This is a genomic window from Pseudomonadota bacterium, assembly GCA_037200975.1.
Classification (GTDB): domain Bacteria; phylum Pseudomonadota; class Gammaproteobacteria; order Steroidobacterales; family Steroidobacteraceae; genus CADEED01.
This window is the reverse complement of record JBBCGI010000001.1, coordinates 399,364-457,034: the sequence shown is the minus strand read 5'-3', so window position 1 is coordinate 457,034 and position 57,671 is coordinate 399,364. Positions and strand designations below refer to the sequence as shown.

The following is a 57,671-nucleotide window of genomic DNA, read 5'->3' as shown; positions in this document are numbered from 1 at the left end:
TCGGGCTGGTGAAAGTGCGGCATTTCTCGCAGCCGAATCTGCTGGCGGGCGCGGCGCTCGTCCCCGAGTTCTTCCAGCAGGATGCGAATGCGGCGAACCTGGCCGCGGCGCTGGCACGCTGGCTCACGCACCCGGAAGAAGTGGCGCGCGTGCAGAAGGAATTCGCGGCGATCCACGCCCGCCTGCGTTGCGACGGCGCGCGGCGCGCCGCCAACGAGATTGCCGAGCTGCTCGCGGCCTGGACGGCCCAAGCGTGAGACAAGGCATGCAACCCGATACGGGCACGAAGATCCGCGTGCGATTACGCGTCGCGGGTGTCGACGAAGCCGGGCGGGGGCCGCTTGCGGGGCCCGTGGTCGCCGCGGCGGTCATCCTCAATCATGCCCGGCCGATCCGCGGCCTTGCCGATTCGAAGGTGCTCGAGCCGGAAGAACGCGAGCGGCTGGCGCTGCTGATCCGCGAACGGGCGTTGTGTTACTCGGTGGCCTGGGCGGACGCCGAGGAGATCGACAGCATCAATATCCTGCAGGCGACCATGCTGGCCATGCGCCGCGCCTTGTTAGGACTGCGCGTGCCGCCGCAGCAGGTGTTCGTCGACGGCAACCGTTGTCCGTGCGCGGAGGGGCTGGGGTTCGACTGCCTGTTCGAGGCGATCATCAAGGGAGACGCCAGCGTCCCGTCGATCAGCGCCGCGTCCATCCTGGCCAAGACCACGCGCGACGCGTTGATGCGCGAGCTCGACGGCCGTTACCCGGGCTTCTCGCTGTCGGGGCACAAGGGTTACCCGACGCGTTCACACGTGGCGGCGCTGAATTCGCTGGGCCCGAGCCCGCTGCACCGGCGCAGCTTCGCGCCGGTGCGCTCGAGCGACGCGGCCGTCCTCGACGACTGACTAGCGCGCCTGCGCGCCCACGCTCCGGGCGGTATCAGTCGCGGGCTGCGGCGCTTCAAAGGTGCCGTGATTCGCGCGAATCCAGCGGGCGAGCGCCGCGGGTTCGAGTGGTTTGCTCATGTAGTAGCCCTGCGCCTCGTCGCAGCCCAGCGAACGCAGCATGTTCCACACCGCGCTGTCCTCGACGCCTTCGGCCACGACCTGCAGCCCGAGGTTGTGGCCGAGATCGATGGTCGAACGCACGATGGTGGAAATCTCCGTATCGGTCGCCATGCGGGAGATGAAGGACTGGTCGATCTTCAGCTCCTGGACCGGCAGCTTCATGATGTACGACAGCGACGAGTAGCCCGTGCCGTAGTCGTCGATCGACAGTTTCACGCCGAGTTCGGCCAGGCGATCGAGCACCTTCTGTGCATGCGCCGGGTCTTCCATGAAACCGCTCTCGGTGATTTCCAGGCACAGCAGCCCGGGCGTCACGTCGTGTTCGGCCAGCAGCGCGGCCACGTGTTCGGGCAGGTCGCGATTCATGAGATCGCGTGCCGAGATGTTCACAGAGACCTGCAACGTGAGCCCTTCGCGCAGCCACGCGCCGCACTGGCGCACGGCCTCGCGGATCACCCAGCGGGTCAGTAGTTTGATGTAACCGGTGTGTTCGGCGAACGGGATGAACTGCGAGGGCGGCACCAGCCCGCGGGCCGGATGCTCCCAGCGGATCAGCGCCTCGACGGCGCTGACGTGCGCGGAGTGCAGCGAGACCTTCGGCTGGTAGTGCAGGCGCAGCTCGTTTTGCTCCACCGCGCGGCGCAATTCACCGAGCAGCGACAGATGTTCCTGCTGGCTGGTGTCGTAGTGCGGGTCGTACACCGCGAAACCGGTCTTGTTGCGCTTGGCGGCGTACATGGCGATGTCGGCATTACGCAGCAGCGTCTGCGCATCGCGACCGTGTTCGGGATGGTGCGCGATGCCGATGCTGGTGCCGACGTCGAGCGGCTGGCCTTCGTACAGGATGGGCATCTCGAGCGCCGTGATGATCTGGCGCGCCGTCTCGGTCAGATCAGCCTGGCCGGTGTGATTGACGAGAATGGCGAATTCGTCGCCGCCCAGGCGCGCGATGCACTCTGCGTCGCCGACGGTGTGTTGCAACCGCAGGCTCACCTCGCGCAACACATGATCGCCGACGCCATGACCCAGCGTGTCGTTGACGTACTTGAAGCGATCGAGATCCATCATGAGGATGGTGCGCCGGACGCCGCCCTGGTTGCACTGGGCGATGGCCTGTTCGAGTGTGTTGTTGAAACGCGAGCGATTGGCGAGATCGGTGAGAGGGTCTTCGTAGGCCAGCTTGAGGATGCGTTTCTCGCGGTCGGCGATACCGCCGCGCATGTGATTGAGGCTCGACGCCAGCACGCCGATCTCGTCCGCGCGCTGCACGTTGACGGGGGCGACGTAGTCGCCGTGTTCGATGCGCGCGGCGGCGTTGGCCAGCGTCTCGAGCGGCCGCGTGATGTTGCGCGCCACGGCGACGCTGCCGACGATGGACAACACGAGGCTGAATCCCGCCAGCACGATCAGCGTGAAGCGCAGCCGTTCGAAGGCGGCGAGCGCGCTGCCTAGCGAGCGATGCAGCACCGCGACGATGCGCGCGTCGTCGTTGTCGTCGAGCGGGATCACCAGGGCCTGGTGATCGTCGTTGGCGATGTTCATGACGAGGCGCGTCACCTCGCTCGAGCGCGGCGGCATCGCCTCGAGCAGGGCCTGCTGGTCCTCCTTGCTCAGCGTCGAAGCCAGCACGCGCCAGCCCGCCGGCGCGTCGAGCGCGAATGAAACCTCGAGTTCGGTGAGCTGGCGCAGATCGCGCGCCAGCGTGTCGTCCACCGCGAAACCCATGACCACCCAGCCGATCGGCAGCGGCGCGAGAACCGGCACGGCCACGAGCTGGAACGCGCGGCCGTCGAGCACCTCCAGGCTGGCGCTGCCGCCATTCTTGTTGGCCTTGATGAGGGCGGGATATTCGAATGGCCGCGCTTCGCTTTGCGGCCGCAGCGTATCGGAGATGACGGTGCCGTCGAGGTCGACGAACACCATTGCGTCGGCGCCGATGCGCGCGCCGTGATTCGCCAGCACCGAGGCGATCGTGCCGGTGTCGTGCGTCGCGATCGCCTCGCGGAAGGCGAAATCGGCCGCCAGCACGCGCGCGGATAGTTTGAGCTTCTCGGCGTTCTGCTCGAGCTGCCGCGCGAACACGCGCCGGCCGATGTTGAGTTCTTCTGCGACCTTGGTCTGGGCGTTGCGCGAGTTCGCAGCGTTCACGAAAGTGAACGCCAGCACCTGCACCAGCACCAGCAGCGCGACGAAGAAGACGATGATGCGCGTCTGCAGCCGCTGGATGCGCATCACGGCGCAGCCTGCAACGAGATGGAGCTGTGCAGGGCCGCGCCACCCTCGACACGCAGCGTGAGGACTTTCGGCGGCAGATTCTGCGCGGGCGCCGCGGCAGTGATCGTGTATTCACCGTCGGGCAGGCCCCTGAGTGTGCCGATGCCATCGGCGCCGCTCTTGCCGAACCACGGCGTGTCGACGATGTAGACCCACGCCACCATCGCGTCGTGGATGTTGCAGCCGAGCACGACGACGCCGGCGTGATCGAACGTGATCGGGGCCGCCTCGCGGCCGGAGTACAGCTTGGTCGTGAAGACCTTCGCCGGCGAGAACGAGTAGATGGAATGGCGGATGTTGTCGCTGTTCGGGAAGAACACGGAAGTGCCGGCCTGGAAGATGCTGACCTTCGGCACGAACTCCTTGTTCACCTGGTCGATGAGCGCGCGCGCGTGGGGTTTCACGGTGGGCGCCGCGCCGCCAACCGGCGCTGCGAAAACCACCGCATCGGCGACCGGCCTGCCGCTGCCGTCACGCACTTCGAGCGAGAGGTCGGCGGCGGCCGCGCACGGCAGGCCGTTCGCGAACAAGGCCACGAGCGCAAATCCGCTTTTGAGGTGGCGTGCCAAGTCAGAGCTTGACCACGTCCCGTTTCATCGGGGCGAGGATTTCCAGTAATTGATTACGTGCCGACAAGGGCACCTGCTGCGCGCGCATCGCGTCGCGCAGCACCTCGACGAGAGCGAAGAATTCCGCGTTGCCGATGTGATGGCCGGCGTGGACGTCGCGCATGGTGTCGCCCGTGTATTTGCAACCGCCGCCGGTCAGCGAACAGATCTGCTCGATGAGCATGTCCTTGACGTGCTGCAGGTTCACTTTGTCGAAGGACTGATTCATTTTCGGATTCGCGGCGACGACATCGATCGTCTGATTGACGAAGGCCGAGACCTTCGCGGTGCCGCCGAGGCGTTCGTACAAGGAACCGGGCGGGGCGATCGCCGGCGGCGGTACCGGCGCGGGCGGGGCCTGTGAAAAGGCCGCAGGACAAAACGAGCCCGCGGCGACCACGAACATCGTCGCGAGGATGGGTCTGCGAGACGCCATGGTGGGAACCCCGGAGCTGAATCTGACGGGGTGGAATTATCGATCCGGCAGCCGCTCCGGCCATTGAAACGACTCACACCTTCACGGAATTTCCGCGGCGATTTGCGGACAATTCGCGCCGTTGTTTGAGTGCCCCGACAAGGGCGCCGTGCCGAGTGTGATCCCTATCGCACTTCGGGGAGGAATCGCAGTCTTGAACGATGTTTCACGCGGCTCGCGCGGCCGCCGCTTCGCCCGCCGGATCCTGCAGGTTTTGCCGATCGTGGCGTTCGCGTGGATTGCGCCGGACGCGTTGGCGGGCAGCAGCCGGTTGCTGGCTACGGGCGGCGTCGCGCAGATCGAAGGCAGCGCGGGCGGTGGCGCGGTGCCGTGGGCGTTGATCGCGGGGCTCGGCAGTGACGCGCAGACCGGTGGCAGCGGCTTTTGCACGGAAGCCCGCGTGCAGAAGTTCGATCTGCGCAGTTGCGGGGTCGCGGTCGGTTTCCACGATCGCGTGGAGGTGTCGTACGCGCGGCAGCGTTTCGATCTCGATGAGATCATTCCGGGTGAATCCATCGCTGTGGATGTGATCGGCGCGAAAGTGCGCCTGCTCGGCGACGCCGTGTACGACCAGGATCGCTGGTATCCGCAGTTGTCGCTCGGACTGCAGTACAAGAAGAACCGGGATTTCGATTTCGTGCCCGCGTTGCTCGGCGCGCGCGATGCCGAGGACGTCGATGTGTATCTCGCGGCTACCAAGGTCTATCTTGCCGGCCCGTTCTCGCGCACCTGGCTGGTGAATGCGACGCTGCGCGCGACGCGCGGCAACCAGTTCGGAATCCTGGGTTTTGGCGGCGATCGCCAGCAAAGCCGCAGCGTCAACGCCGAATTCAGCGCGGCGATGTTCGTCAGTGATGCCGTCGTCGTGGGCGCGGAGTATCGGCAGAAGCCCGACAACCTCGGCTCGTTCGAAGAGCAGGACTATTGGGACGTTTTCGCCGCGTATTTTCCGAGCAAGCATTTTTCGATCACGGCGGCGTACGCAGATATCGGACGCATCGCGATGATGCCGGGCCAGCACGGCTGGTACCTGTCGCTCCAAGGCAGCCTCTAAAAGGGGACATGCCTATTTTCTGAAAAAGGGGACAGATCTATTTTTCGCCGGTAGCTATGCCGCACTCGAACCAACGTCCACGAAAAATAGATCTGTCCCCTTTTTCAGAAAATAGGCATGTCCCCTTTTTGAATCGTCGCGCAAGTCTCTGAAAGATTTGCAAGCCATTTTATGTGCGCGTTCGTGTGTAAACTCGCGCGCCATGCAACCTGCGTTCATCCACCTGCGCCTGCACACCGAATTTTCGTTGCAGGACAGTGTGGTGCGCATTCCCGAGCTGGTCGAAAAGACCGCGCAGCTCGGCATGCCGGCGATCGCGGTCACCGACCAGAACAACCTGTTCGCGATGGTCAAGTTCTACCGCGAGGGGTTGAAGCACGGCGTCAAACCCATCATCGGCGTGGACGTGTTGTTGCGCGGCCGCGGCGAACGCGCGCTGCCGACGCGGCTCACGTTGCTGTGCAAGGACCCGGACGGCTACCAGAACGTCACCAACCTCATCACGCGCGCCTACCTCGAAGGCCAGGATCGCGGCGTGCCGCTCATCGACCGCGCCTGGCTCGACGCGCAGACCACCCAGGGCCTGATCGCCCTGTCGGGCGGCCCTGCGGGCGACGTCGGCCGCGCCATCGCCAACGGCCGCGAGCCCGACGCGCTCAATCTCGCGCGCGAATGGCAGCAGCTGTTCGGCGACCGCTACTACCTCGAGTTGCAGCGCCTGGGGCGCCCCGAGGATGAAACGCAGGTCGCGGCCGCCGTGCGTATCAGCCAGCAGACGCAGGTCCCCGTGGTGGCCACCAACGACGTGCGGTTCCTGTCGCGCGACGATTTCGAATCGCACGAAGCGCGCGTCTGCATCTCGGAAGGCCTGCAGCTGACGGATCCGAACCGCCCGCGCAAGTACACCGAATCCCAGTACCTGCGCTCCGCGCCGGAGATGGCCGAACTCTTCGCCGACATCCCGGAGGCCTTGAGCAACACCGTGGAGATCGCGCGGCGTTGTTCGCTGCCGCTCAAGCTCGGCGAATCGCGGCTGCCCAACTTTCCGCTTGCGGAGGGCGTCACGGTCGAAGCGTTCATCCGCGCCGAGTCGGAAGCGGGTTTCGAATTGCGCGAACGGGCCTTCGACGCAGCGCAAAAGGCACGGATCGCCGAATACCGCCCGCGCCTCGAACGCGAACTCGGCGTCATCTGCCAGATGGGTTTCGCGGGCTACTTCCTCATCGTCGCGGATTTCATCCGCTGGGCGCGCGCCAACGGCGTGCCGGTGGGGCCGGGCCGCGGCTCGGGCGCCGGCTCGCTCGTGGCGTTCAGTCTCGGCATCACCGACATCGACCCGCTCAAGTACGACCTGCTGTTCGAACGTTTCCTCAATCCGGAACGCGTGTCGATGCCCGACTTCGACATCGACTTCTGCATGGACGGCCGCGATCGCGTCATCGACTACGTCTCGCAGAAATACGGCCGCGAACGCGTCTCGCAGATCATCACCTACGGCACCATGGCCGCGAAGGCGGTGGTGCGCGATGTAGGCCGCGTGCTCGGCATGGGTTACGGCTACGTCGACAAGATCGCCAAGCTCATCCCGTTCGAGCTCGGCATCACGCTCGATGACGCGCTCGAGAAGGAGCCCGAGCTCAAGAAGCTCTACAAGGACGACGAGGAGATCAAGAACCTCATCGATCTCGCGAAGTCCCTCGAAGGCCTGACGCGCAACGCCGGCATGCACGCCGGCGGCGTGGTCATCGCGCCCTCGAAGCTCACCGAGTTCGCGCCGCTGTACGCCGACGACAAGGGCGGCAGCGTCGTCACGCAGTTCGACAAGGACGACGTCGAAGCCGCGGGCCTGGTGAAGTTCGACTTCCTGGGATTACGCACGCTGACCGTCATCGATCGCGCGGTGAAGATCATCAACGCCCGGCGTGCGGGCAGCGGCGAAGCGCTGCTCGACATCGCGTTGTTGCCCATGGGCGACGCGGCCACGTTCAAGCTCATGCAGGAGGCGAAGACCACGGCGGTGTTCCAGCTGGAATCCCGTGGCATGAAAGACCTCATCCGGCGCCTCAAGCCCGACACCTTCGAGGACATCATCGCGCTGGTGGCGCTGTTCCGCCCGGGTCCGCTCGAATCGGGCATGGTCGGCGACTTCATCGACCGCAAACACAGCCGCAACGACCCCCACGCGCCGCCGATCGACTATCTACATCCGTCGCTGCAGCCGGTGCTCGCGCCCACCTACGGCGTCATCCTGTACCAGGAGCAGGTGATGCAGATCGCGCAGGTGCTGGCCGGCTACACGCTCGGCGGTGCCGACCTGCTGCGCCGCGCGATGGGCAAGAAGAAACCCGAGGAGATGGCCAAGCAGCGTTCGATTTTTATCGATGGGTCCATCAAGAACCACGTGCCCGAAGCGCAGGCCGCGCACATCTTCGACCTGATGGAAAAGTTCGCGGGCTACGGCTTCAACAAGTCGCACTCGGCCGCGTACGCGTTGCTGTCGTATCAGACCGGCTGGCTCAAGACACACGAGCCCGCGTCCTACATGGCGGCGGTCCTCGGCGCCGACATGGACCACACCGACAAGGTAGTCGGGATGTTGTACGACTGCCGCAAGGAAGTCGGCCTCACCGTGTTGCCGCCGCACGTGAATCTCTCGGCGTACGAATTCGCGGTCGTCGATGACAAGACCATCCGTTACGGGCTGGGCGCGATCAAGGGCGTGGGCGAGGGCGCGGTCGATGCCATCGTCGGCGAACGCAAGGCGAATGGCGATTACACCAGCCTCGAAGACCTGTGCCGCCGGCTCGATCTGTCGCGCGTCAACCGGCGCGTGCTCGAAGCCCTGATCAAATCCGGCAGCCTCGACGGGCTCGCGACGAATCGCGCGACGCTGATGCACCGGCTGGACGCTGCCTTGGCGCTGGGCGAGCAGAACAGCAAGGCCAACGAAACCGGCCAGCACGACATCTTCGGCTTGAGCGCCGCGCATGTGCCCGAGGTGGTACGCGCGCGCACGCCCGATCAACCCGAGTGGACGGACACCGTGCGGCTGCGTGCCGAGCGCGAATCGCTGGGCCGCGCGATCAGCGGGCATCCCATCGACCGCTTCGTCAACGATCTGCCGAGGTTCATCACCGGGCGTATTGCCGATTACCTCGAGCAGGAAAAACCGCAGTCGAGCGGCGAGGGTGGGCGCGCCTTCTTCGGCGGCAAGCCGGTGGCGATCGCCGGGGTGGTGGAAGAACTGCGCAAGCGCGGGCCGCGCACCGAGATCCTGCTGGACGACGATTCCGGCCGCATTGCCGTCGGGTTTTACGACGAAACTTTCCAGCAGTACCGCGAGATTCTGGTGAAGGATTCGCTGTTGCTGATCGAAGGCAAGCTGCGTTTCGACGAGTTCGCCAATACCTGGGTGCTGCGCGCAAACAAGGTCAGCGAGCTCGAGCGCCTGCGCGAGAAGGAAGCCCGCCGCATCGTGCTCAAGGTGAAGTCCACGGATGCGCTGCCGCTCGATCGATTGCAGGCCGTCCTCGCCCAGTACAAAGGCGGTGGCTGTCACGTCGCCGTGCAGTTCTTCGGCGCGGTCGCCAAGGGCACCTATTCCTTCGGCGCCGAATGGAATGTCCGGCCCTCGCCGGCGCTGATCGAGGAACTCGAGAAGTTATTGGGCCGGGGCCGGATCGCCGTGCTCTACAGCCCGCCGCCGGTGAGCGCCGGAGTCACTTCAATCAGTGGGTAGAGGCCGAAAAGGGGACATGCCTATTTTTCGGACGAAAAATAGGCATGTCCCCTTTTCGGTCAATTCCGATATCCTCGCGGCCCTATGGCAGTGAATTTCCTCGATTTCGAGCAGCCGATCGCCGAACTTGAAGCCAAGATCGAAGAACTGAAACACGTTCCGTCGGGCACGGCCGTCAACATTCAGGAAGAGATCACGCGCCTGCAGGCCAAGAGCGAACAGCTCACGCAGAACATCTTCGCCAATCTCAGCCCTTGGCAGATCACTCAGCTCGCGCGTCATCCGCAGCGCCCGTACACGCTCGATTACGCCGCGCTCATCTTCAAGGACTTCCACGAGCTGCACGGCGATCGCATGTACGGCGACGATCTCGCCATCATCGGCGGGCCCGCGCGGCTCGATGACACTCCCGTGATGTTGATCGGCCACCAGAAGGGCCGCGATACGAAAGAACGCGTGCGCCGCAACTACGGCATGCCCAAACCCGAGGGTTATCGCAAGGCGTTGCGGCTCATGCGCCTCGCCGAAAGATTCCGCCTGCCGCTCATCACGTTCATCGATACGCCGGGCGCCTATCCAGGCGTCGGCTCCGAGGAGCGCAACCAGTCCGAAGCCATCGCGCGCAACCTGTTCGAGATGTCGGTGATGGGCATTCCCATCATCAGCTGCGTGATCGGCGAGGGCGGCTCGGGCGGCGCGCTCGCCATTGGCGTGTGCGACCGGCTGCTCATGCTGCAGTTCTCTACCTACTCGGTCATCTCGCCCGAGGGCTGCGCGTCCATCCTGTGGAAGAGCGCCGACAAGAAGGAAGTCGCGGCGGACGCCATGAACCTCACCGCCGATCGCCTGAGCAAACTCAAACTGGTGGACCAGGTGCTGCCGGAACCCGTGGGCGGCGCGCATCGCAATCCGCAGGCGGTCGCCGACACCATCAAGGCCGCTTTGCTCAAACATCTGGGCGAACTCGAGAAACTGCCGCCCGACAAACTGCGCGCGCAACGCAATACCCGCATCGACAGCTTCGGCGTCTACAGCGAAGTCGCCAATTGATGTCGGTGGGGACATTCCCCGTTTCCTAGCAAATGGGTACGCGGCCCACATTCGACGCGGCAAGTCGTCTGATCGAGCTGGTCGGCACGCAGCCGCGAGTCGCCGTCGCATTCAGTGGCGGCATCGATTCCACCGCGCTGGCGCACGCGCTCGTTGCAGGGCGCCGCAAGGTCGCGAGCCTGCGCCTGCTCCACGTAGACCACGGATTGCAAGTCGCGAGTGCGCAATGGACGCGCCACTGTGCACGGATGGCAAGGTCCTGGCGCCTGCCGTTCGTGGCACTACGCGCCGACATCAAACGCAAGCGCGGCGACTCGCCGGAAGCCGCGGCCCGCGAGGCGCGCTACGCGCTGCTGAGTCAGGCGATGGAACCGGGCGAGGTACTGGTCACCGCCCAGCATCGCGACGACCAGGTGGAAACCCTGCTGCTGCAATTGTTCCGCGGCGCCGGTGTCGCCGGCCTCGCCGCGATGCCGGCCATCGCGAATTTCGGACCCGGCCAGATCGCGCGGCCGCTGCTCGACACTTCCCGCGCGCAAATCCTCGAATATGCGCAAGCCCACACACTGCGCTGGGTCGATGACCCCACCAACGAGCAGACCGCCTTCGGCCGCAACTTCCTGCGCCATCGCGTGATGCCCGCCATCCGCGAACGCTGGCCGGGCGTGGACCTCGCCATCGCGCGCAGCGCCGGCCACATGGCCGAAGCACAGCGGCTGCTCGACGCCCAGGCGGGCGCCGACCTCGCCGTCACCGCGGATGGAGCGGGGCTCAACATCGCCGCGTTGCGCGCGCTGCCGGCCGCCCGGCAACGCAATCTGGTCCGTGGGTTCGTGACGCGCGCCGGAATGGAACCGCCGCAGGCGAACTGGCTGCGTGAAATCCTCGGCCCGATGCTGGCCGCGAGCGCCGATTCGCATCCCGAGATCCGCTTGCCGGGCGGCGTGCTGCGGCGGCGCGCGGGACGCCTCGAACTTCAAGTGATCCCTGAAGTCGGGCACAAAACCGCGAACGAATCCACATTGAAATCATGGCGCTGGAAAGATGAGCGCGAGTTGATCGTGAACACCGCGGGGGAAATCCTGTCGCTCGTCGAAGACCCAGACGGCGACATCGATCTCGACAAACTTCCCGCGACACTCACGCTGCGCCCGCGGCGCGGCGGCGAAAAACTGCGACCCGGCCCGCGCGCGCGTACCCAAACGCTCAAGTCGCTGCTGCAAGGCGCAAAGATTCCGGTCGACGAACGCGTGCGCCTGCCGCTGCTGTTCGCGGGCGATCGCCTCATCTGCGCCGGCGATCGCTGGATCGACGCGTCGGTGGCTGCCACGGTCAAATCCCGGCGCCGCGCGCGATTGAGATTCCACGGCCGTTAAATTTCTGCCGGCCGACCCCGCAAAGGTTTCGCGGGCGTGTCGGTTTTGTTACCCTGCCGGCCCGTCGACACGCGCATCTTGCGTCTTCGGTTTCACCACGCGGCGGGCTCCCAAATGACCAGATTTGTATTCGTCACCGGTGGCGTCGTTTCCTCGTTGGGGAAGGGCATTGCCGCCGCCTCGCTCGGTGCCATTCTCGAAGGCCGTGGCCTCAAGATCGCCATGGTCAAGCTCGACCCGTACATCAATGTGGATCCGGGCACGATGAGCCCGTTCCAGCACGGCGAAGTGTTCGTCACGAATGACGGCACGGAATCCGACCTCGACCTCGGCCACTACGAGCGCTTCGTGCGCACGACCACCGGTCGGCACAGCAACTTCACCACCGGCCGCATCTACGAGCGCGTGATCGCCAAGGAACGCCGCGGCGACTATCTCGGCGCGACGGTGCAGGTCATCCCGCACATCACCGATGAGATCAAGCGCTCCATCCAGCTAGGCGCCGGCGATGCCGACGTTTGCATGGTGGAAATCGGCGGCACGGTCGGCGACATCGAATCGCTGCCGTTTCTCGAGGCCATCCGCCAGTTGGGCGTCGAGCTGGGGCGCAACAACTGCGTGTTCCTGCATCTCACGCTGGTGCCCATCGTCGGCGGTTCGGGCGAGATCAAGACCAAGCCCACGCAGCACAGCGTGAAGGAACTGCGCGGCATCGGTATCCAGCCCGACGTGTTGCTGTGCCGCTGCAAGAATCCGCTGCCCGACGAGCAGCGCCGCAAGATCGCGTTGTTCACGAACGTCGAGGAGCGCGCCGTCATTTCCGGCATCGATGCCGACGACATCTACAAGATCCCGATGCTGCTGCACGAGCAGGGCCTCGACGAGATCGTGGTCGACAAGCTGCGTCTCAACGTCCCGCCGGCCGATCTCACCGAGTGGAAGCAGGTGGTCGCGGCGAAGGCGAACCCGGACGGCCAGGTCGACATCGCGATGGTCGGCAAATACGTGCAGGTGAAGGACAGCTACATCTCGTTGAACGAGGCGCTGACCCACGCCGGCGTGAAGACCAGGACTCGCGTGAATGTGCACTACATCGAATCCACCGACATCGAGAAACACGGCACGCACGCGCTGAAGGGCATGGACGCGATCCTCGTACCGGGCGGCTTCGGCGAGCGCGGCATCGAAGGCAAGATCGCCGCGGTGCGGTTCGCGCGCGAGAACAAGATTCCGTACCTCGGCATCTGCCTCGGAATGCAGCTGGCGTGCATCGAATACGGACGTCATGCGCTCGGCCTCGAGAATGCCAACAGCACGGAGTTCAACCGCGCGAGCGCGCATCCGGTCATCGCGTTGATCACCGAATGGCAGGACGCCGCGAAGGGCGAGCAGAAGCGCGACGATGGCGCCGCCAAGGGCGGCACGATGCGCCTCGGCGCGCAGGACGTGTTCGTGGGCGCGAATACGCTGGCGCGGTCCATCTACGGCGACGAGACCGTGCGCGAGCGGCATCGTCATCGCTACGAGTTCAACAACAAGTACCGCGACCGCTACACCCAGGCGGGTTTCCGCTTCTCGGGCCTGTCGAAGGACGACCTGGTGGAAATCATCGAACTACCCGGCCACCCGTGGTTCGTGGCTACGCAGTTCCACCCCGAGTTCACCTCGACGCCGCGCGACGGGCATCCGTTGTTCGCCGGCTTCGTGAAAGCCGCGCGCATCGCACGCGCCGCGCAGATGCCGGAAGCCGCGACCGCCTGAGTCGAGGTACGCGGCGCCATGCTCGAACTCCGGCCCACCTGCGAGCACTGCAACAAGGCGTTGCCGCCGGATTCGCTCGAGGCGCGTATCTGTACGTACGAGTGCACGTTCTGCGCCGCGTGTGTGGATGCCGTCCTCGGCAATGTGTGTCCGAACTGCGGTGGGGGCTTCGTGCCGCGGCCGATCCGGCCTTCAAAGAATTGGAAGGGCGACAACTTTCTGGGCAAGGACCCGGCCAGCACCAAGGTGCGTCACAGGCCGGTCGACCCCGTGGAGCACGCGCGGTTTTCGGCCCCGATCCGCGGCCTTGCGCCGGAAAAACGCTGACGTTCTCTTTCCGCGAACGCCGCTGACCCGGTTTCGCCGGGCGCCCTCAGGCCGGTGTCGCTCGCAACAACAGGAATTTTTCGAAAGTCGTATCCAACGTGTTCGCGCGCGCATCGACCGCGCCGAGATCGCGGTCGTTGAAGACGTCGTGCAGGCGGTAACTTCCCTTGCCGAGCCCGCGCAACTGCACCGGGCCTTTCCACTGCGCCGCGTAGAACGCGTAGTACATCGCGCCATCCTTCGCGATCGCATGCGCCTCGGGCTGGTCGAAGCCGATGTCGTACAGCGCGCCGCGATACTCACCTTGCGATAGCCGGTGTTCCTTGTAGATAGCCACCCACTTGCGCCACAACGCTTCCCGCTCCGGATTCAGCACGAACCCGCCCGGCGGCAAATTGTCGACCGGTCGGTCGGTGTCCTTCGGCCAGGTGAACTTGGTCGAGATCACGGCGCCGACGCCCACGCTGGAGGCGAAATCGTTGCCGCCGTCGCTGAGTTCCACATGATCGCCCGCGTAGCTGCTGCGCCCGCCCATCAGCGCCTTGACGCTCTTGCCCTTGCTGCGCACCTGCCAGGACGACAAGGGATCGGACGAAGGAAACTGGTCGGTGGCCGGGAGATTGTGGAAAGCGAATGCCGTGCCGCACGGGCACAGCTCGATCACCGCATCCGGTTTGAGGTCGTGCGCGGCCTTGTGGATCGCGGCCCAGAAATCGCCTAACTTCTCGACCGAGTCGGTCGGGTGCGCGTGTTTGTGCGCGGGGTTGTAGCAGGGCGCCACCCCGTTCAAATGCTGGCCGTCGAGTTTGATGCCGTCGAAGCCCCAATCGCCGATGATCTTGCGCGTGAGCGCCACGTAGTAATCCACCGTGGGCTGGTACGCCGGGCACTGCGTGAATGCGTTCCACCAGCTCACTTTCTGTACCGATCCGTCGGGGTCGAGCAGCAACATGTCCGGGTGATCGTGCAACACGTCGCTGCCCGGGTCGGCCGCGAGCGGCGCGAGCCACAGGCGCGGGCGCATGCCCTGCGCGCGCACGGCGGCCGTGAAGGCCTTCATGTCGGCATCGCCGCGCGGGAACTTGGTGCGATCGAGATGCCAGTCGCCTTCGTTGGTCTGCCAGCCGTCGTCGAGCACGGCCCACTCGAACCCGAGTTCGCGCACCTTCGGCAGCGTGGCGAGCACCTGTTCGGTGGTGAAGTTGCGTTCGTAGCCCCAGGCACACCACACGGCGCCAAATGCCGATGGCGGCGCCTTGGGCGCCACGATCCCGGAGTCCTGCATGTAACGCTGGTACAGCGCGAGCGGCGCGAAGTGGTCTCCGGTATGGGCGATCAGGAACGTGAGATCGGTGGTCAGTGTCTGGCCCGGCTCGAGCGTGGATTCCGCCAGGCTCTCGATCGCGATGCTCGCGCCGCTGGCCGTCTGGAGCACCGGCAGATCGAGCAGCCGCGGCACGCGCTCGACGTGTCCCACCGCAAGCCCCGCGTCGCGCCGCCAGATATTGGCGACCGGAGTACCGCCGCCGTAGTCCGACGCAGTCATCGACAAGCTGTTGCGCTGCTCGAAGCCACCGGTAAGCGGCTGCACCCAGTCACGCCGGTCTTCATGAGTGGCGCCCGAGAAGCTCCAGAAGCCGCCCGGTGCGACCGGCAGCTCGTGCGCGGCATTGCGCCAGCCCTTCACCTCGAGAGCCGCGGTTCCGCCGTTGCGCCAGGCGACCTGCAGCAGCGCAAGCCCGGGATACCGATCGAAGAAGTCGACGCGCACTCCTTTCTCGAGACCCGCGGCCGAACGGCCTGTGACGACCGTGCGGCGGCCAGGACCGCGAACGGCATCGGAGAGGAGTTCGGATTTTTCGGATGAGAAGGAGAGGCCCTGGGCTTCACCCGAAGCCAGCAACAGGCTCTCGCTGGCCTGCCAGGGCGCGAGCAGTTTTCCGCGCGCCGTGATTGCCGTCTTCAGGGCCGAGTCGAACGCGATGGACAGCACTCCATCCGCCGCCACGGCGCGGGTCCCCTTCGGAACATCACTGGCCGCGGCGCGCGCGGTCGGCAGCAGGGCGAGGGCGGCCGTTCCGGAAGCGATCTGGAGGACGGTGCGACGCTTGATGGGGCTCATGGATTCATCCAGACGTTGCGATTTGTAGTATATAAGTTTCGTTATATTACTAAGGGGATTCAAATGGAAGCCTTGCGAGCGGTCGCCCTGGCTGTGCTGGCCATCGCCACGATGCCATCCGCAGCCGCTGCGACATCTTCGTCCGCATCGGCATCGCCGTACACGATGGCGGACTTCGCGCGCACGAAAAAATTCGATTCGCACGTGCACATGAACGTGGTGCCGTCGGCACTACTCGAGCAGGTGCGCGCGGACGGCTTCGAGGTGATGTCCATCAACGTGGACTACCCGGATTTCCCCGCGCTCGATCTGCAGCGCGATGCCGCGTTGGCGCTGGTGCGCAAGGATCCGAAACGCGTGCACTGGGCCGCCACGTTCTCGATGAAAGCATTCGGCGAGCCCGGATGGTCCGCGCGAGTGCAGGCGGAGCTCGCGAAGTCCGCGGCGCTCGGTGCGCGCGCGGTCAAGGTCTGGAAGAACATCGGCATGATCGAAAAACGCGCCGATGGCTCGCTCGTCATGCTCGACGATCCGGCGTTCGGCCCCGTCGCGGACCAGCTGGAGAAGCTAGGCCTCGCTTTGATCGCCCACCAGGGCGAGCCATACAACTGCTGGCTGCCGCTCGATCAGATGACGACGGACAACGACCGGGAGTATTTCGAGGCGCATCCGCAGTACCACATGTTCCTGCATCCAGAGCAACCGAGCCACGCGGACCTGATGGCAGCGCGCGATCGCTTCGTCGCCGCGCATCCCACACTACGCTTCGACGGCGCACACATGGCGAGCCTGGAATACGATGTCGAGGTACTCGCGGCCTTCCTCGACAAGTGGCCCAACGCCAGCGCGGATCTCGCCGCGCGCATGAGCCAGGTGCAGTACCAGTCGGTGCGCGACCGCGAGAAGGTGCGTGCCTTCTTCATCAAGTACCAGGACCGCCTGCTGTACGGCACCGATCTGACCGAGAACCCCGGCGAGGATGGCGCCGAAATACGCAAATCCGCGCATGAAACGTGGCTTTCCGACTGGCGTTACCTGGCGACCGATGAGCCCCAGCGCGTCGAGATGATCAAGGCGGATGTACCCGGGCTGGCGCTGCCACGCGCGGTGATCGACAAGATCTACTACCGCAACGCGCGCGCGTTTTTCAGGCTCGGGAAGTAAGCCTCACGCGAGCAGCAGCTCGAACCCGAGCTGCTGGCTGGCGTGGCGGATGTCTTCCGGGGCGTTGGTGTCCGTGATCAGCACGTCGAGTTCGCTGATCGGGATGATCCGGTGCAGGCAGGTGGTGCCGAATTTCGAGCTGTCCGTAATGGCGATGACCACGCGCGCGCCCTGGACCATCTTGCGGTTGAGCATGGCCTCCGGTTCGTAGTGCGTGGTGATGCCGCGCTCGAGATCGAAGCCGTCCACGCCGAGGAACAACATGTCGACGTGTAGCGCATCGAGCGCTTCGACCGTGAGCCCGCCATAAAACGCCATGCTCTTGCGGCGCAATTCGCCGCCCAGCATCACGATGCGGATCTCTTCCTTGGCGGTGAGCGCGGTGAGCACTCCGAAATCATTCGTGACCACGGTCACTTCGATGTTGGGCAACGCCTCGGCAAGCTGAATTGCCGTCGTGCCGGAATCGATGGCGATGGTGTCGCCGGGCTTCACCAATGCGGCGGCGCGCAGACCGATGCGACGCTTCTCGTCGAGATGGACGGTGCGCTTCGCCTCGTAAGGCGGTTCCGCGGGTGTGGCGCGGACCACCTTGCTGTCTATCGCTCCGCCGTAGGCGCGTGCCATGACACCGCGCTCGGTGAGATAGCGCAGATCCTTGCGTACCGTCTGGGCGCTCACGTTGAATCTGCGAGCCAGGGCAGTGACTTGCACACTGCCGTGCTGGCGCACGAGCTCGCTGATTTGATGACGGCGCTGACTGGTGTCGCGGGTTACCGCGGTTCGGGGGCTTTCGTTCACGGCGCGAAGTATCGTTTGGGGGTCTGCTTAGGCTATTGCTACAAAACGAAATTATCTTACGCTCTGTTTCGTTTCGTTTCTCTCTTTCCAATTAAAGCAGGCAAGGGCGACGATCATGGATCGGCACCGGATTCGATCAGCGCTCGAATTCGCCGAGCCACATCACGGGTGTCGCGATTTCGCGCACCGCGCACCGCGGGCGGCGAGGGTCAGCAGGGAGCGTGCGCGGCCTCGGTCCCGAGTACACCGTGACTACTTTCAACGGCCGCATCCTCGCCACCGACGGCGCGGAGGTCTTCAAGGCACGCAAGCCCAAACTACCGAGGGCGCGATCGGCGGTCGCGAGCCACACCATCGGCATCCTGCTCCGCGCGGTGCATGCCGAGCGCAAGGGCCGTACGGACGAACGGGACTGCGGCTCCAATGAGCGGGTCGATGCGATCACCTGGTTGACGCAGGGGTATTGGCGGTTCTGACGCCGTTCAGACGTCGGGCTACCGGGCGGATTTCCGCTTGGCGGCCTGCTTCGAGCGCACGGCAGCGTTGCGCGGCCGAGCCGTGTATTCTTCGCACCTCCTTTTCGACCCCGGGTGCCCGTGTTACTCGCCAATTTCCAGGTCGGTATCGACCGGCCGATGTTTCTCATCGCCGGACCCTGCGTCATCGAGGGTGACACCCTCACGCAGCAGATCGCCGGCACGTTGAAAGAGATCACCACGCGTCTCGGCGTGCCGTTCATCTTCAAGGCCTCGTACGACAAGGCAAACCGCTCCTCGACCAAGAGCTTCCGCGGGCCCGGCATCGACGCCGGCTTGAAGGTGCTGCAAGGTGTCAAGGACAAGATCGGCGTGCCCGTGCTCACCGACGTGCACGAGGACACCCCGTTCGCCGAAGTCGCGAGCGTCGTCGACGTCATGCAGACGCCGGCGTTCCTGTGCCGCCAGACCAATTTCATAGTCGCCGTGTGTTCGCAGGGCAAGCCCGTGAACATCAAGAAGGGGCAGTTCCTCTCGCCCTGGGAGATGCAGAACGTCGTCGACAAGGCGCGTTCCACCGGCAACGAGCAGATCATGGTGTGCGAGCGCGGGTTTTCGTTCGGCTACAACAATCTCGTGAGCGACATGCGTTCGCTCGCGATCATGCGCGCCACCGGCGCGCCGGTGGTGTTCGACGCCACGCATTCCGTCCAACTACCGGGCGGACAGGGCGCGAGCTCCGGCGGGCAGCGCGAACACATTCCCGTGCTGGCGCGTGCCGCCGTCGCCTCGGGCGTGGCGGGCGTGTTCATGGAAACTCATCCGGATCCCGCCAAGGCGCTCAGCGACGGGCCGAATGCCTGGCCGCTCGGGCGCATGGAACATTTGCTGACGACGCTCAAGGCGCTCGACAGCGCAGTCAAACAACAACCCTTCGAGGAATCGCTTCTATGAGTCGTATCGTTGAAATCGTCGGCCGCGAGGTAATCGATTCACGCGGCAATCCCACGGTTGAAGCCGATGTGATTCTGGATTCCGGTGTGGTGGGCCGCGCGGCCGTGCCGTCGGGTGCGTCCACCGGCACGCGCGAAGCCGTCGAGCTGCGCGACGGCGACAAGAAGCGCTACGGCGGCAAGGGCGTGCTCAAGGCCGTCAAGAACGTCAACACCGTGCTCAAGGCCGCGTTGTTAGGCAAGGACACCGCCGACCAGGAAGGGATCGATCAGATCATGATCGACCTCGACGGGACGGATAACAAAGGCAATCTCGGCGCCAACTCGCTGCTCGCCATTTCGCTCGCGAACGCGAAGGCGGCGGCGCAGGACAGCAAGCAGTCGTTGTGGAAGTACCTGGCGAAGGGCCGCGAGCCCGTGATGCCCGTGCCGATGATGAACGTCATCAACGGCGGCGCGCATGCGGACAATTCTCTCGACGTGCAGGAGTTCATGATCATCCCGGTCGGCGCGCCTTCGTTCAGCGAAGCGCTGCGTTATGGCGCGGAGATCTTCCACACGCTGAAAGGCATTCTGAAGGCGAAGAAGCTCACGACCGCGGTCGGCGATGAGGGCGGCTTTGCGCCGAACCTGTCGTCGAACGAGGCTGGTATCAAGGTGATCATCCAGGCCGTCGAGAAGGCCGGGTACAAGCTCGGCAAGCAGATCTATCTCGGCATGGATGTCGCGGCTTCGGAGTTCTACAAGAAGAACAAGTACGATCTGCATGGCGAAGGGCGCAAGTTCACTTCGGATGAGTTCGTGAAGTATTTCGCGAAGCTCGCGGCCAAGTACCCCATCATCAGCATCGAAGATGGCATGGCCGAGCAGGACTGGGCCGGCTGGGCGACGCTGACGAAAGCACTGGGCAAGGACGTGCAGCTCGTGGGTGACGACTTGTTCGTCACGAACACCAAGATCCTGAAGGAAGGCATCGACAAGAAGATCGCCAATTCCATCCTGATCAAGGTGAACCAGATCGGAACGCTCACCGAGACATTGGCGGCGATCAAGATGGCGGCGGATGCGGGTTATTCGTCGATCGTGTCGCACCGTTCGGGCGAGACGGAAGACGCGACGATTGCGGACATTGCCGTCGCGACCAGCGCGAGCCAGATCAAAACGGGGTCGATGTCGCGTTCGGATCGGATTGCCAAGTACAACCAGCTGCTGCGCATCGAGGGCGAACTGGGTGGCAAGGTGAAGTACGCGGGTAAGGAAGCGTTTCCGATCAAGATCTAACGATCGAGCGGGCTGACGACTCCGCGGCCTCCCTTGTTGAGGACGTGTGTGTAGATCATCGTGGTCTTGAGGTCCGCGTGGCCTAACAATTCCTGCACTGTGCGGATGTCGTAGCCGCTCTCGAGCAGGTGTGTTGCGAACGAGTGTCGAAACGTATGACAGGAAGCCGGCTTGTCGATACCGGCTTCCTGCACCGCCACTTGTACGGCCCGTTGCATGTGTTTGGGGTGCGTATGGAAACGCACCATCCCGCCATCGTAGGGATCGCGGCAGAAGCCGCGCGCGGGGAATACGAAGAACCAAGACCATGAAGTTGCCGCGGCCGGGTATTTGGCTGCGAGCGCCCGCGGCAGCATTACGCCGGGCCGGCGATTGATGCGGTCGCTGTCGTACAGAGCGCGGATGCGCTCGAAATGCTTTTGCAGAACGGGAGTGAGCGACGCCGGAAGGATGGTGATGCGGTCTTTCTGGCCTTTGCCGTCGCGCACCACGATTTGCCGGTAACCGAAGTCCACATCCTTGATGCGCAGGCGGAGACCTTCGGAGACTCGCAGGCCGGAGCCGTACAAGAGGCTGGCGATCACTCGGGGTGTGCCATTCATCGCCGCGAGCACACGCTCGGCTTCCGAAGCCGTCAGTACGACTGGCAGATGCTGCGAGGCCTTGGCACGAATGATCTGCGTAAGGCGCGGCAGTTCGATGCAAAGCACTTCCTTGTAAAGGAAGAGAATCGCGGCGAGGGCCTGATTCTGGGTTGATGCCGAGACCTTGCGATCGACCGCAAGCATGGTGAGGAAGCGCTCGATGTCCGCGGCCTGCAGGTCGGCCGGATTGATGTAATCGTGAAACTCCACATAACGCCGAATCCATTGCAGGTAAGCCTTTTCGGTCTGCAAGCTGTAGTGGCGCGCGCGAATCCGGCCGCGTACGCGGTCGAGCAGGCGGAGTTCTGTCATTGCGCTTCGGGATGTGGCAGAAAGAGAGTGGCGCCAGCGTAAGCGCTGGGAGCGAGGGAGTGCAGCGTGTTAATCAGCGGTAAATGTCCAGAAACTCCGTTACCGACCATTAATAAGAGTTAGACGGCATGAGCCTCCGATCAAACCAGTGGTTCCGCCGCGCCGCAATTGGCGTCACGGGAGTCACTTTCATTCTCTTCGGAATTCGGGCCGCGCTGCACGTTGCGAATGGCGACGCTGCTGACACCTTCACGAATGTGAAAGGTATGCATATCAGTTGGGGAACAGCATTGGTCTTTTTGGTTTGCCTGGCCGCTGCGTTCGGTGCGGCGCTGATCGCCAGTTGGTGGCATGGACGAGGCGGATGGTTCAGATTCGTCCGCTTTAGAAATCCCCGTATCCAGAGAGTCGACGCTGGGGAAATCAGGTCCTCCGCCGACATGCCGTCTAACAAATCGCTGGAGCGGACGCGTGATAGATAAAGTGCCAAGTTCGTATGTCGGCGCGCGCGCCGCTCAGCTCAACCGTTAGGCGGCAAAGCCCAATGTCGAACCTCAGCGCACCAATACTCGCCGAAGTGCCGAACAGCGGAATCGTTCAGCTTCCTGGTCGCCGCTTTCCCGGCGTAGTAGTCCAGGGCGATTCACTTTCTTCCATGTTCGATGAGCTGGCATCGGCGCTAGGCCACGCGAAGAACCGTGGTGACGAGGAGGCGTATTACGCTACGTTCGCGGTTGCGTCGCGGCTTCAAGAACTTCTCGCCGCTTACGAGAACACCTTAGGCGCTATTGGTGCGTCGCTGCCTTACTCCGCATCGATCAAGACGAGGCAAGTCCATGACGACTTTGCCGCCTAACAAATCGCTCGAGCGGACGCGTGAGGGATAAAGTGCCAAGTTCATACGTCGGCGTGCGCGCCGCTCAGCTCAACCGTTAGAGGGCAGGAACGTGAGCGCAGAAATTGTTCTCATCGCGAGCGCTGCAGGGCTAGGCGCCGTATTCCTGGTCGTAGCAATTTGCAACATAGCCTTCTACGTTCAGCTCAAACGGCACGAGCACGACACTTGGCTTTCCCTCGGCTCGCCAATGCCCCTAGCGAACCTTGACACTTCAAACTTCGCGCAGGTTCGTAGGTTTCTTGGTGAAGGGCGGCACAAGGAGCTGCGTGATTCTCAGAGTGCGCGCCTCGGCGGCTTTGTGCTCATCACGGATCGTATTTTCCTCGGCTACGTAGCTGTCGCCGCACTCGGCGTCGGCTATGTCATATTCTTTGTCCGACCATGATGCCCTCTAACAAATCGCTGGAGCGGACGCGTGCGAGATAAAGTGCCAAGCTCAAACGTCGGCGCGCGCGCCGCTCAGCTCAACCGTTATCCGGCTGGGTCTCGACATGAGTTGGTCGCAGCACCAAGTGCGTGAAGAACTCTTCGTTGCCGCGGCCGCCGATGTTGCGGCTCAGTCTTTGGTATTCGTTGCGGTGTGTAGGGCTGCTTCGCAGGTGGTAACACTCGAAACGCAGCAGGGGCTCGAACGGTCGAGGGCGGCAAACGGCCGCTGCGGTCCTTGGCTTTGCCAACTTCATCGGCTTCGGTCAAGTCGCCCTTTGCTCGAAGGTAGTTCGAGGGTTACGCTTGCCCGCATGTTATCGCCCATCAGACTCGAACCCTCGGCGCGACGCCGGCTAACAAATCGCTGCAGCGAACACGCGGCCATCAGGTTCTCGGCCGTTCGTCGTGCGAGCCATCGAGATCAACCAGCTTCGTTCAACGTCGCAGCGCCGCGCGTCGCTGAGCTCAAACGTTAGGTGTCATGAGCCCGCATGACTGGCAACGAGTGGTCAAGGCGCTGCGCGATGTAGCGAGCGACGACGTTGCGGTCGAAGCGGCTGCGGAACTTCAGGCCAAAGCAACCATTGAGGACGTTCCCAGACTGATCGACCTTCTTAACGACGACAGCTTCTTCGTACGGGAAGCGGCTGCTTGGCCTCTGTCGGATCTTGGCGTTGTAGAGGCGCTGCCAGTCTTGCTTGACGCGTACCAGCGGGGTTTGGAAGATGGGCACGACAACGACGGATTCTCTGCGGCGCTAGCCGACTTGGTTTCCGCCAAACCAGATACATCACGGCGCCGTCTTAAATCCCTAGTGCGCGAGGCGAGACCAGGCAGCAAACACGCGCAGTGGCTGTTGCAGTTCTGCGAGCCCAAGAATGACACCTAACAAATCGCTCGAGCGGACGCGTGCAAAATAAAGTGCCAAGCTCATGCACCGGCGTGCGCGCCGCTCAGCTCGAACGTTAGATGGCACGAGAATTCTCATCGCCAGGCCTAGGAGCCATGTTGCCGGGCAGCATACGCTGGGCACTTGCAGCGTACGTGGTGCCTGCAATCCTGATTTGCGCCGCATTGCTCCTCATTCGGGGCGGCCCGGTCACGGCGCAGTCGTTCAACTACTCACTCACACTTCTTGTGGTTCTGTTGGTCTCGGCGGCAATCGCCGTTGTCTGCCTTGTAGTAGCGAGTGTCTTGGCGGTCCAGTCGCTACGTTTCGACTCGACTTCAGTTCGATGGCCGCAGTATGCGGTCCTGCTCGCCGCGGCCGTGCCAACTTTCGTCGCCGCGTTCTGGCTTACACAATGACGAAGTCGCGCGCGCCATCTAACAACTCGTTGGAGCGGACGCGTGAGGAATAAAGTGCCAAGCTCATACACCGGCCTGCGCGCCGCTCAACTCAACCGTTAGAGCGCAATGAATCGTCCTCTTACAACCCTGTCCGTCCTTGTGTTGGTGCTTGGCTGCGCGGGTGCACATTCGGAGGAGCAGACTTGGAGCTTTGTTACTGCCGTTGGCGGGCTTAAAGTCGGCACACCTGTTCAATCAAATGGCAGATGGTCATTGCCGATCCAGGCGGACGTGGCGGGCCTTAACGCGATCACTAATAAGCCGAGCACAATGAAATCAGGGCTTGTGTGCAAGGCGGTCAAGGCGCAGGTCAGAGGTGACAACATCTTCTTGGTGCTGGAAACCAAAGTTGCCCACGGGACTGGCACGTGCCGATGTCCTGACGCCAAATTAGGGCGACTTGCTGATGGCAGCTACGACGTTTGGTAGGGTACGCCACAAACGAAAGGAATATCTCTGGGAACTGTTCGTGTTGCGCTCTAACAAATCGCTCGAGCGGACGCGTGTCGGATAAAGTGCCAAGTGCGTGCGCCGGCGTGCGCGCCGCTCAGCTCAACCGTTAGGCGGCAAGCGTGGCGTATGAGCGAGTCCATACGGTGTCGGACTACTACGACGGTCCTCGCGAAGGGCTGGCCGACTACGGTGGTGTGCCTCATCGATATAAGAGCCAGTGGGATAAGGCCGCAGATGATTGGGCCGAAACGTTTGAGTTGACTCCTGTTGATGCGGAGACGTTCGGCCTTGAGATTGAACGTTGGCAGATCTGGCGCACCTGGGAGCGAGCATTTCACTCCGGCCAAGCGGCGCAGGAGTCTCATCCCGGCTACGGTGGTAAGCACGCCCGTTACGACGAGCTCGGTAAGCTGATCGAGTCGCGCATGCTGCCGCTGAAACCGCTCAACGTATATTCAATCGCGAAGTTTCGCGCCCTTCCTGGGCAGGATCTTCCCGGCTACATGATGCGGGAGCTCGAAGTCGAGTGGGGTTTGCCGCCTAACAAATCGTTCGAGCGGACGCGTGAGGGATAAAGTGCCAAGCTCATACACCGGCGTGCGCGCCGCTCAACTCAACCGTTAGGCGACACTCTTGCGCATCAGCAGCGTCACGACAGCTAGCCATCCAGGCTTCTTCCAAGGGCGATGGCAATGACGCTAAGCGTTTTGCGCGCGGCATCTGGCTTCCTGCTCGCCGCGCTTTTGTTCGCGGCCGGCAACTACTTCGGTGATTGGGGATTCTTTGGCGGCGCTGGCAAGGCTGTGATGAGCGGGGTCGGATTTCTCTTGGCGATATTCTTGGCAATCTTTCAGCCTAGAATTGAGCGCGAAATGCACGCACGCCGTGAAGCGCAGTTGGAAGTAGAACGGGAATGGGAACGTACGCGTGATAAATCGAACGATGAGGTTGAATCAGAAAAACTTCAACGGGCGATCGGGATGTCGCCTAACAAATCGCTCGAGCGGACGCGTGCAAAATAAAGTGCCAAGTACAAACGCCGGCGCGCGCGCCGCTCAGCTCAACCGTTAGGCGGCAAAGACGCATGTTCCCTCTCGTCGGCACACTCGGAGTAGTAGCAGGCCTCTCAGCTATTTCGATGTTCTGCTTGCTGGTTGCATGGCGGCTGCCGCTACCATTCCGCTCGCTAGGCGGTGCCGGTATGTTGGGTTTCGTTTTCTTGGTCTATTTGGCGGCTCTCATTTCAATGTTGGTCGGGGCAGCCCGCTGGAGGCAATTCCGAGAGGCGTTGCGCTCACGGTTCAAGTATCTCTTCGTGGCCTCGGTCCTAGTAGTAATTGGCTATGCCGGCTACGTATCGTATGCCATGTACAGCTTGTCTCAATCCACGGATCTGTAGACAGATGCCGCCTAACAAATCGCTGGAGCGGACGCGTGAGGGATAAAGTGCCAAGCTCATACATCGGCGTGCGCGCCGCTCAGCTCAACCGTTAGAGCACACAAATCTTTGTGCAGTTCGGCAAGCGCATCGCTAAAAACTTCACCTTCGGTTCCGCAGCGCCCCATCATCGCGGTGGCGCACCGAATCAAGCGGCCAAGTGCGCAGGTCGGAAGCATTGTTCGACCGAGCCCCCGAGATCAATCGCAAGTCCGGTCAAGTCCGCGGCCCAGCTACTTCAAAGGCTTAAGGTAAGCGTGGTTGCGCCGCTGGTTTGTCGGGGGCATTCTGCGCCTCAGCTTCGGCGAAAGCCCTTCGATCCGGCAATGCGGCTGCCGGGCATCCGCCAGAGAGCCAAGTGGCAAGAGACTCAATCGACTTCGGGTAGCAATGTCATGTGCGCTCTAACAACTCGCTGCAGCGGACGCGCTCACGGTCAAGTGCCAAGCTCAGGCCTCGGCGTGCGCGCCGCTGAGCTCAAACGTTAGCGGGCACAGGCAGCGGCATGTTCGACCTAGTCGGCAAGTACTTTTGGGCGCTTTGCATCGGAGTAACAGCCCTCAACTTTTATGTCTTAGCTCCACGAAACGGGGCGCCCGGGACGGACGACTTGGAAGACATCGCGGAGCTACAAACGATGCGGCACCGCGTCTTTGGCCTTGCTATCCTGCCGTGGCTTGTAATGGGTATCAGCCAAGTTGTAGGCGACGTTCCCAACGTTTGGAGTTTCTTTCGCCCTCAGGATTTAGATCCCTACGTGTGGTCTTGGTATGTCTCAATCTTCCTTCTGTCCTGCGCCTTCGCCTACTGGGTGTATTTTCGAGGCGGGGCGAGACTCGCCATTGCATTGAAACTCATTCAGGTCTCCGGCTTTCGCGGGCAGGTGACGGTGAATGAGAAGTGGGTAAAGATATTTGCGGCTCTGGGACCTCCATTCACCATCTTCTGGGTCTGGCTAGCGTGGACCATGGATACGCCGGTGGTGAAGTAGTGCCCGCTAACAAATCGCTGGAGCGGACGCGTGATAGATAAAGTGCCAAGCTCATACCGCGGCGTGCGCGCCGCTCAGCTCAGACGTTAGGCGACTCGGATGGCTTTGTCAGCAGTTCTTTCGTATCTCTTAATTCAACTATCGCGGCAGGGATGTGTGCCACAAAAAGTTAGCTGCGGTAGTTAATGGCGGGGAAATAGAATGATCACCACAAAATCGGTCGCGCATCTGCTTTTCTGCGCAGTACTACTCTCTGTACTCTTGTTTAGTGTCGCAAACTACTACTTCGAGCTGGGATACTTAAGCGCTCGCACAGCGAAGCTCACTATGCTTGGTGCCGTAATAGTTTCAGTACTTTACGTGACGATGTTTCCGCGAAAATCCACACCGCATCGCTCGTGACTGCGATCGACATGCTAATTGAGATCAGTGGCAAGCCACTCAAGAAGGCGTCATCCTGTACTCAGGACAGTCGCCTAACAAATCGCTGGAGCGGACGCGTGAGGGATAAAGTGCCAAGCTCATACATCGGTGCGCGCGCCGCTCAGCTCAACCGTTAGGCGTCGAAGATGACTCTTCGCGAAATTCTAGGATCGATTCCGGGCCTCGCCGTTCTGATTGGCCTGGCCCTGGGAGGGCTTTGGTCTTGGGAACAAAGTCGCAAGCGACGCGCCAGGGGCTTGGACATTGATACGACGGATCCAATTTGGCTCGCCGCACTCGAAAAAGCTCGCGCCTCCTTGCCCAGGTTTTTCGAGCTGGCTGAAGACTACCCAGCGCAGGCGTATGTGAAGTATCCCCTGCTAACCACGAAGGGGTTTACGGAGCACGTTTGGGGGCCTGTAGTCTCTTTGAGAGAAGGGACGATCATGGCGGGCATAGAGACACCTCCGATCGATGGTAGACCTGCTACTGCGCCGCCATACGAATTGCAGGCGTCTCAGATCGAGGATTGGCGCGTTGAACTCGGTGACGGTCGAATCTATGGTGCCTACACTGCGAGGGCGCAATTTGAATACGCAAGAAAACTTGGGCATGAGATTACTGCGCATATGCTCGAAGTCGAAAGTCGCCTGGTCGACGCCTAACCAATCGCTGGAGCGAACGCGTGAAAGATAAAGTGCCAAGCTCAAACGTCTGCGCGCGCGTCGCTCAGCTCAACCGTTATGCCGCTCGATAGGTCGCGCTTCGTGGCGTCCGTCGACCTTGGCGAGGTGCGCTCGGCACTGAGCGAATGGTCTTGGCTCCTGCGCGAGGACGCGTGGAATCCCGTGCTAGTCAGCGCATCCGGCGATGTGTTTCATGCGCGCGCATCTGGGGAAATCTTCCGTCTCGATACGGGATCGGGTAAGTTGGCTAGGATCGCCGATACGGCCGCGGAGTTTGAGGCCTCGCTTGAAGACGTCGAACTGGCTGAGGATTTGCTGCTCACGCCGGTAGTAGACGAACTCCTCAACTCGGGTCGCGCCTTGGTTCCTGGTCAATGTTTTAGCTTTGCGATTCTTCCGATCTTTAAAGAGGGGAGTTACGCTGCGGCGAATCGCTTTCCTCTCTCTGCCGTTGAGCATGTGCGGGTTACAGGTGATATTCACGCGCAGATTCAAGGCATGGAAGATGGACAACAAGTCCGCCTGTCGGTAGTTGAGTAGCGGCATAACAAATCGCTGGAGCGGACGCGTGAAGGATAAAGTGCCAAGCTCGTACATCGGCGTGCGCGCCGCTCAGCTCAATCGTTAGACGACATGCGGACGCTTTACCCTGACGATGACGACGGTGACGCGCTCAAAAAGGTAGAGGCGCATGGCGCCGACATGTCCAAGCCCATGCGCATCGAGTTTTCGATTGACGTCCCGGACGTTGAAAGGGCTCGATCTCTCTCGGAGCGAATCGCCGCTCACGGCTACGAGCCGGACATCTTCATAAACGATGAAGACGGTACGGTCAGTATCTATTGCGCGCGCACCATGTTGGCGACCCACGAAGGTGTCGTGGCGGCGCAAGCCGAGTTGAATGTACTCTGTGTTACGTTTGCTGCGATTTGCGATGGCTGGATCACAGCGGGTAATAAGCGGGACCACTAGATCGTGCATCGCGAATGTCGTCTAACAAATCGCTGGAGCGGACGCGCGATGGATAAAGTGCCAAGCTCATACATCGGCGCGCGCGCCGCTCAGCTCAACCGTTAGGCATCAATCTGTGGGTCCGGCAATCGTCCTTTGGAACGCAACGAAACGGGAGCACGTTTCATTCCATCACGTCGGCGCGAGCACAAGGCGCGAAGTAGCTGGAAATTCTGTTTCCGCTGCTATTGTCACGTGGTATCTGATACAGAATGTTGGTGACGACATTTCGCTGCATGCGCAGTGGGACGAGCACGAAGTGCCCAATCCTGTCTATTCTGAAGCTGTGCTTAACCCCGACCGAATGGACCATGTAGTGGCGGCGCTAATCAACGCAGGCATCTTGAAGGACGAAGGGTTCAACTTTCGCGACGATGAAGATCCACAGGTTTACGTGCGACACCTTCGCAATATCTGGGGGGATTGATGCCTAACAAATCGCTCGAGCGGACGCGTGAGGGATAAAGTGCCAAGCTCGTACACCGACGCGCGCGCCGCTCAGCTCAATCGTTAGACCGCACAAATCTTTTCTGCTGCTGGTGGCGCATCGCAAGAATCTTCCCTTCGGTTCCGCGGCGCCCAATCATCGCGGTGGCGCACCGAATCGACCGGCCAGGTCCGCAGGTCGGAAGCAATATTCGACCGAGCCCCCGAGATCAATCGCAAGTCCGCTCAAGGCCGCGGCCCAGCTACTTCAAAGGGTTAAGGTAAGCGTGGTTGCGCCGCTGGGTTCGAGGCGGCATCCTGCGCCTCAGCTTCGGCGAAAGCCCTCCGATCCGGTGTCACGGTTGCCGGGCATCCGCCAGAGAGTTCAGAGGTAAGGGACTCAATCGTCTTCGTCGAGGAACGACATGTGCGATCTAACAACACGCTGCAGCGGACGCGTTCACGGTCAAGTGCCAAGCTCGTGCGCCTGCGTGCGCGCCGCTGAGCTTAGCCGTTAGGCGCCATGCGTAGCCGACTCCCAGTTGCTCTCGCGCTTGCTACCGCTGCGGTTGCATGCACGAAGGAATCGGATGTCGCGGCAATTAGTTCCAACGTTGCGCAAAGCGTTTGCGCCCTTCCAGCCATCCACGCGGAGCACGACGGGAAGCGAGCTCAGATTCGCGGCCGTTTCGATGTGCACGCGCACGGCGTCTTCCTTAAAGATGAGCGTTGCCCTGGCTATATGCTGTCGCTCGAGGGGGTAAGCGGAGGGCCAGATGTCACGCTCTGCACCCCGGAGCGCCTCGCACAGGAGTTTGGATGCCCTGGCGGAAACCACAACGGCCCGGTTGTCACGGTGGTAGGTATTCTTAAGCCGTCCAAGAAGTCCCAGTACGGGAATATTCTGGTCTCGGAGATGCGTGACTTCGAGAATGCGCGCACAGGCGAGCGTTTCACACCTTGAACGGGCGTCTAACAAATCGCTGGAGCGGACGCGTGAGGGATAAAGTGCCAAGCTCATACACCGGCGCGCGCGCCGCTCAGCTCAACCGTTAGGTGCAGTTGAAGTGAACGCTCGTCGCATCCTGCTTTCTATTGTGGGTGGTACTGGGTTCACGGCGATTACGGCGATCGCAGCAAGCATTGCATTGGAATTGAGCGCCGATGTCGCGTCTCGCCTACTGTTTTGGCCAAACTCGATATTGCAGCTGGCCGTTCCGTGTAACAACATAGGGACCTCAACTGAGCCCATGTGTGAAGGGACGCCATTAAACGTTTTCGCCTACCTAGCCAGCTTTCCTCTAGCTGTTCTTGTGTATTCGTCGCTGTTCTATTGGTCGCTCCGTTCAAGGACACCTCAGGCACCTAACAAATCGCTGGAGCGGACGCGTGATAGATAAAGTGCCAAGCTCGAACGTTGGCGTGCGCGCCGCTCAGCTCAAACGTTAGGCGGCTATGAACCTTCCCACGAAGGCGCATAAATGGGTGGCTGCGATTCCGCGCAGCACTTTGGTCTTTGCGCTTCTTCATGCCGCTGCAGCGTTCGTCTTGGTATTCGCCGTATTTGAAAGCAGATGCGTCGACGAATCTGGTGTTTACGGATTAGATGGCTGCTCCATTAAGTACGATCCATGGAGAGAGGGGGACGCGCCGTACGTGCTGGCAAGTCTTGCCCTGATTTTGGGCTCATTGGTGGCAATTCTCGCCGGCGGCCGCGCTGCGAGACTGGTATTGCTGATCAGTCTTGCCGCGTACTTTGCAATTGGCTTCCGTGTATCGCTACGGCAAACCGAAGATTTCCTAATCAGCACCGGCCAAGCTCATGGATGGACTAGTGTCTTTGAAGAGTGGTCGCAGTATTTCGTGCCAGAAATATGGTTGTTTCGAATAGGGTTGATTGCCTTTGATTCATGGTTCCTATTCGGGCAGCCGACACGAGAGCTTTTCGCAAAGCCGCCTAACAAATCGCTGGAGCGGACGCTTGAAAGATAAAGTGCCAAGCTCATACGTCGGCGTGTGCGCCGCTCAGCTCAGCCGTTAGGCGGCAAGTCACTAGTAGGGGCAACTCATGAATCCCGCACCTTCAAGGCTCGCTGCCATTCTGTTGCTTTGCTTCTTCTCGAGCACTGCGCTCGCCGGTAAACCGACCGACAAAGTCGAACCAGGCATGTCGAAAGATCAGGTTCAAAAGCTATTGGGTAAGCCTGCCAATCGCTCTTTCCGCGCGTCCGACGAGGCGTGGCAGTACCAAGAAGTGGCGGGCTTCGGGCAATGCAAGTACACGACGGTGTGGCTTCGAGACTCGAAGGTAGTCGGTCTCTCTGAGCGGCGCGGAAGGAGCGTCGCAGGTTGCGGGCTGGGGTCGAAAGAAATCGATTGGTCGGAGATGCCGCAATGATCAAGCGCTTGCCCCCTAACAAATCGCTGGAGCGGACGCGTGAGGGATAAAGTGCCAAGCTCATACACCGGCGCGCGCGCCGCTCAGCTCAACCGTTAGGCAGCACTCATGGGACTACGCGACTACTATCAGCAAGAGGCAGCGCGTTGGCTCGAAGTCACTTGTGGAATCGCGTTGCTAGCGTTCTCGGGCTTGTCCGGCTTTGTGGCAATCTTTGGCGTCGTACAAAGCAATAGATACCCACGCGCCCTTATCGCAACGGCAATTTTCGGTCTCATTTCTTGGGGCCTGTTACGGTTAGCGTTCAGGCTGCTTCAGAGGCGACGCCCCATCGGACGCGCGTTGCTCTCTCCGACTGCGTTAATAGCTGGTTCTGCGGTTTTCCTCGTTGGAGGGGTCTTACTCATTGTTTTCGCAATCACTGAGCGCGACTTCCGCCTCCTAATCCTAGGCCTGGGCAATCTTCCGGCCTCATATTTCAGCTTAAAGTTCGCCCTTGAGAGACGAAGGCAAACGGTGCCGCCTAACAAATCGCTGGAGCGGACGCGTGAGGGATAAAGTGCCAAGCTCATACGTCGGCGCGCGCGCCGCTCAGCTCAAACGTTAGGCAGCACGGAAGCCATGGCGCTCCACCCGGACTTTCCAGTCGTCACAGGCAGTTATCAGCTCACGGACGAGTGGTCGTTGACGCTGCCGGACCGATTTAATAGACGTATCGAAGACGGTAGCCTCGTGCTTTGGAGAGACCAGCTGACCTTCTGGATAATCGCGTGGAACAACAACGACGGAGAGTCACTGGACGAGCGACTCTCGTCAATTCTTGCTATCGCCAGTCCGCATCGCGAGGCCGAACAAATTGAGCGAGCTTCGTCGCTGATTCGATTGACGTACGAACTTCCAGAAGAAGACACTTCTCGGACACCGCCATCGTACAAGGCAATATCAGGTTACGTCATTGGCCGATCTGGGCATCTTCAAATGTCGGCATCTTTCGACACACCGGCTGCACGATCTGCCGCATACCAAGTCATACACTCAGCGCAGGAGCTGCCTAACAAATCGCTGGAGCGGACGCGTGAGGGATAAAGTGCCAAGTTCATGCGCCGGCGTGCGCGCCGCTCAGCTCAACCGTTAGGCCCACTGATGCGTTTCGTACTCCCCATCGTCTCCCTCCTGGCACTGGCGGCTTGCAGCGAACAAGGCGCGCCCGGTATTGGTGGCGCCGCATTCGACGATCAAAGGTTAGTAGCGGAAGTGAACGGCTACCCAGGCTTCGTCGCGCCAATCATGAGTGAGGAAGTTAGTGGAAGCTGTCCGGGATCAGCCACGCAGCAGTTCGACAAAATGTTTGCTGATTTTAGAGAAAGCTATACCACCAATGGAGAAAAACCTGTAGAGCTTGGGACTCATCAGCTTCAAGTCTCGTTTGCGAGCCAAGTTTTCGTCATCGCACATGGTCAGAACGAGCTGGTTCGGGAACAACTTCCGCGCGCTTTCTATATGGAGGAAATGTGGGTGGGAATCGACCAGGTGGACGGGAATGATGTGATCGTCGTTTCTACCCGCACACGCTCAACCACTGGTCGGTACTTCGTCGGGCTCTATTCGCTCGCTGGTGAGCCGTTATATCGGCGCGTCCTTAGCGCTGGCGATGTGTGGGACATCGAACACTCCGATGCCGGAATTGTCGTCCTTGGCGCGTGTTCTAAGAGGTTGCTTAGCGTTAGTGGGCCTAACAAATCGCTGGAGCGGACGCGTGTGGAATAAAGTGCCAAGCTCATGCGTCGGCGTGCGCGCCGCTCAGCTCGGCCGTTAGGCGGCACTCAAGTGCAGCTTTCTATCAACCGCCTACTGACCATTGCCGCCCTTGCGACAATCTGTGCCTATGCCCCTCAACCGACGCAAGCCCAATCGCCAATTGATCCACCCACGACCACCGAGATTCGCGCCCTCGAGGCGAAGGTCAGAATGCCGCATGGCGCGACGTCGCTGAGAAAATATGTCCGCTACTATTATTCGGTAGCCCAGTCCGGGAGTCGCACCATCGCAGGCATTTACATCGCAAGGTCGTGGCTCCAACCCTCCGAAATACCCACTGGGAGCATATCCGTCGTGGCTGGAGAATCTGAGGTGTCGGTGCCCGAAGACGCCGGGTGCGCCGTCGTCTTCGTCGCGTATGAGATTGGCGTCGCTACAAGAGTGAGAGCTTCGTGTGGAGCTGAGTTAGTAGAAGCCGTGAATATGCCGCCTAACAAATCGCTGGAGCGGACGCGTGAGGGATAAAGTGCCAAGCTCATACGACGGCGTGCGCGCCGCTCAGCTCAATCGTTAGACGGCACAAGATGCGCCACCGTATATTCGTCCCACTAGTTACCGACCCCGAGTCACTGAGGGAAGTCGAAGCGGTAGCTGCGGGGGATGGCCAATTCCGCCTAGTTGGCTCCTCGAGCCAAACTGATCCTGTGCAATTCAAGCGCGGCGAGACTGTTGAGTGCGAAATTCGTACGCTCGCAAATGGATCGAAGGGCCTCGTTGCTATCCGGTCGATGTCCGCGGATCCGGAGTTCCGGACGCGCCGAAATATTTTCGCGGTGTTTGGGGCCATTGTTGGGGGAATCCTCGGGGCTGCGATAGGTTTCTGGATCGATACAAGCGGCGCCTCTGCCGCGGTGGGGCTTCTTGTCGGCGCAGTGATATTTTCATTTAGTTCTGCTCGGTGGGGTGACGACGCATGGGTCACCTTGAGCCGTTTGCTGCGATGGATGTAGGTTGTGACCGGTCGGGGAGATAGGTAACAGATTAGTCCGGAGACATGGGTAACAGTTACCGTTGTCGAAGTAGCCTGCCATAAGCGTCTTCAATTTTCATAGATCGCTCGTGCAGCGGCCCGAGTCGGAGCGATCCGAAGTACACATTCCAGATCCCGTCATCGATTTCTTCGAGCCCGACGTACTCGCCGACACAGGTGGTCGAGACGTTCACCCATTGCTTGTTCCATCGGATGCCGCCATTGGCGCTGACGTAGCGGACTTCAAAACGATCGGGATATTCGAGCGGCGGTAGTTTGTTCGGCATGGGTCTGGGTGATGGTTGATAGAGATCGGCGGGTACTCGCTGCTCGATCGCCTCGTGAGGTCGTTCGTGATTGAACTCCGCGCGGAACCGATCGAACTTCAACTGCTGTGAGCGCATGGCGGCCGCGGGTGGGCGGGTGGCTTCGGCCTTGAGGGTACGATGCATGCGCTCGTGGCGACCGTTTTGCTGCGGACGACCGGGCTCGATCAGTTGCGGCAAGACGCCGAGCCGTATCCACCACGCAGATAATTTAGACAATCGCGCGAGGGTGTTGGTCGCGAACGGCACGCCGTTGTCGGAGCGGATGAACAGCGGCAACCCGTACTCTTGAAACAGTCGTTGGAAGACGGGTTTTGCGCCCGCCACGGAAGTATCTTGAAGTCCGTGACAACCCAGCAGAAAGCGACTGAACCCATCGGTCACGGTGAGTGGATAGCAGTATCGGCCGTTGCCCATGCGAAACTGACCTTTGAAGTCTGCGCACCAGATCTGGTTGGGGAACAGGATCGAGGTGGTGGGCTTGCCCGGATGTCCAATGATCCGGCGCGAGCGCGGACGCTTGACGAGACCGTGTCGCTTGAGCAGTTCGCAGGTCGCCGAGCGTCCTGGCAGCTTCCATCCCGGATGACGTCGCGACACCACCGCCAGCAGCTTCTTGGCGCCCCAGGTCGGATGGCGTCGGCGCAGCTCCAGCAACGCATCGCGCACCTGAGGGTCGGTGGCGTTCGGTGCCGAACACGGTCGGCGAGAGCGATCCTCAAGCCCCGCTGGGCCGCTTCGAATGAAGCGCTCAATCCACTTGTAGCCAGTCTTGCGGGAGATACCGAACTCGATGCACAGTTCGCTCACCGACCGAGCACCTCGCAAATGGTCCGCGATGAAGAGGGTCTTTTGATGCATGGGCGTAGTTTGACTCCAGGGCATGAGGCACCTCCGATCGGTGCCCGAGTATCGTCAAACTGTCACCCATGTCCCTGGACTGGAGTGTTACCTATGTTCCCGGACCGTACCAGCTGCGGTGCGCAAGCCGAAGCTACGTCGAGTTCTACAACACCGAGCGACTTCATTCGTCGCTCGGCTATCGTTCACCGATCGAGTTCGAACAACAGAAGTCCTAACCCATGGGTGTCCACTTTTGCGAAGGAAGTCCCCGCGTGATAGATAAAGTGCCAAGCCCACACCGCGGCGCGCGCGCCGCTCAGCTCAGCCGTTAGGTGGCAGGTGATGGGTCGCGCGTTAAAGCCCCAAGAATTTGACGATGTAGTCCAGTTCGTCACGAAGGGTTCAAAGGCGCCTACCGCGGCGCTAAGCCGTATCGCAGAGGCGAAGCGGGTCGCGTTAGCAGCGGAGCTACGTCGCTACGGTGAGGATGTCGTCGCTTCGAAGGTAGAATCCTTGCCGGCCGCAAGGGTGGATGCTATTCATGCTCGCGGCATGAGGATCGCATTTACTGGCATGAAGGTACTCGCCGCCTTGTGTCTCGCGGCAGTCGAAGAGGTCGAAGGCTCAGCTCGGCCTCTAGCGCGCAAGAGACGTAGGCCTGCCACCTAACAAATCGCTGGAGCGGACGCGTGCAGGATAAAGTTCCAAGCTCAAACGTCGACGCGCGCGCCGCTCAGCTCAACAGTTAGGCGTTGCTCGTGCACGAATCCTACGACCACTGGAGCGAGTTACTGCGCGCGATGAATATGGCACTGCGCAACGGCTCTCTAAAGCCGCCAGGCATTACAGATGCTCTTGTGGAAATGGGATATGAAATTGATCATTGCGTTGTATTTGAGGTGTTTCTGGTAGAAGGCTCGATGTGGGCAGTTCGTCTGATGAACCGCTCCGGTTACGCTGATGAGGCGAGGATTGATCTCCTGGACTCAACCAAGCGCAGCCACCTCTATTTGAAGGAAGCATATGGTCTGGGTAAGAAGAATCAGTTAATGCTTAGGGCCGCGCGAGACTTGCATGTCGAGCTGTCGGACTCTTCGCCGTACAAGCGGCGCAAAACGAAGGCCGCGCCGCCTAACAAATCGCTGGAACGGACGCGTGGACGATGAAGTGCCAAGCCCACACGTCTGCGCGCGCGCCGCTCAGCTCAGCCGTTAGGTGGCCAAGTGACGTTTGCGCCTACGTCAAGACTTCGTGAGTTCATGCGGCTTACTCTCGCTCGCGTGGAAAGTTTGCCTCGTTGGAGCTCGCCGCAGTGGAATTCGCTTTGGTCATACGTTGTTGTTGAAGGCGTGCTGGCGATTTACCTCGCCTCTTTGCTCTTAGTGGTCTTAAGACTTGCCGATGGGGCGAGTGGAATCGTCAGCCTGTCTTGGGTTATCTGGTGCGTTCTCGCACTGGCGATGTTGGCGGCCTGGTCGATCTGTCGCGGGTTGGATCACGAAGAGCAGACACAAGCGTTGCGTGACCGCTTAGCGCAAGCTACCGGCGTCACGCGCTTTAAGGAAAGGACTCTTGGAGTTGCGTTTCTGCTTGGTGGGGTCGTATGTCTGGGAGGAGCGTCGTACTTTGCGACGAGATAAATCCACGTGTGGCCACCTAACAAATCGCTCGAGCGGACGCGTGAGGGATAAAGTGCCAAGCTCATACATCGGCGCGCGCGCCGCTCAGCTCAACCGTTAGGCGGCAAATGGATAGGCCTGCGCTAAAGCTGACCGCGTGGATAGGAGTCGCCCTCCTGTTCGGGGGTGCGTTCGCTTCGGCATCAATGCTGTTTCGGGATACGGCGAAAATATGGATGGGTATCGCATCGCTTGCCGCTTTCGCGGTCGGAGTGGCTGCCCTCGCAGTTGCCAGCCGCCACTTCGCATCAAGAACCGTGGTGCTCAAGCGCATCGTCGCGGTTGCCTTGTTCGGCATCACGGCGCCCATCGTCTTGGGTTTCGAGCCTATTGTTGCGATTCCAAACAAGTCATTGCGCCTGGGTGCGATGTACTTGGTATGCGCCTTGGCCTTTTTGGCGATCAGTCGAATCACGCCTCTCAGAATCAATTCGTGGTTTGAGGATCGTGTCAGTTTTCCGCCTAACGAATCGCTGGAGCGGGCGCGTGAAAGATAAAGTGTCAAGCTCATATGCCGGCGCGGGCGCCGCTCAGCTCAACCGTTAGGCCAGCAGCCCAAACGATGCGCAAGATTCTCAAGAAACTCGGCCTCGTCGTCGCTTGGCTCTGCCTCACTCTCTTAGGTGGCGGCGTAGGTACAGCTATTGCGTGGTTTAGCTCCTCGATGGAAAGCTACGGGGACGGGCTGTGGGTTGCAGTCGGAGGATTTCTCGGGCTATTTGTAGGTGCCTTGGGAGGGATGGTCGTTCTTGTATGGGTGGAAGATCGCCTCGCTCGTCGACGGACAGCGCCTTGATTGTCTCGCCCATTAAACGAGGTGACATGTGTATCTTCTTCTCTATGGCGGAAGCGCGTTCTGGCCTAACAAATCGCTGGAGCGGACGCATGAGGGATAAAGTGCCAAGCCCAGGCGGTGGCGTGCGCGCCGCTCAGCTCAACCGTTAGGCATCCTTGTCCACCGCAAGCCCAAAGCGTTTTCACTTGTCAGCTTCGGCCATGCGGCCGCTCGCAGAGGGCCGAGGTTCGTGCATCGCGTCGGACCGAATCACCGTGGACGGCAAGGGTGTTGGCTTCATGTACCGCGAACCGCCTGACGATCCGATCGATAGCGGGTGGCGTTTCCTATCTGGCGAAGAGACTCAGGGCTACGTGGATCAGCCCGCCAACCTCGCGCTTTACGACCTCAACACCATTGCGAACTATGATCCCGGCATCATCAGTCTCTTGGACGCGCCGGTTGGGAGCGCGTTCAGACGCGGTATAGATGGGTTATTTGCTCCAGAGGAAATGCCAAGTGATCCGGACGCCTAACAACTCGCTGGAGCGGACGCGTGAGGGATAAAGTGCCAAGTTCATACACCGGCGTGCGCGCCGATCAGCTCAACCGTTAGGCGTCATATGGTCGCGCCTGCCTTACGTTCTCCACTCACCGAATCACAGCTGGAAGCACTGCTCAGCCGTGTATGCGTCGACCTCGGGCTTTGCCTCACGCCGGATAGCTATGATCACCTGGTGACATCACCGCCTGGAGATGCGGCGTCCTTAACCGATGCGATCTTTGTGGCGGAAGGAATGTCGCCTCGGTCCGCGGATCAATCGCTTTACGCTAAAGTGAAGTCCTATGTTGAAGACGCACTCTCAGGTGTCGCCTCAAGTGATGACGCCTAACAAATCGCTGGAGCGGACGCGTGAGGGATAAAGTGCCAAGTGCAGGGGTCGGCATGTGCGTGGCTCAGCTCAACCGTTAGAGCGCGCACGCATGACGTACATTCGTCGTCTTTATTTATCACCCAACGGCCGCGCTGGGCGCCTTTCCTACAACTTCTTCTTTTTTGTTCCGCTTTTCCTAACTAGTGTAAGCGTCCGGTCTGGGCACACTCTTGAGATCGATCGCGTCGACGCATGATGGGGCGATGAGTGGCACGGAGGTCGTGTCCACTTGGAGCCCAGATGGACACTTCGAGCAAGAGTGAGCAAGGCGGCAAGCGTCAGTTTCGATCAGTGCAAGAGAAGCTGCGGATTGTCGAAGAAGCGAGCCGGCCTGGTGCGTCGGTTGCGGCGGTGGCGCTTCGTAACGGCGTGAACGCCAACCTGGTGTTTGGATGGCGACGACTGCACCGGCGCGGATTGCTCGAGCGCCAGCGCGAGATGGGGCCGCGGCTGCTGCCGGTGAAGGTGACGATGCCGACGCTGACGCCGAGCGAGCGGGCAACGGCACCGGCGACGACGCGCGCCAAGGTTCCCGCAGCGCAGACTCCCATCTGTGTCGAGATCGCGTTCGCGGGCGCCGTGAGCGTGCGATTACACGGCGAGATCCCGCCCGCGACGCTCACCCACATCCTCGAGTGGGCTTCTCGTCGATGATCGCGCTGCCGGCGGGAGTGAAGGTGTGGCTGGCCGCCGGCGCCACTGACATGCGTAAAGGGTTCGACGGCCTTGCTGCAAGCGTGCAGGAGCAACTCGCCGAGGATCCGTTCTCCGGACAGCTGTTTGTGTTTCGTGGCCGAGCGGGCGATCGGGTGAAGATCCTGTGGTGGAGCGGTGATGGGATGTGTCTTTTTGCCAAACGACTTGAGCGCGGCCGGTTCGTATGGCCGCAGGCAACCCATGGCTCGGTCAACTTGACCGGCGCGCAGCTGTCGATGCTGCTGGAAGGGATCGACTGGCGGCGTATCGAGCGCACGTACGAGCCGACGCTGGCGGTGTGATAAGTAGTTAGCCACTGTCGATCGGGTGCGGTATCATGCGCACCCATGGCGCTCACACGCGAGCAACTGCCGAAGGATCTCGAGACTCTCACGACCTTCGCGCTCACCCAGGCACTCGAGCTCGAGAAGCTGCGCTTCGAGATCGCGGTGCTCAAGCGCCAGAAGTACGGCCGATCCTCAGAACAAGCCGACCGGGAGCTCTTGCAGATGCAGCTTCGGCTCGAGGATCTGGAGTCGCAGCTCGCCGCCCGTCCCGCGCACACGCAACCGCCCCCGAAGGAGCCGGCGGTCAAGCCCGTGCGCCGGCCGCTTCCCGAGCATCTGCCGCGCGAGTCGATCGTGCACGAGAGCGCCTGCGCCTGCCCGGAGTGCGGCGGCGCGCTGCGCCCCGCAGGCGAAGACGTCGCCGAGATGATCGAGTGGATCTCGGAGCGCTACAAAGTCATCCGTCACGTGCGGCCGAAGTTCTCGTGCGTGAAGTGCGAGAAGCTCGTGCAGGCACCGGCTCCTGCTCGTCCGATTGCCCGAGGCCTTGCCGGTCCCGGGATGCTCGCACACGTCCTGGTATCCAAGTATGCCGATCATCTGCCGCTGTATCGGCAGAGCCAGATCTTTGCCCGCGATGGGATCGATCTGGACCGTTCAACGCTCGCCGACTGGGTCGGAGGCGCAAGCGAGTTGCTCTCGCCGCTCCTCGAGGCACTGGGCCGCTACGTGTTGTCGGCCGAGAAGCTGCACGCCGACGACACGCCGGTGCCGGTTCTGGCCCCTGGTCGTGGCACGACCAAGCAAGGACGGCTGTGGACTTACGTGCGCGATGATCGGCCTGCCGGATCCACAGAGCCGCCAGCGGTGCTCATGCGCTACTCGCCGGATCGTAAAGCCGAGCGGCCCAACGCTCACCTAACTACGTTCGTCGGAGTCCTGCAGGCCGACGGATATGCCGGGTTCAAGGGACTGTACGACCGACCCAAAGATCCGCTGATCGAGGCGGCTTGCTGGGCGCACGCGCGGCGCAAGTTCTTCGACTTGCACGCCGCGAACGGCTCTCCCGTCGCCGCCGAAGCGCTCGCGCGCATCGGCGAACTCTACGCAATCGAGGATGAGATCCGAGGCTCGCCGCCCGATCAACGTCGAGAAGTACGCCAGGCCCGCGCCGGTCCCGCACTCCACGCCTTGCACGCCTGGCTGCACGAGCAGTTGTCGAAGGTCGCCCAGAAGAGCCAGTTCGCGCTCGCGATCCGTTACACGCTCTCGCGCTGGACGGCGCTCACGCGTTATCGCGACGACGGGCGCATCGAGATCGACAACAACGCGGCGGAGCGATCCTTGCGCACGGTCGCGCTCGGGCGCAAGAACTGGCTCTTTGCCGGCTGCGATGATGGCGGCGAGCGTGCTGCCGGGATCTACTCGCTCATCGCGACCGCGCAGCTCAACAGCTTGAACATCGAGGCGTATCTGCGCTACCTGTTCGAACGCCTGCCCGAGCATCCGATCAACCACGTCGATGAACTCCTGCCATGGGCCATCGCCGCCGAACTACCTGAGCTCAAGCTCGCCGCCTGATCGCGTGTCAATGCGCCCAGACCGGACGCTTACTAACTAGTATGATCCTGGGCGTTTTCTTGGCGCGAAATCCCGAGTCGGCATTAGTCGTGTTCGTCGCGTTTCTATTGCTTACATTGTGGCCAATGTTCGTTATGACTACTAAGCGGCTGCATGATGTGGGCCTCTCCGGCTGGTGGCTTCTTGTGATATGGGGCGCAACTTTGGGTTTAAAGTTGCTCCTTGCGCGCTACGGGCCTATCTATGCGTATCTCGTAACACTGGTTGTAGCGGTGCTATTCATGTCTTGGCCCGGCACGAACGGTCCAAACAGGTATGGGCCGAAGCCGTAGCAGAATGTGCGCTCTAACAAATCAATGGAGCGGACGCGTGCAAGATAAAGTACCAAGCTCAGACGCTGGCGCGCGCGCCGCGCCGCTCAACTGTTAGTCGTCACTCATGCGCCTCACCGTCAGGCCAAGTCTCGTCGTCCTGGGTACCATCTTCGTTCTGCCCATGGCTGTCTACTCGATCTACTTCGTGTGGGACACACATCGACTGCGGTCATTTTGCGGTGAACTTCGCCCCGGCACGCCAGTTGCCCAGGTTGCACAAATCGCCGCTCGCCATGGCGTTGACCAAAAGTCGATAATTGACAGTCGAAAGTTCTCGGCGGATGCGAAGGATCAGCGAATGATCGCTGTGGCCCCTTCGACGATGGGTGAAATGGGCTGTGACATCAAACTCAATGGAGCCGAGGTTGTGTCGGCAATCTTGTCAGGCTCTTGACGGTTAACAAATTACTGGAGCGGACGTGTGAAGGATAAAGTGCGAAGCCCGAGGGTCGGTGCGCGCGCCGCTCAGCTCAACCGCCAGGCGTCATGAAAATCACCCCCGCATCCCGCTCCGATCTCGACGAAGCCGTGGGCTGCTTGACCACTGCTTTCGCACAGGATCCGATCACCGGATTCCTGCTGCAGACCAGTCAGGGCTACCAGGAACGCGTGACTCAATTCTTCTCGCTGCTGATGCGTGCACGCATCGCGCTCAATATGCCGGTCCTTGTGGCCCGGAACACCGCTGCCATTCATGGAGCAGCGATGGGCTATGCAACTGTACACCCCAGATGGCCAACAAGCCTTACGGAAGACTGGGATCGCTTTGAGAAAGCTATTCCCGGACTGAGCGATCGCATGGCGATCTACGACGAGATTGCTAGCAAGGGTAAGCCAGCGGCTCCGCACTACTATCTTGGTGTGATCGGAGTAGACCCAGATTCGCATGGCCGCGGCATCGGGACGCAGCTGCTACGGTCGTTCTGCGGCCTTTCGGCCCGTGATCCGCTTTCTTCTGGCGTCTACCTCGAGACGGCGCAGGAGTCGAATCTCGGGTTCTATGAGCGCGCCGGCTTTTCGGAGACCGGCCGCGGAAGCCTCGGGAGCGCAACCCTGTGGTGTATGTTTCTGTCGCACGGACCGCGATGACGCCTAACAAATCACTGGAGCAGACGCGTGAGATATAAAGTACCTGGCTCATACAGCAGCGTTTGCGGCGGTCAGCTCAAACTTTAGGCCGCATATGCACGTCGTAGCCTTCCACATCGCAATCTCGGCGCTTCTTGCCAGCACGCTTCCGACGCAAGTATTCGCAACGGAACCACCATTTACAGAGACACCGGTGGTTGTCTCAGCCGAGGTGGCGCTATGGCTCACTTACGACGCCGGTAGGTTGCGTATATTGGCGTCCGCCGAGAGCACAGGCGGCCGTTACTCCGTGCTGGAACTCAACGAGTCTCCTGCGTACAAGACGCCTCCTCACATGCATCCTGACATGGATGAAACGTTCTACGTTTTGGAAGGGACGCTGGAGCTGCGACTTCCCGGCAAGACTTACCGCTTGGGTGCGGGTTCCTACACTCACGTCCCTCGCAATACACCGCACGCGCAGGGAAGTTCTGACGACAAGCCAGTTCGAGTGTTGATCACCCTCTCGCCTGGCGAGTTTGAAGCCTTCTTTCTGGATCGTGTCGGTCTTATGACGAGGATTCCTCGCGGCCACCCTGACTTTCAGCGCCTCTACCTGGAAATTGTCCGAAAACACTCCAGATGGTTGCAGCCTGCTTCTTTAGAACCTCCGACTACCGAGAATCGCTAATGCACCTTCTGACTGCCACGCACGGGTGCGACTTCATCCTTCGCTCCAGCCGGTAGGTGTCAAGATGCCGCGCGAAGAATTCCCAAACGTTTCTCCCAAAACGCGGGCTTGGTGCTGTTTCCGGCTGGCATATACGGAGTTGCAATACTGGCTGGTCGGCTTGACGCCGGAGGGTTATCACCTGCGTCAGGCACAGCTGTGGGCAGAGATGCAGGCCTTCAAGCGGGCCATTGTTCACATGAAGTCGTACTTGAAGAACACCGAGAATGCGACGGCCAGGTGGTATCTGGCGTACTACTACAGTTGTGCGGAGGAATGGTCGCAAGCTGCTCTGGAATACGGGAGGGTGGCGGGAGTGTTGCCCCAGCCTGTAGTACGCCTCGGGCAAGCGGAGGCGGAGCTTCGGCTCGGGAATCGCGCCAAGGCGAAGGAAATCATTGACAGTGTGGACATTGAGTTCCCACAACTCGACGCCGCGTTGCGCGGCGCACGTGACGAACTACGGAAAGAATTCCAGCTCGGCGCCTGACGATCGCAGGAGCGTACGCGTGAGGGATGAAACCCCTGGCCAATCTCGCCGCAGCCGCGACGCTACACTCGACCGTTACCGTTTCGCGCCTCGAGGAAAATTCGATGAAGCTCTACGCCCACCCTTTTTCGTCATACAGCCAGAAGGTGTTGATCGCTCTCTACGAGAATGCGACGTCATTCGAGTACCGCAGTCTCGAAGACGCTGCCGCGAACGCGGAGCTCGCGTCGCTCTGGCCGCTCAAACGCTTCCCGGTCCTCGTGGATGGCGAACACACCGTACTCGAGGCCAGCACGATCATCGAGCATCTGGATTTGCATCACCCCGGGCGCGTACGGCTGATTCCGCCAGGCGACGCGGGCATCGAAGTCCGAATGTTCGATCGCATCTTCGACAACTACGTCATGAACTACATGCAGAAGATAGTTCTCGACCAGCGCCGGCCGGAGCCCGATCGCGATCCCTACGGTGTGAACGAGGCACGCGGTCTGCTCGACCGGGTTTACGCATGGCTCGATCAACGGCTCGCGGGCCGCATATGGGCCGTGGGCGATGGGCTCACATTGGCGGATTGCGCCGCGGCCCCGTCCCTGTTCTACGCGGATTGGGCGCATGAGATTTCCGCGGGGCTCACGCACCTGCGGGCGTATCGCGCGAGATTGCTGGCCCATCCATCCGTCGCCCGCGCCGTGGATGAAGCGCGGCCGTATCGAAATTACTTTCCGCTCGGGGCGCCAGACCGCGACTAGCTATTTTGCGCTGCCTTTCCGTTTCTTCTTCGATGCCGCACGTCGGGCGAGTACGTCCGAATTCGCGGCGGCGGCGGCCTTGATCAATTTCTTGAATGCAGCGGCATCGAGTTTCCCGCCCTCGCGAATGTCGATGGCCCGGCGCACGTTCCCCTCCAGGCTCGAATTGAAGAGCTTCTTGGGATCGGGAAGGGCGGCGCCGCGTGCGAACGTGAGCTTGACCACCTGCTTATAGGTTTCGCCCGTGCAAATGATGCCGTCGTGAGACCACACGGGCGTCCCCATCCACTTCCATTCTTCCTGGACGCTGGGATCCGCCTCGTGGATGAGCTTGCGGACCGCGGCGAGCGTTTCGCCGCGCCAGTCGTCGAGCTCCGCGATTTTCTTCGTGATGTTCTTCGCGGCGGCGGCCGTGTCAGATGCGGGTTTTGCTGGCATGATTCCGATGCTCCGGATTTACGGCGACAATAGCAAAACGTATGGCGAGCAAGCGTCCCACCAGCATTGACGAATACATCCGTGCCGCCCCACGCGCGGGCCAGCCGCACTTGCGCAAGGTATATGCGATTCTCAAAAGCGTGGCGCCGAAAGCAGAAGAGGCGATCAAGTGGGGAACACCTTTCTTCGTGGAGCCAAGATTCCTGTTCGCGTTTTCCGCGCATAAGGCGCACTTGAGTTTCGCGCCAATGGCGCAGGTCATGGCGGCCTTCCGCGAAGAGCTGGCAAACCACAGCACCACCAGGAACATGCTCAAGATTCCCTACGATGAGCCAGTGCCGGAAAGCCTGATTCGTCGGATGGCGAAGTTCAGTCTCCGCGCGGTGCGCAATCGGAAGGACGGATCCTTCTGGTAGTTCAGGGGGCGGGAAGGGGCCTTGCGCTTCGAGCGGCCGCGAAGCCACGCCGTGACCGCAATCGCGCGGACCCGGTAGACTCGCGGCCCCGATAAGTCACGCGCCCAGGGCTCGCGCCCGCGCCCATGAATCCGCCGGATCCCGTCTCTCCCGAACTTTCTCTCGACGCCTGTCTGCGTCGCGACCAGTTTCGTCTGCGCCGCGAGCGCGACCGCCTGCGTGCCGATCGCCTGCGCGGCAACGACGTGGCCGCCGCCGAGGCGGCGCTCGCCGCGAAGTTCGCGGCCTCTGCCGCGGCGCGTGCGGCGCGCGCGGCCAGTGTGCCTGCGATCTCATACCCCGAAGATCTGCCGATCTCGGCGAACCGCGACGAAATCCGGCGCGCGATCGAACAACATCCGGTCGTCATCCTGTGCGGCGAAACGGGTTCCGGCAAGACGACGCAGCTGCCGAAGATCTGCCTCGAAGCCGGACGCGGTGTCGCGGGCATCATCGGCCATACGCAGCCGCGGCGTATCGCGGCGCGCGCGGTGGCGGCGCGCATCGCCGAGGAGCTCAAGACCCCGCTCGGGCAATTGGTCGGATACAAGCTGCGCTTCCAGGACCACAGCCGTCCGGAAGGACTCATCAAAGTCATGACCGACGGCATCCTGCTGGCCGAGACGCAGGGCGACCGGTTCTTCGATGCGTACGACACGATCATCGTCGACGAAGCGCACGAGCGTTCGCTCAACATCGATTTCCTGCTCGGCTATCTCAAGTGGCTGCTGCCGAAACGGCCGGATCTCAAACTCGTGATCACGTCGGCGACGATCGATCCGGAGCGCTTTTCGCGGCACTTCGGTGATGCACCGATCATCAACGTGTCGGGCCGCAGCTATCCAGTCGAACTGCGTTACCGCGCCGTCGAGCTCGACGAAGAGGACGATGAGACTGCAGCGGACGAACAGGCGGCCATCCTCGCGGCGGTCGACGAATTATGGCGCGCGAACGCGGGCGACATCCTCGTGTTCCTGAGCGGTGAGCGCGAGATCCGCGAAACTGCCGAGTCGCTGCGCAAACATCATCCGCAGGGCTGCGAAATCCTGCCGCTGTATTCGCGCCTGTCGCAGGAAGAGCAGCAACGTGTGTTCAGGCCTTCCGGCCGGCGCCGTGTCGTGCTGTCGACGAATGTCGCCGAGACTTCGCTGACCGTGCCCGGCATCCGCGCGGTCATCGACACCGGCGTCGCGCGCATCAGCCGCTACAGCCACCGCAGCCGGCTGCAACGCCTGCCGATCGAAAAAATCTCGCAGGCTTCCGCGAACCAGCGCTCGGGTCGCTGTGGCCGCGTCGCCCCGGGTATCGCGATCCGGCTTTATTCGGAACAGGATTTCCTGGCGCGGCCGGACTTCACCGAACCGGAGATCCAGCGCACGAACCTTGCCGCAGTCATCCTGCAGATGCATGCGTTGAAGTTAGGCGACATCGAGGCGTTTCCGTTCGTCGAGCCGCCGGATGGAAGGATGGTGCGCGACGGCCAGCGCACGCTCAATGAACTCAATGCGCTGTCCGACGACGGCAAACTCACGGACATCGGCCGCCAGCTGGCACGGCTGCCACTCGATCCGAGGCTCGGCCGCATGTTGCTCGCCGGAGCGCAGGAGCATTGCCTCGAGGAGGTCGCGATCATCGCCTCTGCATTGTCCGTGCCCGATCCACGCGATCGCCCGGCGGACAAACAAACCCAGGCGGACCAGAAACACGCTTTGTTCCGCGACGAGCAGTCGGACTTCCTTTCGTTGCTCAAGCTGTGGCGCGCGTGGACCGAACAACGCGAAAACCTTTCGCGCGCCAAATTGCGCGGCTGGTGCAAGGAGAACTTCCTCTCCTATCTACGACTCACCGAGTGGCACGACGTGCATGCGCAGGTCATGGAGGTCGTCAAGGGCGAGCTCGCGTTGAAGATGAACACGCAGCCCGCGCAATACGACGCGCTGCACCGCGCCCTGCTGGCCGGGCTGTTGTCGCAGGTGGCGCAGCGCAAGGAGCAGGCCGAATACCTGAGCGCCAGCGGTACGAAGGTGTTCATCCACCCGGGGTCGGGGCAGTTCAAATCGCGGCCGGCGTGGATCGTCAGCGCGGAGCAGGTGCAGACGACGAAAGTCTATGCGCGCACCGTGGCGCGTGTCGAAACCGCCTGGATCGAGCAGGCCGGCGCGCACCTCGTCAAGCGCCATCACTACGATCCGCATTGGGAGCGCCGGGCCGGGCGGGCGTCTATCTACGAACGCACGACCTTGTTTGGGCTCACGCTGTCCACCGATCGCCGCGTGCCCTACGAACGCGTCGATCCGAAGGCGGCGCGCGAGCTGTTCATCCGCCACGCGCTGGTGCTCATGGAGTACGACTCGCGTGCGCCGTTCCTGGCGAACAATCGCCAGTTGCTGGACGACACCGAGTATCAGCAGCAGAAGGGCCGGCGCGTCGACCTGCTGGTGGACGAAGAACAGCTGTACGCGTTCTTCGATGCGCGCGTGCCCGAGGGCATCTCCACGTCCGCGGCGTTCGAACGCTGGCGGCGCGAGGCGGAAGCGAAAGATCCCAAGGTCCTGTTCCTCACGGAGCGGGACATTTCCGGCAGCGACGAAGCGCTCGAAGCCGAGCGATTCCCGGATCACGTGTCGGCGGGTCCGGTCGTCGTGCAGCTGCGTTACCGGTTCGAGCCCGGGCACGAAGACGATGGTGTTTCCGCGCTCATTCCGCTGCATGTGCTCAACCAGTTGCCCGAAGAGCCATTCGCCTGGCTGGTGCCGGGGTTGTTCGATGAAAAGATAGAGGCGCTGGTGCGTTCGTTGCCGAAGAACCTGCGCGTGCATTTCGTGCCGGTGCCGGAGGCGGTGGCGCGCGTGATGCCGCTGCTCGAATACGGCCTGGGGTCACTGCACGTGCAATTGGCGGCTGCACTGCTGCGCACGGCTGGCGTCCCGGTGCCGCCCGACGCGTTTCGCGAAGACCTGCTGCCCGCACACCTGCGAATGAACTTCCTGCTGCTCGACGATGCGGACAAAGTGGTCGCGCGTTCGCGCAGCCTCGCCGAACTACGCAATCGTCATTCCGGCGTGTCCGAGCAGGTCTATGCCAAACAATCGCAGCTGATCACGGGAGAGAAATCCTGGACCTTCGGCGAACTCGCGGAGCGGCAGGAAGCGGCGCAGGGTGTTCGGCAACAGGTGGGTTTCCCGGCGCTGGTGGATGAAGGCGCGACGGTGGGTTTGCGCGTGTTTGCCACGCCGCCCGAGGCGCGCATGAGCCATGAGCGCGGCACCACGCGTCTGATCCGGCTGGTGATGGCGCGCGATCTGAAGCCGCTGCGCCGGGATCTCGCCGTCAACGTGCAGGGTGAAATGGTCTATCGCACGCTCGCGGCGCATCCGTTGCTGAATCCGGATCTCGTCGCGGGCCGCGACCTGCGCGAAGACCTGCTCGATCGCATCGTGATGACGGTGTTCCTGGCGGGCCGGGAGCCGTTGCGCAACGCGGCGGCGTTCGACGAGCGTATCGCGAACTCGCGGGGCGGCATCGGAATCCCCGTGCAGGAAATCTCGCGCTCCGTGCAGGCCTCGCTCGAGCGTCTGTTCCGTATCCAGTCCGCGCTGGCGAAGGAGCCGCAAAGCACCGCGGACGACATTCGTTCGCAACTTTCCTGGCTGGTGCCGGCGGGGTTCCTGCTCCTCACGCCCTGGCACCGGTTGCAGGAATACCCGAGGTATCTGCAGGCGATCGAGCAGCGGCTGGAGAAGGCGCCGCGCGATCCGCGCCGCGATGCGCAGCTCGCCGCGGAGGTGGCGCCGCTCGAAACGCGTTACCGGGCGCAGGTCAAGGCCGAGCGCGGTCTCAAGCCGCCGAGCGCGGATGAGTACCGCTGGATGCTCGAGGAGTTTCGCGTGTCGCTGTTCGCCCAGCAGCTGAAGACTCGCATGCCGATTTCCGCGCGCAGGCTGGATGACGCATGGACCGAACGCGAGAGGTCGCCTTCGTGAACTACGCCATCAAGACCGCGCCGCACTCCAGGGTGCATCCGCGTCGATCTCGCGCCACTCGCCGAGCTTGATGCCCGCGACAGTGATATCGCCGATCGCCGCGCGCACGAGGCGCAGCGTCGGAAAACCCACGTGTGCAGTCATGCGCCGCACCTGGCGATTCTTGCCTTCGCGCAAGGTGATCTCCAGCCACGCCGTGGGAATCCTCGCGCGATAGCGGATCGGTGGATCGCGCGGCCACAGGTTGTCAGGCTCGTCGATGAGCCGCGCGCCTGCGGGTTGCGTGGTGAAATCGCTCAGGCGCACGCCGGCACGTAATGGCGCGATCGCAGCATCCGTTGGCGCGCCTTCGACCTGCGCCCAGTACACCTTCGCGAGTTTGTGACCCGGATCGGCGATGCGGGTCTGCAGCACGCCGACGTCCGTCAACAGCAGCAAGCCTTCGCTGTCCGTGTCGAGCCTGCCGGCGGGATAGATATCCGGTACGTCGATGAAGTCGGCCAGCGTGCGTTTGCCCGGCTCCGGACTGAATTTGCAGCTGACGCCAAAGGGCTTGTTGAAAGCAACGAGCATGTCAGCCGAGCGAGCGCTCGATCAGGTCGCGCGGCACCGTGGTGCGCGGCACGGATATGCTGGCACCGCCGCGGCTTTTGCGCTGGCCGTTGCGGCCGCCATGGGGGCGGCCCCGCGGTTGCGCCGGCTGTTCGAACCACATGCGCACGTCTTCATCGAGACCAATGCCATGCATGTAGTTGTAGAGCGCCTTGCGCAGCCCGCTGCCGAGGAAATCGTGATCGGTTCCAACCGGATCGTGGAACGCGACGTCGTTGTGGGCGAAGAGAATGTCCGGCGGCGGATGCAGCGTGATGCCGTATCGCTCCGGATGCATCCCGATCGGTGAATGCGCCGTGGCCGCGAAGCGATGCCAGTACGCGGATTGAATGCACCCGGCGGCGAACAACTGGCGCACGCGCTCCAGTGCGTCGATGGTGTCCTGCGCGGTCTCGGTCGGAAAGCCGTACATCAGATAGGCGTGCACCATGATGCCGGCGTCGGTGAACGCGCGCGTCACGCGCGCCACCTGCTCGACGGTGACGCCTTTCTTCATGAGCTCCAGCAGCCGGTCGGAGGCCACTTCGAGCCCGCCGCTCACCGCCACGCATCCGGATGCGGCCAGCAGGCTGCACAGTTCGGCATTGAAGGTCTTCTCGAAACGGATGTTGCCCCACCAGGTGATGGCTAACTTCTCGTCTATCAACCGCTTCGCGAGCGAACGCATGCCCGCGGGCGGCGCGGCTTCATCGACCAGGTGGAAGCCGGTCTCGCCGGTCTCCTCGATCAACGCGCGGATCCGCTGCATCACGACGTCGGTGCCGGGCTTGTCGTAGCGGCCGATGTAGTCCAGCGAGACGTCGCAGAACGCGCACTTCTTCCAGTAACAACCGTGCGCGAGCGTGATCTTGTTCCAGCGGCCGTCCGACCAGAACCGGTGCATTGGATTCAGCATTTCCATGAGCGAGACGTATTTTTCGAGCGGCAGGCCGTCGTAGGTCGGGACGCCCGTGTCCTTCTGCGCGAAGTCTTGTTGCTTCGCGTCGGTCTCGAATCGCACGGCGCCGTCCTTGCGGACGAACGTGCGAACCAGTGGCGCGTCGCCGCCCCGCAATCGCGCGAGCAGATTGAGCAGCGGCCGCTCGCCGTCGTCGAGTGTCACATAGTCGAAGTAGTCGAACACGCGCGGCTCGCGCAGCGAACGTAGTTCGGTGTTGACCCAGCCGCCGCCGAGCACCAGCGTTGTCTGCGGCGCGATCGCACGGATCGTGCGCGCCATGCGGAACGCGCCGTACACATTGCCGGGGAACGGCGCGGTGATGGCCACGAAATCCGGCCGTTCGCGGGCGACCAGCTCGCGCGTGATGTCATCGAGCGTGGTGTCTATCAATGTGGGCTCGCCGTCGAGCGCGGTGTGCAGCGCATCGAAGGTGGCGGAGCTTGCGGCGAGACGTTCCCCGTAACGGGCCAATTCGAAATGCGGATCGATGCCGTCGCGCCAGACATCGGCAAGATCGTCGACGAAGAGGCTGGCGAGATAACGCGCCTGCTCCGTGGTGCCGAGCGTGCCGAACGCCGATGCCAGGTGATCGTCCAGCTCGGCGTGATCGGCCGAAGGCGGCGGGCTCAGGTGCGCGAAGCGCGGCCCCTCCGGCAGGAACGCGCGCCCGACGATGCGAAACGCGAGGCTGGGATCGCGCCGCTGCAGGAAACGAATCGCCGGCTCCACCGTGTCGACGTAGCGTCCGGCGTGGGCGAGAAAGTGCGCGACCGGGGGTGGCATCGCAGCGCGCTTGCCGAGCGCTTTCGCGCGCGCGCGCAGTTCTTCGGCCATACGCGCGAGCAGGGGCGCTGAAAAAAGCCGCAGGAACAATGTCAAAGATGCATCGGCCTGTGTCACCTCGAGCCCCAGTTTTGCTGCATGCAGGCGCAGGAAACCGGTCAGATACGCCGTCGCGGGGTACGGCGTATTGAGCTGGATCATGGGCGGGGTAACGAGTAAAACGCGCATCGGAGGCGAAGCGTAACGCATCACCATCGGCAGGTGCGGGTGTAGCGATTATCGTGGTCGCGGCAGAAGAGTTTGAGGATCGCGAATCGACGGACAACGCCGGGAGATCGATGTGAACAATCAGGCCAATCGCTACGCGCCACCCACCGCGAAGGTCGGCGATACCGAGGTTTTCGACGTAGAAAACATGCAGTACGCCGGGTTCTGGAAGCGGGTACTCGCGGTGATCATCGATTCGATCCTGATCCTGTGCATCACGATGCCACTGCTTGGCTTCGTCTACGGCTGGGGTTATTTCGCCGACACATCGCGCGGGTTCATCCCGGGCGGCGCCGAATTCCTCATCTCGTACGTGCTGCCGGCACTCGCGACGATCGCATTCTGGAAAACCCGGCAGGCGACGCCGGGGAAGATGGCGCTGTCGCTCAAGATCGTCGATGCGGAGACGGGAATGCCCATCTCCACGGGACAGGCCATTGGCCGCTACTTCGCGTACTTTCTCTCGGCGATCGTTTTCATGCTGGGCTACCTCTGGGTGGCATTCGATTCGCGCAAACAGGCGTGGCACGACAAGCTCGCGGGCACGGTTGTCATCACCCGGCACTGACGATGTCTACGGATCGGACCAGGCAAGGGGATCGACAATGAACATGTTCGCGTACATCTGCCTCGGGTCGAACGACCTCGAGCGTTCGGCCCGGTTCTACGATGCGACGCTCGCGACGCTGGGCTTCCGGCGCTGCGACACCTCCGGCGAAAGCGAAACGAGCTGGAACGGGTGGATAGGCTGGGGCCGTTACGAACGGGAAGGTGCCGTGCAGGACGCGCTCTGGGTCTGCAAGCCGTACAACGGCGAACGCGCCAGTGTCGGCAACGGCAGCATGGTCGCCTTGTGGGCGAAGAGCTGGCGCCAGGTTGACGAGTTTCACGTGGCCGCGCTGGCCCACGGCGGAACTTCCGAAGGCGCGCCCGGTCTGCGATTGCTGTACAACCCGGATTTTTACGCGGCCTATCTGCGCGACCCGGACGGCAACAAGTTGGCGGTGGTCTGCCGCGGCTTCACGACCGCGTCGGGGCAATGACAGAAAGGGCGAACGTCCTGGCGCAGGCCGCGCTCATTTCGCCGTACCCACTGCACGTTTCCCCGCCTTGCATATAGCATTCGTCCATCGAGCCGCCCCCACACCTGGGAAACAAGAGCGCGGCCACCAAAGGAACATCATGAAAACCCTGGCTTTCTGCGCTTCGATTGCGTTGTTGTCGGTATCGTCGCTGGTCTTGGGCCAGGAAGGCACGGCAACGGTTGCTTCCAAGGCGTCGCCGCTTCCCGTCGTCGACATCCCGTATCAGAAGCTGGTGCTCGACAACGGGCTCACGCTCATCGTCCACGAAGATCACAAGGCGCCGGTGGTGGCGGTCAACATCTGGTACCACGTCGGCAGCAAGGATGAGCGCCCGGGCCGCACCGGCTTCGCGCACCTGTTCGAACACCTGATGTTCAACGGTACGGAGAACTACAAGGACGACTGGTTCAAGGTGATGGAAGCCGCCGGCGCCAGCAAACTCAACGGCACGACCTGGCTCGATCGCACTAACTACTTCCAGAACGTGCCGACCTCGGCGCTCGATCTCACGTTGTGGATGGAATCGGACCGCATGGGCCACCTGCTCGGCGCGATCGACCAGAGGGTGCTCGACGAGCAACGCGGCGTGGTGCAGAACGAGAAGCGCCAGAGTATGAATGCACCGTACGGCAAGGTCGACGAACTCATCACCACCAGCACGTATCCGGCCGGCCACCCGTATTCCTGGGAAACCATCGGCTCGATGGAAGACCTGAACGCCGCGTCGCTCGATGACGTGAAGGAGTGGTTCCGTGCGTACTACGGCGCCGCCAATGCCGTCATCGTGCTGGCCGGCGACATCACGCTGGCGGATGCGAAGCAGAAGGTCGAAAAATACTTCGGCGACATTCCCGCAGGTCCTGTGATCAATCGCCAGCAAGAGTGGATCGCCAAGATGACTGGTACCCGCCGTGCCACGGTGCAGGACCGCGTTCCCCAGGCGCGCATATATAAGGTGTGGAACATTCCCGGCTACAAGCAGCGCGACTTCACGCTGCTCGACATGACCTGCGACCTGATCGGCAACGGCAAGAACAGCCGGCTGTACAAGCGCCTGGTCTACACGGACCGCACCGCGACCGCGGTTGCCGCGGACATCGGACCCTTCGAGATCGGCTCGCAGATCCAGCTGTACGTCACGGTGAAACCGGGTGCCGATCCCGCCGCGGTCGAAAAAGCCATCGACGAGGAGCTGGCGAAGTTCCTCGCGACGGGCCCGACCCCGGCCGAGGTCGAACGCGTGCGTACCGCCAACTATGCCAACTTCGCGCGCAGCATCGAACGCATCGACGGATTCGGCGGCAAGTCCTCGATCCTTGCGGAGAGCATGGTGTACGGCGGAACGCCGGAGTTTTACAAGACGCGGCTTGGCTGGGTAGGCAGTGCCACCGCGGCCGATGTGCAGGGGGCTGCCAGGCGCTGGCTCTCGGACGGTGTGTTCATCGTCAATGTCATCCCGACGCCCGAGTACAAGACCACGGCCTCCACGGTCGATCGCTCCAAACGTCCCGATACGGGAACGCCGCCGTCGCTGACACTGCCAGCGCCGACGCGCGCCAAACTATCCAACGGCTTGCAGGTAGTGGTGGTCGAGCGGCACAACGCGCCGGTCGTCGACCTCACGCTGATCGCGGACGCGGGTTTTGCCGCGGACAGTTCGGCCAAGCCCGGCACGGCGCGTCTCTCGATGCTCATGTTGCAGGAAGGTACCAAGACGCGGAATTCCGTGGCGATCGCGGAACGCGCTGAATCCCTGGGCGCCACGCTCGGGGTGGGTTCATCGCTCGATCGCTCGTTCCTGCGCATGAACGCGCTCAGCAGCAAACTCGGCGAGTCGCTCGATCTGTACACCGATCTGCTGATGAACCCGACGTTTCCGGCGAAGGAACTCGACCGGTTGCGCGGCCAGACACTCGCGACGATTCAGCAGGAAAAGGCGCAGCCGGCGGCGTCGATCCAGCGCGTCCTGCCCAAGATTCTCTATGGCGAAGGCCACGCCTACGCGAACCCTGCGTCGGGCACGGGCACCGTCGAGGCCGTCACGGGCTTCACGAGCGCGGAACTTGCCGCGTTCTACAAGCGCTGGATTCGCCCCGACAACGCGGTGTTGCTCGTCGTCGGCGATACCTCGCTCGCGAAGATCCAGCCGATGCTCGAGCAGCGTTTCGCCGCGTGGCGCGCGCCTGCCGAAGCGAAGCCTGTGAAGACCATCGCGACGGTCCAGCTGCCGGCGAAGGCGCGCGTATTCCTCATCAACCGCACGGGCGCCGAGCAGTCGCAGATCGTCGCGGGCAGCATCGGCCCGACCCGCGCGGATCCGAGCCACATCGAGTTCGTCGCGCTGGAAACGCTGTTGGGCGGCAATTTCGTCTCCCGTCTGAACATGAACCTGCGCGAGGACAAACACTGGTCGTACGGTGCGGGCGCGGGCGTCACCGATGCGGTCGGGCAGGGCACCTTCCGCGCGGGCGCCGGTGTACAGACCGACAAGACCGCCGAGTCCATGGTCGAAATCCGCAAGGAACTGCGCGATCTGCTGACCACGAAGAAGGCCGACGACGCGGAACTCAAATTCACCAAGGACAGCATCGCGATCGCGTTGCCGGGCAACAACGAGACGTCCACCGAGATCGCGGGCTCGTACGGCGAAATTCTCATCTTCGGACTCAAGGATTCCTATTGGAACGACTTCGTCGGCGACCTGAATGCGCTGACACCCGCGCGGGTGAACGCCGTGGCGGGCGAGCTCATCCACCCGGAGGCGTTGACCTGGGTGGTCGTGGGAGATCTCGCCAAGATCGAAAAACCGGTGCGCGCGCTCAACTTCGGCGAGGTCACCGTCATCGACGCGGACGGCAAACCTGTCGCGCAATAGTTAGTCCATGAAAAAGGGCCCGTCTCGCGACGGGCCCTTGTTTCATCGAACGTGCGATTCCCGGACGCCAGGGTGCACCGGGCTCGAACGCTCAGGGGCGCTGCAGGAATTGCTTCTCGGCTTTCTTGGCCTTCTTCGCAGCGCGTTTCTCGTCGAAAGACTTCGCAGCCTTCTTCTTGACGCTCTTCTTCTGGTCCATTCCCTTGCTCATGGCATCGCTCCTCGTGGGTTGAGGCGCGAGACTAACATTCCCGCGCAAATTAGCCGACTTCGACCAGCTCGGAGTACTGCGCCAGCGCCGGGTTGGCGGTCAGGAATCGCAGCGGCTCGCTCATGGCCTGCGCGACCAGCAGTCGATCGAAGAAGTCGCTGCCGTCGACGGGCTTGAGCGCCGCGGCCGCGGCGGCCGGGCGCGCGCGCACCGGCAACTCGGTGAAGCCGCTGGCCTTGATGCCGCGCACCAGTTCCTGCGGATCGCCTTCGAGCAACCCGGCCGCGATCTTCTGCTCACACTCGACGATCGAAGCGGCGCTCACGAACACCTCGTCAGCATCCTCGATGCGTTCGCGCAGCGCCGGCTTGAGCTTGCGCGAGTCCGCCAGCCACCAGAGATAGATCTGCGTATCGAGTAACAGGCGCATGAAATGGCGGGGCAGGGGAGGGCGGCCGGTCAGGCGGGCGCGAACTCGATCCACGGCCGTTCGAAGTTGTCGTCGATGCGCAGCTTGCCCTTGAGCGCGCCCGGACGGCGTGGGGTTTCGTCGCGGCGCAGCGGCACCAGCCGCGCCATGGCGCGGCCACCCTTGGCGATCAACACCTCGTGACCGCTCGCGACGTCTTCGACCAGGCGCGAAAGGTGCGTCTTGGCCTCGTGAATGTTTATCTTGCCGGTCTTCACAGTGAACTTAGTTTAGTTTAGTCTACTGGTCATGGGCAAA

Annotated in this window: 54 protein-coding genes (1 of these 54 running past the window's edge); 42 read left to right on the top strand and 12 right to left on the bottom strand. The window is 62.0% G+C overall.

All coding sequences use genetic code 11. The features are described from left to right. Both lpxB and rnhB read left to right on the top strand, forming a co-directional pair. Positions 1–257, top strand: the 3' portion of a protein-coding gene (gene lpxB / locus WDO72_02075; protein MEJ0084445.1) for a lipid-A-disaccharide synthase. Its footprint begins 898 nt before the window's first position; 257 of the gene's 1,155 nt are visible here — the last part of the coding sequence; the start codon falls outside the window, past its left edge; it ends in the stop codon at positions 255–257. 8 nt (positions 258–265) lie between these two features. After that, complete coding sequence (rnhB, locus tag WDO72_02070; GenBank protein MEJ0084444.1) at positions 266–892, top strand: ribonuclease HII; 627 nt, start codon at positions 266–268, stop codon at positions 890–892. Here the strand turns inward: rnhB and WDO72_02065 are convergent, their stop codons facing one another. The 3 genes from WDO72_02065 to WDO72_02055 are packed head-to-tail and all read right to left on the bottom strand — an operon-like array spanning position 893 to position 4,372. Continuing rightward, entirely contained in the window at positions 893–3,286 is a 2,394-nt protein-coding gene (locus tag WDO72_02065) for an EAL domain-containing protein (protein MEJ0084443.1), read from the bottom strand. It lies immediately after the preceding gene. After that, positions 3,286–3,897 (bottom strand): methylamine utilization protein, encoded by a 612-nt coding sequence (locus tag WDO72_02060; protein ID MEJ0084442.1) that lies wholly within the window; start codon positions 3,895–3,897, stop codon positions 3,286–3,288. The genes WDO72_02065 and WDO72_02060 overlap by 1 nt, the downstream gene beginning before the upstream one ends. Position 3,898: 1 nt before the next feature. Further along, positions 3,899–4,372 carry a group 1 truncated hemoglobin gene (locus tag WDO72_02055; protein MEJ0084441.1) on the bottom strand — a complete coding sequence of 158 codons (474 nt, stop codon included), beginning with the start codon at positions 4,370–4,372 and terminating at the stop codon, positions 3,899–3,901. A gap of 193 nt (positions 4,373–4,565) precedes the next feature. Between WDO72_02055 and WDO72_02050 the strand changes: the two genes are divergently transcribed. From WDO72_02050 to WDO72_02025, 6 genes are all read left to right on the top strand, one after another. Next, positions 4,566–5,465 carry a DUF3034 family protein gene (locus WDO72_02050; protein ID MEJ0084440.1) on the top strand — a complete coding sequence of 300 codons (900 nt, stop codon included), beginning with the start codon at positions 4,566–4,568 and terminating at the stop codon, positions 5,463–5,465. Positions 5,466–5,667: 202 nt separating this feature from the next. Next, positions 5,668–9,204 (top strand): DNA polymerase III subunit alpha, encoded by a 3,537-nt coding sequence (gene dnaE / locus WDO72_02045; protein ID MEJ0084439.1) that lies wholly within the window; start codon positions 5,668–5,670, stop codon positions 9,202–9,204. An 84-nt stretch (positions 9,205–9,288) separates the two neighbouring features. Further along, on the top strand, positions 9,289–10,254 hold the full coding sequence (locus tag WDO72_02040) for an acetyl-CoA carboxylase carboxyltransferase subunit alpha (GenBank protein ID MEJ0084438.1): 966 nt from the start codon (positions 9,289–9,291) through the stop codon (positions 10,252–10,254). 32 nt (positions 10,255–10,286) lie between these two features. Next, the gene (gene tilS, locus WDO72_02035; protein ID MEJ0084437.1) at positions 10,287–11,630 is read left to right on the top strand and encodes a tRNA lysidine(34) synthetase TilS; all 1,344 of its coding nucleotides are present in this window, start codon (positions 10,287–10,289) and stop codon (positions 11,628–11,630) included. 114 nt (positions 11,631–11,744) lie between these two features. Next, a complete protein-coding gene (locus WDO72_02030) occupies positions 11,745–13,391 on the top strand; it encodes a CTP synthase (protein ID MEJ0084436.1) in 1,647 nt (548 codons plus the stop codon). Between the two features lie 18 nt (positions 13,392–13,409). Next, on the top strand, positions 13,410–13,718 hold the full coding sequence (locus WDO72_02025) for a DUF1272 domain-containing protein (protein ID MEJ0084435.1): 309 nt from the start codon (positions 13,410–13,412) through the stop codon (positions 13,716–13,718). 46 nt (positions 13,719–13,764) lie between these two features. On the opposite strand, the gene WDO72_02020 is transcribed toward WDO72_02025, so the two are convergent. Then, entirely contained in the window at positions 13,765–15,840 is a 2,076-nt protein-coding gene (locus tag WDO72_02020) for a glycoside hydrolase family 36 protein (GenBank protein MEJ0084434.1), read from the bottom strand. 63 nt (positions 15,841–15,903) lie between these two features. Between WDO72_02020 and WDO72_02015 the strand changes: the two genes are divergently transcribed. Beyond that, positions 15,904–17,004 carry an amidohydrolase family protein gene (locus WDO72_02015; protein ID MEJ0084433.1) on the top strand — a complete coding sequence of 367 codons (1,101 nt, stop codon included), beginning with the start codon at positions 15,904–15,906 and terminating at the stop codon, positions 17,002–17,004. A 3-nt stretch (positions 17,005–17,007) separates the two neighbouring features. On the opposite strand, the gene agaR is transcribed toward WDO72_02015, so the two are convergent. Continuing rightward, positions 17,008–17,805 (bottom strand): transcriptional repressor AgaR, encoded by a 798-nt coding sequence (agaR, locus tag WDO72_02010; protein MEJ0084432.1) that lies wholly within the window; start codon positions 17,803–17,805, stop codon positions 17,008–17,010. Between the two features lie 248 nt (positions 17,806–18,053). On the opposite strand from agaR, the gene WDO72_02005 reads away from it, so the two are divergent. The 3 genes from WDO72_02005 (at position 18,054) to eno (ending at position 20,515) form a co-directional block, all read left to right on the top strand. Continuing rightward, positions 18,054–18,281: a hypothetical protein gene (locus WDO72_02005; GenBank protein MEJ0084431.1), complete on the top strand. Its 228-nt coding sequence runs from the start codon at positions 18,054–18,056 to the stop codon at positions 18,279–18,281. A gap of 120 nt (positions 18,282–18,401) precedes the next feature. Then, on the top strand, positions 18,402–19,235 hold the full coding sequence (gene kdsA / locus WDO72_02000; GenBank protein ID MEJ0084430.1) for a 3-deoxy-8-phosphooctulonate synthase: 834 nt from the start codon (positions 18,402–18,404) through the stop codon (positions 19,233–19,235). After that, on the top strand, positions 19,232–20,515 hold the full coding sequence (gene eno / locus WDO72_01995; protein MEJ0084429.1) for a phosphopyruvate hydratase: 1,284 nt from the start codon (positions 19,232–19,234) through the stop codon (positions 20,513–20,515). Before kdsA ends, eno begins: the two co-directional genes overlap by 4 nt. On the opposite strand, the gene WDO72_01990 is transcribed toward eno, so the two are convergent. After that, positions 20,512–21,471 (bottom strand): integron integrase, encoded by a 960-nt coding sequence (locus WDO72_01990; GenBank protein ID MEJ0084428.1) that lies wholly within the window; start codon positions 21,469–21,471, stop codon positions 20,512–20,514. The two genes, eno and WDO72_01990, sit on opposite strands and share 4 nt — an antisense overlap. Before the next feature lie 128 nt (positions 21,472–21,599). Between WDO72_01990 and WDO72_01985 the strand changes: the two genes are divergently transcribed. The 14 genes from WDO72_01985 to WDO72_01920 all read left to right on the top strand — a co-directional run bounded on the left by WDO72_01985 (position 21,600) and on the right by WDO72_01920 (position 33,741). Beyond that, positions 21,600–21,953 carry a hypothetical protein gene (locus WDO72_01985; protein MEJ0084427.1) on the top strand — a complete coding sequence of 118 codons (354 nt, stop codon included), beginning with the start codon at positions 21,600–21,602 and terminating at the stop codon, positions 21,951–21,953. Between the two features lie 62 nt (positions 21,954–22,015). Next, positions 22,016–22,327 carry a hypothetical protein gene (locus WDO72_01980; protein ID MEJ0084426.1) on the top strand — a complete coding sequence of 104 codons (312 nt, stop codon included), beginning with the start codon at positions 22,016–22,018 and terminating at the stop codon, positions 22,325–22,327. A 91-nt stretch (positions 22,328–22,418) separates the two neighbouring features. After that, on the top strand, positions 22,419–22,754 hold the full coding sequence (locus WDO72_01975; protein ID MEJ0084425.1) for a hypothetical protein: 336 nt from the start codon (positions 22,419–22,421) through the stop codon (positions 22,752–22,754). 525 nt (positions 22,755–23,279) lie between these two features. After that, positions 23,280–23,687: a HEAT repeat domain-containing protein gene (locus WDO72_01970; protein MEJ0084424.1), complete on the top strand. Its 408-nt coding sequence runs from the start codon at positions 23,280–23,282 to the stop codon at positions 23,685–23,687. Positions 23,688–24,744: 1,057 nt separating this feature from the next. Beyond that, a complete protein-coding gene (locus tag WDO72_01965) occupies positions 24,745–25,176 on the top strand; it encodes a hypothetical protein (GenBank protein MEJ0084423.1) in 432 nt (143 codons plus the stop codon). 117 nt (positions 25,177–25,293) lie between these two features. Then, positions 25,294–25,623 (top strand): hypothetical protein, encoded by a 330-nt coding sequence (locus WDO72_01960; GenBank protein MEJ0084422.1) that lies wholly within the window; start codon positions 25,294–25,296, stop codon positions 25,621–25,623. A 921-nt stretch (positions 25,624–26,544) separates the two neighbouring features. After that, positions 26,545–27,030: a hypothetical protein gene (locus WDO72_01955; protein ID MEJ0084421.1), complete on the top strand. Its 486-nt coding sequence runs from the start codon at positions 26,545–26,547 to the stop codon at positions 27,028–27,030. Between the two features lie 569 nt (positions 27,031–27,599). Beyond that, a complete protein-coding gene (locus WDO72_01950) occupies positions 27,600–28,118 on the top strand; it encodes a DUF2314 domain-containing protein (GenBank protein ID MEJ0084420.1) in 519 nt (172 codons plus the stop codon). A 102-nt stretch (positions 28,119–28,220) separates the two neighbouring features. Next, on the top strand, positions 28,221–28,679 hold the full coding sequence (locus tag WDO72_01945) for a T6SS immunity protein Tdi1 domain-containing protein (protein MEJ0084419.1): 459 nt from the start codon (positions 28,221–28,223) through the stop codon (positions 28,677–28,679). Between the two features lie 93 nt (positions 28,680–28,772). After that, positions 28,773–29,111: a ribonuclease E inhibitor RraB gene (locus WDO72_01940; protein ID MEJ0084418.1), complete on the top strand. Its 339-nt coding sequence runs from the start codon at positions 28,773–28,775 to the stop codon at positions 29,109–29,111. A gap of 115 nt (positions 29,112–29,226) precedes the next feature. Further along, positions 29,227–29,577: a hypothetical protein gene (locus WDO72_01935; GenBank protein MEJ0084417.1), complete on the top strand. Its 351-nt coding sequence runs from the start codon at positions 29,227–29,229 to the stop codon at positions 29,575–29,577. A gap of 1,484 nt (positions 29,578–31,061) precedes the next feature. Beyond that, a complete protein-coding gene (locus WDO72_01930; protein ID MEJ0084416.1) occupies positions 31,062–31,568 on the top strand; it encodes a hypothetical protein in 507 nt (168 codons plus the stop codon). A 76-nt stretch (positions 31,569–31,644) separates the two neighbouring features. Continuing rightward, positions 31,645–31,974, top strand: coding sequence for an outer membrane protein assembly factor BamE (gene bamE, locus WDO72_01925; protein ID MEJ0084415.1), 330 nt, complete (start codon positions 31,645–31,647; stop codon positions 31,972–31,974). A gap of 1,143 nt (positions 31,975–33,117) precedes the next feature. After that, complete coding sequence (locus WDO72_01920) at positions 33,118–33,741, top strand: hypothetical protein (protein MEJ0084414.1); 624 nt, start codon at positions 33,118–33,120, stop codon at positions 33,739–33,741. A gap of 1,056 nt (positions 33,742–34,797) precedes the next feature. Here the strand turns inward: WDO72_01920 and WDO72_01915 are convergent. After that, complete coding sequence (locus WDO72_01915; protein ID MEJ0084413.1) at positions 34,798–35,949, bottom strand: IS481 family transposase; 1,152 nt, start codon at positions 35,947–35,949, stop codon at positions 34,798–34,800. A gap of 740 nt (positions 35,950–36,689) precedes the next feature. Here WDO72_01915 and WDO72_01910 point away from each other — a divergent pair. From WDO72_01910 to WDO72_01860, 11 genes are all read left to right on the top strand, one after another. Continuing rightward, complete coding sequence (locus WDO72_01910) at positions 36,690–37,097, top strand: hypothetical protein (protein ID MEJ0084412.1); 408 nt, start codon at positions 36,690–36,692, stop codon at positions 37,095–37,097. A 689-nt stretch (positions 37,098–37,786) separates the two neighbouring features. Continuing rightward, a complete protein-coding gene (locus WDO72_01905; protein ID MEJ0084411.1) occupies positions 37,787–38,107 on the top strand; it encodes a hypothetical protein in 321 nt (106 codons plus the stop codon). Between the two features lie 499 nt (positions 38,108–38,606). Next, a complete protein-coding gene (locus WDO72_01900; GenBank protein ID MEJ0084410.1) occupies positions 38,607–38,921 on the top strand; it encodes a DUF2185 domain-containing protein in 315 nt (104 codons plus the stop codon). A gap of 639 nt (positions 38,922–39,560) precedes the next feature. After that, positions 39,561–39,974 carry a transposase gene (locus tag WDO72_01895; protein ID MEJ0084409.1) on the top strand — a complete coding sequence of 138 codons (414 nt, stop codon included), beginning with the start codon at positions 39,561–39,563 and terminating at the stop codon, positions 39,972–39,974. Further along, complete coding sequence (tnpB, locus tag WDO72_01890; protein MEJ0084408.1) at positions 39,971–40,318, top strand: IS66 family insertion sequence element accessory protein TnpB; 348 nt, start codon at positions 39,971–39,973, stop codon at positions 40,316–40,318. Before WDO72_01895 ends, tnpB begins: the two co-directional genes overlap by 4 nt. A gap of 45 nt (positions 40,319–40,363) precedes the next feature. Further along, the gene (locus tag WDO72_01885) at positions 40,364–41,884 is read left to right on the top strand and encodes an IS66 family transposase (GenBank protein ID MEJ0084407.1); all 1,521 of its coding nucleotides are present in this window, start codon (positions 40,364–40,366) and stop codon (positions 41,882–41,884) included. 438 nt (positions 41,885–42,322) lie between these two features. Next, the gene (locus tag WDO72_01880; GenBank protein MEJ0084406.1) at positions 42,323–42,652 is read left to right on the top strand and encodes a hypothetical protein; all 330 of its coding nucleotides are present in this window, start codon (positions 42,323–42,325) and stop codon (positions 42,650–42,652) included. A gap of 92 nt (positions 42,653–42,744) precedes the next feature. Then, positions 42,745–43,347 (top strand): GNAT family N-acetyltransferase, encoded by a 603-nt coding sequence (locus WDO72_01875; protein MEJ0084405.1) that lies wholly within the window; start codon positions 42,745–42,747, stop codon positions 43,345–43,347. A gap of 193 nt (positions 43,348–43,540) precedes the next feature. Further along, positions 43,541–44,017 (top strand): cupin domain-containing protein, encoded by a 477-nt coding sequence (locus tag WDO72_01870; GenBank protein ID MEJ0084404.1) that lies wholly within the window; start codon positions 43,541–43,543, stop codon positions 44,015–44,017. Positions 44,018–44,081: 64 nt separating this feature from the next. Further along, a complete protein-coding gene (locus WDO72_01865; GenBank protein MEJ0084403.1) occupies positions 44,082–44,546 on the top strand; it encodes a hypothetical protein in 465 nt (154 codons plus the stop codon). 104 nt (positions 44,547–44,650) lie between these two features. Beyond that, positions 44,651–45,295 carry a glutathione S-transferase family protein gene (locus WDO72_01860; GenBank protein ID MEJ0084402.1) on the top strand — a complete coding sequence of 215 codons (645 nt, stop codon included), beginning with the start codon at positions 44,651–44,653 and terminating at the stop codon, positions 45,293–45,295. Here the strand turns inward: WDO72_01860 and WDO72_01855 are convergent, their stop codons facing one another. After that, a complete protein-coding gene (locus WDO72_01855) occupies positions 45,296–45,733 on the bottom strand; it encodes a DUF1801 domain-containing protein (GenBank protein MEJ0084401.1) in 438 nt (145 codons plus the stop codon). Between the two features lie 41 nt (positions 45,734–45,774). Between WDO72_01855 and WDO72_01850 the strand changes: the two genes are divergently transcribed. Together WDO72_01850 and hrpA are read left to right on the top strand one after the other, a co-directional pair. Next, positions 45,775–46,149, top strand: coding sequence for a DUF1801 domain-containing protein (locus WDO72_01850; protein ID MEJ0084400.1), 375 nt, complete (start codon positions 45,775–45,777; stop codon positions 46,147–46,149). 125 nt (positions 46,150–46,274) lie between these two features. Further along, positions 46,275–50,171, top strand: coding sequence for an ATP-dependent RNA helicase HrpA (hrpA, locus tag WDO72_01845; GenBank protein ID MEJ0084399.1), 3,897 nt, complete (start codon positions 46,275–46,277; stop codon positions 50,169–50,171). A gap of 9 nt (positions 50,172–50,180) precedes the next feature. Here the strand turns inward: hrpA and WDO72_01840 are convergent, their stop codons facing one another. Then, positions 50,181–50,744: a pseudouridine synthase gene (locus WDO72_01840; protein ID MEJ0084398.1), complete on the bottom strand. Its 564-nt coding sequence runs from the start codon at positions 50,742–50,744 to the stop codon at positions 50,181–50,183. A 1-nt stretch (position 50,745) separates the two neighbouring features. Next, positions 50,746–52,707, bottom strand: a complete 1,962-nt coding sequence (locus WDO72_01835) for a radical SAM protein (GenBank protein MEJ0084397.1) — start codon at positions 52,705–52,707, stop codon at positions 50,746–50,748. A 214-nt stretch (positions 52,708–52,921) separates the two neighbouring features. On the opposite strand from WDO72_01835, the gene WDO72_01830 reads away from it, so the two are divergent. The 3 genes from WDO72_01830 to WDO72_01820 all read left to right on the top strand — a co-directional run bounded on the left by WDO72_01830 (position 52,922) and on the right by WDO72_01820 (position 56,733). Then, the gene (locus WDO72_01830) at positions 52,922–53,341 is read left to right on the top strand and encodes an RDD family protein (protein ID MEJ0084396.1); all 420 of its coding nucleotides are present in this window, start codon (positions 52,922–52,924) and stop codon (positions 53,339–53,341) included. 43 nt (positions 53,342–53,384) lie between these two features. Continuing rightward, positions 53,385–53,816: a VOC family protein gene (locus WDO72_01825; GenBank protein MEJ0084395.1), complete on the top strand. Its 432-nt coding sequence runs from the start codon at positions 53,385–53,387 to the stop codon at positions 53,814–53,816. 139 nt (positions 53,817–53,955) lie between these two features. Next, positions 53,956–56,733: a pitrilysin family protein gene (locus WDO72_01820; GenBank protein ID MEJ0084394.1), complete on the top strand. Its 2,778-nt coding sequence runs from the start codon at positions 53,956–53,958 to the stop codon at positions 56,731–56,733. A 260-nt stretch (positions 56,734–56,993) separates the two neighbouring features. On the opposite strand, the gene WDO72_01815 is transcribed toward WDO72_01820, so the two are convergent. Next, on the bottom strand, positions 56,994–57,374 hold the full coding sequence (locus WDO72_01815) for a type II toxin-antitoxin system VapC family toxin (protein MEJ0084393.1): 381 nt from the start codon (positions 57,372–57,374) through the stop codon (positions 56,994–56,996). 29 nt (positions 57,375–57,403) lie between these two features. After that, positions 57,404–57,631, bottom strand: coding sequence for a type II toxin-antitoxin system prevent-host-death family antitoxin (locus tag WDO72_01810; protein MEJ0084392.1), 228 nt, complete (start codon positions 57,629–57,631; stop codon positions 57,404–57,406). Between the last annotated feature and the right edge of the window lie 40 nt (positions 57,632–57,671).

Bases quoted from the DNA above. Each gene is read 5' to 3' on its own strand.
- WDO72_01905 (MEJ0084411.1), top strand. From the start codon at position 37,787: ATGGGTATCGCATCGCTTGCCGCTTTCGCGGTCGGAGTGGCTGCCCTC.
- WDO72_01915 (MEJ0084413.1), bottom strand. From the start codon at position 35,949: ATGCATCAAAAGACCCTCTTCATCGCGGACCATTTGCGAGGTGCTCGG.
- WDO72_02015 (MEJ0084433.1), top strand. From the start codon at position 15,904: ATGGAAGCCTTGCGAGCGGTCGCCCTGGCTGTGCTGGCCATCGCCACG.
- WDO72_01970 (MEJ0084424.1), top strand. From the start codon at position 23,280: ATGAGCCCGCATGACTGGCAACGAGTGGTCAAGGCGCTGCGCGATGTA.
- WDO72_02025 (MEJ0084435.1), top strand. From the start codon at position 13,410: ATGCTCGAACTCCGGCCCACCTGCGAGCACTGCAACAAGGCGTTGCCG.
- WDO72_01920 (MEJ0084414.1), top strand. From the start codon at position 33,118: ATGCGTTTCGTACTCCCCATCGTCTCCCTCCTGGCACTGGCGGCTTGC.
- WDO72_01940 (MEJ0084418.1), top strand. From the start codon at position 28,773: ATGCGGACGCTTTACCCTGACGATGACGACGGTGACGCGCTCAAAAAG.
- WDO72_01900 (MEJ0084410.1), top strand. From the start codon at position 38,607: ATGCGGCCGCTCGCAGAGGGCCGAGGTTCGTGCATCGCGTCGGACCGA.
- WDO72_02065 (MEJ0084443.1), bottom strand. From the start codon at position 3,286: ATGCGCATCCAGCGGCTGCAGACGCGCATCATCGTCTTCTTCGTCGCG.
- WDO72_01960 (MEJ0084422.1), top strand. From the start codon at position 25,294: ATGACGCTAAGCGTTTTGCGCGCGGCATCTGGCTTCCTGCTCGCCGCG.
- WDO72_01990 (MEJ0084428.1), bottom strand. From the start codon at position 21,471: ATGACAGAACTCCGCCTGCTCGACCGCGTACGCGGCCGGATTCGCGCG.
- WDO72_02030 (MEJ0084436.1), top strand. From the start codon at position 11,745: ATGACCAGATTTGTATTCGTCACCGGTGGCGTCGTTTCCTCGTTGGGG.
- rnhB (MEJ0084444.1), top strand. From the start codon at position 266: ATGCAACCCGATACGGGCACGAAGATCCGCGTGCGATTACGCGTCGCG.
- WDO72_01955 (MEJ0084421.1), top strand. From the start codon at position 26,545: ATGTTCGACCTAGTCGGCAAGTACTTTTGGGCGCTTTGCATCGGAGTA.
- WDO72_01985 (MEJ0084427.1), top strand. From the start codon at position 21,600: ATGAGCCTCCGATCAAACCAGTGGTTCCGCCGCGCCGCAATTGGCGTC.
- WDO72_01835 (MEJ0084397.1), bottom strand. From the start codon at position 52,707: ATGATCCAGCTCAATACGCCGTACCCCGCGACGGCGTATCTGACCGGT.
- bamE (MEJ0084415.1), top strand. From the start codon at position 31,645: ATGAATCCCGCACCTTCAAGGCTCGCTGCCATTCTGTTGCTTTGCTTC.
- WDO72_01865 (MEJ0084403.1), top strand. From the start codon at position 44,082: ATGCCGCGCGAAGAATTCCCAAACGTTTCTCCCAAAACGCGGGCTTGG.
- WDO72_01980 (MEJ0084426.1), top strand. From the start codon at position 22,016: ATGTCGAACCTCAGCGCACCAATACTCGCCGAAGTGCCGAACAGCGGA.
- WDO72_01860 (MEJ0084402.1), top strand. From the start codon at position 44,651: ATGAAGCTCTACGCCCACCCTTTTTCGTCATACAGCCAGAAGGTGTTG.
- WDO72_02055 (MEJ0084441.1), bottom strand. From the start codon at position 4,372: ATGGCGTCTCGCAGACCCATCCTCGCGACGATGTTCGTGGTCGCCGCG.
- WDO72_01950 (MEJ0084420.1), top strand. From the start codon at position 27,600: ATGACTCTTCGCGAAATTCTAGGATCGATTCCGGGCCTCGCCGTTCTG.
- eno (MEJ0084429.1), top strand. From the start codon at position 19,232: ATGAGTCGTATCGTTGAAATCGTCGGCCGCGAGGTAATCGATTCACGC.
- WDO72_01875 (MEJ0084405.1), top strand. From the start codon at position 42,745: ATGAAAATCACCCCCGCATCCCGCTCCGATCTCGACGAAGCCGTGGGC.
- tnpB (MEJ0084408.1), top strand. From the start codon at position 39,971: ATGATCGCGCTGCCGGCGGGAGTGAAGGTGTGGCTGGCCGCCGGCGCC.
- WDO72_01855 (MEJ0084401.1), bottom strand. From the start codon at position 45,733: ATGCCAGCAAAACCCGCATCTGACACGGCCGCCGCCGCGAAGAACATC.
- tilS (MEJ0084437.1), top strand. From the start codon at position 10,287: ATGGGTACGCGGCCCACATTCGACGCGGCAAGTCGTCTGATCGAGCTG.
- WDO72_01840 (MEJ0084398.1), bottom strand. From the start codon at position 50,744: ATGCTCGTTGCTTTCAACAAGCCCTTTGGCGTCAGCTGCAAATTCAGT.
- dnaE (MEJ0084439.1), top strand. From the start codon at position 5,668: ATGCAACCTGCGTTCATCCACCTGCGCCTGCACACCGAATTTTCGTTG.
- WDO72_01885 (MEJ0084407.1), top strand. From the start codon at position 40,364: ATGGCGCTCACACGCGAGCAACTGCCGAAGGATCTCGAGACTCTCACG.
- WDO72_01820 (MEJ0084394.1), top strand. From the start codon at position 53,956: ATGAAAACCCTGGCTTTCTGCGCTTCGATTGCGTTGTTGTCGGTATCG.
- WDO72_01815 (MEJ0084393.1), bottom strand. From the start codon at position 57,374: ATGCGCCTGTTACTCGATACGCAGATCTATCTCTGGTGGCTGGCGGAC.
- WDO72_01830 (MEJ0084396.1), top strand. From the start codon at position 52,922: ATGCAGTACGCCGGGTTCTGGAAGCGGGTACTCGCGGTGATCATCGAT.
- WDO72_01850 (MEJ0084400.1), top strand. From the start codon at position 45,775: ATGGCGAGCAAGCGTCCCACCAGCATTGACGAATACATCCGTGCCGCC.
- WDO72_01895 (MEJ0084409.1), top strand. From the start codon at position 39,561: ATGGACACTTCGAGCAAGAGTGAGCAAGGCGGCAAGCGTCAGTTTCGA.
- WDO72_01825 (MEJ0084395.1), top strand. From the start codon at position 53,385: ATGTTCGCGTACATCTGCCTCGGGTCGAACGACCTCGAGCGTTCGGCC.
- WDO72_02040 (MEJ0084438.1), top strand. From the start codon at position 9,289: ATGGCAGTGAATTTCCTCGATTTCGAGCAGCCGATCGCCGAACTTGAA.
- hrpA (MEJ0084399.1), top strand. From the start codon at position 46,275: ATGAATCCGCCGGATCCCGTCTCTCCCGAACTTTCTCTCGACGCCTGT.
- WDO72_02020 (MEJ0084434.1), bottom strand. From the start codon at position 15,840: ATGAGCCCCATCAAGCGTCGCACCGTCCTCCAGATCGCTTCCGGAACG.
- WDO72_01880 (MEJ0084406.1), top strand. From the start codon at position 42,323: ATGCGCCTCACCGTCAGGCCAAGTCTCGTCGTCCTGGGTACCATCTTC.